The sequence below is a fragment of the Croceitalea rosinachiae genome, from assembly GCF_031846445.1.
GTDB lineage: Bacteria > Bacteroidota > Bacteroidia > Flavobacteriales > Flavobacteriaceae > Croceitalea > Croceitalea rosinachiae.
The window spans coordinates 403699-461369 of record NZ_JAVRHR010000002.1 but is presented as its reverse complement, the minus strand read 5'-3'; the positions used below and the strand labels follow the sequence as shown (position 1 = coordinate 461369).

The following is a 57671-nucleotide window of genomic DNA, read 5'->3' as shown; positions in this document are numbered from 1 at the left end:
AACTTTAGAGATTTGGGACAAAGAACAGGTTTTGGAAGATGTCGTTTGGACTATCCGTAATTTAAGACCAGATGTTATCATTAATCGCTTTGACCACAGAAGTCCAGGAACAACCCATGGTCATCATACTGCATCGGCCATGTTAAGTGTTGAGGCTTTTAATTTGGCAGCTAATAAAAGTGCCTATCCTGAACAACTCAGCTTAACAGACATATGGCAACCCAAACGTATATTTTTTAATACAAATTGGTGGTTCTATGGTAGTCGAGAGAATTTTGAAAAAGCAGACAAGTCAAATATGCTGAAAATGGATGTTGGTGTCTATTACCCCGAATTGGGTATTTCAAATAATGAAATTGCTTCTTTGGCAAGTAGTCAACATTTATGTCAAGGATTTGGTCGTATTTCACTGAGAGGTTCCCAAGATGAATATGTAGAGCTTTTAAAAGGCGATTTGCCCCCGGATAAGTCTAATCTTTTTGATGGAATCAATACCACTTGGTCAAGAATAGAAAATGGCGAGGCAATTGGAAATATTTTATACGCTATAGAAAATGACTTCAATTTTAAAGACCCTTCTTCACATTTAGGACAATTAATTGAAGCTTATGAACTGCTACAAAATATTGAAGATGAGCATTGGAAAAGTTTAAAATCCGAACATCTAAAAGAAATTATTCTTGCTTGCTCCGGTATTTATTTAGAAGCCAATGCCTCTGCAGCTTCTGCGGTACAAAATGAAAATTTAAAAGTGACTTTTGAGGTGTTGAATAGAAGTGAGGTCGACGTAAGGCTGTACAAGATACATATAAAGAACAGTCAGAATTCTTTAAGTCCAAATCTAAGTCTTGTAGAAAATAAGAAAGAGAATCTTGAATTAGAATTTGTAATTCCTGAAAACAACGCTTACACCTCCCCGTACTGGTTGAATGAGAAGGGGAGTTTAGGTATGTATAAGGTTTCGGATAAAAGTTTAATAGGCAAACCTGAGACACCCGCAGCATTTGAAGCAATTTTTCAATTAGATTTTTCAGGCACTACATTAGATTTTACTAAGCCTGTTTTTCGACGCTACTCAAAACCTGATAAAGGAGAGCTCTTTGAACCCTTTGTGATTTTACCTGAGGTGACTGCAAGTTTTACAGATGATGTCATGATTTTTTCGGATTCTCAACCTAAGAAGGTTGCACTGGCCATTCGGGCTGGAAAAAATGATATTTCCGGTATTGCAAGAATAAAATATCCTGTCGGTTGGAGCGTACAGCCTGAAGCTTTGAATTTTTCAATTACACAAAAGGGAGAAGTTCAAACAGTTTATTTTGAAGTAACTCCACCAGCCAATGAAAGTGAAGGTTATATCAGTCCATCACTAACTGTTAATGATAAAAACTATGACAAATCCCTAGCTGAAATCTCTTATGACCATATTCCAAAACAATCCATACTGCTGCCTTCAGAAGCTAAAGTAGTTCGTTTGAATATCCAGAAGAGTGGTGAAAACATTGGGTATATTGTAGGTGCAGGTGATAAAGTTCCTGAAAGTTTAGAGCAAATAGGCTATAATGTTCAGACCATAAATGTTTCAGAAATTGAAAAAGGTACACTAGATAAGTACGATGGTATTGTGGTGGGAATTAGAGCCTATAACGTTGTTGAAGAACTCAAATTCAAGCAAAGCCATTTGTTAGATTATGTAAAAGAAGGTGGTAATCTTATCATTCAATATAACACTGCAAATAGATGGCGTAACCAATTTGAAAATATTGCTCCTTATTCCTTAACAATATCAAGAGACAGAGTGACCAATGAAAATGCTGAGGTATCCATTCTTGCCAAAGATCATGCTTTGGTTAACTTTCCGAATACCATTGATAAAACTGACTTTGATGGTTGGGTTCAAGAGCGTGGGCTTTACTTTCCAAATGAATGGGGTGAGGAATTTACCCCTATACTTTCTATGAGCGATAAGGGCGAAACAGCCAAAACTGGTAGTTTGTTGGTTGCTCCTTATGGTAAGGGAAACTATATTTATACCGGACTTAGCTTTTTTAGGGAATTGCCCGCCGGAGTTTCAGGCGCTTATAAACTATTTGCAAACATGCTATCTTTAGGAAAAGAAAATATTAAAAACGAGGATGAGATCAAAGGATAGTTCAGAAAATAGTTTTGTTTGGAAAAAAGAATATTCTTTGGTACTCATTTTGAACACCATATACATTCTTCTCTTCCTATACATTATGAAAGCTAACATATAAAAATCATGGCGTTATTAGATTGGATTGTCCTAGGCGGAACGCTATTTTTTATTGTAGGTTTTGGGGTTTGGAAAACCAAAGGAAGCACAAGTGTTGATGATTATGTTAGAGGTGGTAGTGATGCAAAATGGTGGACAATTGGTCTCTCTGTAATGGCAACTCAAGCAAGTGCAATTACATTTTTATCAACGCCTGGTCAAGCTTTTCATGATGGTATGGGCTTTGTTCAGTTCTACTTTGGCTTACCTATTGCGATGATTGTCATTTGCGCTGTATTCATTCCTATATATCACAAACTAAAAGTATTCACTGCCTATGAGCTTTTAGAAAAACGATTTGACCTCAAAACTAGAACGCTTACAGCAGTTCTTTTTTTAATTCAAAGAGGGCTTGCTGCTGGTATTACGATTTTTGCTCCGTCAATTATTCTTTCAGCAGTTTTAGGGTGGGATTTAAGGACTCTAAACATCATAATTGGTGCTTTAGTCATTATCTATACTGTTTCTGGTGGTACCAAAGCGGTAAGTGTTACGCAAAAGCAGCAAATGTTCATTATAATGATAGGAATGTTCTTTGCTTTCTTTTTTATATTAGGAAGTTTACCTGCAGACATTTCTTTTGGGGAAGCATTGAAAATTGCCGGTGCGAATGAAAAGCTTACTATTTTGAACTTTGATTTTGACACCAAAAATCGATACACGTTCTGGAGTGGTATTACAGGTGGCTTTTTTCTAGCCCTAGCCTATTTTGGTACAGATCAGAGCCAAGTACAACGTTATTTATCCGGAAAATCAGTTCGAGAAAGTCAATTAGGACTTATTTTTAATGGTCTCTTAAAAATTCCGATGCAGTTTTTTATTCTGTTAGTTGGGGTTATGGTATTTGTATTTTATCAATACAATGCATCTCCATTAAATTTTAATCCTGCCGCAACGGAAGCTGTATTATTATCCGAATATGCTCAAGATTATAAATCATTGGAAGAAGGTCATTTAGAGTTGGAACAACAAAAACGCATGGCTCAAAATGACTATTCAGAGGCACTCAAGCTAAAAGATTATAATGCTATTGAACAGGCAAAGCTTAATGTAGTACAGGTCAACAAGGAGGAACGTATTAATCGTGATGCTGCAAAGACTTTAATTAGCGAGGCGAGCAAGAGTGCAGAAACCAATGATAAAGACTACGTATTTATCCATTTTATATTGAATAATTTGCCTAGAGGCCTAATTGGGCTTTTGTTAGCAGTTATTTTATCTGCTGCCATGTCATCCACAGCTTCTGAATTAAATGCTTTGGGAACCATTACCGCTTTAGACTTGTACAAAAGAAACAAAACAGGTCAGTTTACCCAAAAACACTACGTAGTTGCTACTAAATGGTTTACGTTCTTGTGGGGTATCATCGCTATTCTTATAGCTTGCGTTGCTAATTTATTTGATAATCTAATTCAATTGGTTAACATTATCGGTTCTATATTTTATGGCAATGTACTTGGTATATTTCTTTTAGCCTTCTTTTTTAAGTTTGTTAAGGGCAATGCAGTCTTTATTGCTGCCTTGGTCACACAAGCTATTGTTATATTAGGATGGAGTCAAGAATGGATGTCTTATCTATGGCTGAACGCCTTTGGCTGTGGCTTGGTCATACTGCTTGCAATTCTTCTCGAAGGTTTGGATAGAACCTTAGGCAACCCTCCGATTAAAGCATAAAAAACCCTGATGTTGCCATCAGGGTCAAAATATCTTTTTTACTTTTTATTACATTCCCCCCCATTCTTTAAGAGAATCTTTATTCATTTTAACATAGTCCATATTTCCAGCTTCTTCCGCTCCTGCTAAAGATTTTTTTGCTGTGGCTATTGCACCTGCTTTATCTCCTGCTTTAGCCAAAATTAATGACTGCTGTCTTAGCTGCCAGAATCTTGGGTTTTCAGTCATAGATATCGCTTTATCCATCCATTCTTTGGCTTTAGCAATATCTTTTCCCTCGCTTGAATAGTATACAGCAGCAGTGTAATAATCTCCAGCACTCGGACCAGACATTACTTTTTCAATATTTTGAACTACTTCGGTATCAGTAGATACAGCAAAGGGAATTCCCACATAAGTATTCTCCCAAAGAATTCCAAGATTTGCACTATTGCTAGTGACATCATCAATAGTAATCGTAAATGTTTCCACAGGCATTTCCATAGACAGAGCCGGTACAGTTGTCTTCGCCACAACTTTACTATCATCCCATTCCGCTGGGGTACCGCCACCTTCGGTATCCGTGTAAAAGAATACTTCCCATGTAGTCTTTCCTGGCTTGGTAAATACCGAATAGGTACCCGCTTTTACCGCCTGGTTAGCAATAGCGACATCTTTGTCAAAACTGATTTTAGTATAAGCATTTGCCCCGGTTCTCCATAAAGCATCAAAGGGAACTAAATCTCCGAAAATCGTTCTACCGCGCATAGATGGTCTAGAATAATCTACGGTAACTTCCGTTAAGCCAACAGTCTGCCAAATTTTTGCCGCAGGACTTGGTTGTGGTGTCTGTATCTGTGCTCCTAAGGTAAAGCTAAACAATACAGCCATTGTAAATAAAGCTAATTTTTTCATTGTAAGTGTTTTTTAATAATTGATAAGTCCCGCAAAGCTAAATATAAAGAGATGCTCCATATGTTAAGGAATACCTAAAGAAAGTAGTTAGTCCCTAAAAAATGGGACCGAAATAGCATCATCGATCAGAAAGAAAGTCAGGTAATAAATTGATTGATTATATATAGAAATATCGATTGGGGCTGTACTTAGTTCTTCTAGCGGAACATAGGAGACCATTCTACCAGAAATATCAAAAATTCCCATTCCTGTGATTGGTCGTTCGGTATTCAATCTATAATTAAGATTTTGTGAACCAAAGGTTTTATATGCCAATAATTCTTCGTCAATTGGGCTTTCTTCAATAGGGTTATCTTCAGATGGATTTTCTTCTACCTCATTATCCAACGTGAAAGTGAAAAGTCTTGATGATGAGTTTACAAGAGGAGGATTAGAAAACTCTTCAGAGCTAATATAAAATTGATTTGAGTCTATGAGAGTTATTGCCTCGACTTGTGCTTGACCTATTGACAAATTACTTTTTATTTTATTTCCGCTAAAAATAGTGTTACTATCAACATTTTCTATTAAGGCATAAAATGGGAACAGGAATTGGGAATACCCAACTAACGATAATAGATTGGTATTTTCATTAAAGTAAGCGCCTGTAACCAACCCATCTACCTGGTAAGAATCCATTCGTTCCGCTAAAAAAGCACCTGACAAATTAGGCACTTTGTAAGCCGTTGTCCCCTGTTGTTGCCACTGTTTAGTCAAAATAATTAATTCATCCCCAAAAACAAAAAGCGCCTCAGCATCAAAATCACTATTCTCAGTAGTAATAAAATTAGTTTGGTCTTCGTAAATAAAGTCAATAGTTTCCGCAGTTACAGTATCATTATTATTGTAGTCTGACTTTGCAATTTTAAGAATGCTTAAATCTTGCCGGTCACCATTATTATTACCAAAATCGCCTATATAGATATAGTTATTATCTTGGGCTATATCTTCCCAATCGATATTATCAACATTGGTAATGGTTACCGTTCTTGTGATTTCTAATGTATTTACATCAATTTCATATAACTCTGGGGCATTGCCAGAATCATTATGTGTAATTAATTTGCCATTGTAAGATAACAACCCCGAAGTTTCAAAAACTTGCTGAGGCAATGCTCCCACTTCAGTAATATCTGTTTGAGACCAACCCATGTTGGCACAAATTAAAAGTAATATCCAAATTTGAGTTTTCAAATACTTGATTTTCGATGTTTAAAATAACAACGAAATTTAGAAATTATCTCAAAACTTGGTTAAACTCAACTTTTAAACGACGTAATCAGAACATACACATCACTTCATCTTTTATTTTGTTTAACTTTTATTTTTTTTTATTAAACAATAATGCTTATATCTTTGCTAAAACGATTGTATGAAGTTATATCAGCTCAAAGCTAAACAAGCATTCCCTATTTCCAAGAAAGAGGCTTGGGACTTTCTTTCTGATCCGAAAAATTTAAAAGTGATTACACCGGACCATATGGGGTTTAATATTCTTTCTGGTGCGGATAGACCAATGTTTCAAGGTCAAATCATACAATACATTGTAAAACCTTTTCCAGGCTATTCTACGAAATGGGTCACTGAAATTACGCATGTTAAAGAAGGGGAATACTTTGTTGATGAGCAGCGTTTCGGTCCCTACGCTCTTTGGCATCACAAGCATTTTATAAAAGAAATTCAAGGCGGTGTTGAAATGGAAGATGTCATCGATTATAAAATTCCTTTTGGGGTATTGGGTCAATTAGCACACCCTCTTTTGGTTAAAAAGCAACTCAATCAGATTTTTCAATATCGCGAAATCAAATTGAATGAGCTCTTTGGGATTATGGAAAATCATGAAAATAGTTTAGAATTCATATCAATTTAAAATGAACAAAAACATATTACTTATAGGTGGCTCTCATGGTGTTGGATTTGAAATGGCGAAGGCATTACACAATAACAATACTGTTTATATAGCTTCTAGAACTAATGAGAAACTTTACAATTTAGATGTAAACTACATTCCATTTGATGCTACTACGGACACCTTAGATGAATCACAACTACCTGATGAAATTCATGGATTTGCTTATTGCCCTGGCAGTATAAATCTAAAACCTTTAAAAATGTTATCATTAGATATTTTTAAAGACGAAATGGAACTTAATTTTTTCTCTTTAGTGAGGGTAGTCAAAACCATTATGCCCAGAATGACGGAGGGATCTAGTATGGTTTTCTTCAGTACTGTTGCGGTTGGTATCGGTATGCCCTTTCATACTAGTGTGGCCTCGGCAAAAGGTGCTATTGAAGGTTTTTCTAAGTCTTTAGCAGCAGAATTTGCACCAAAAATTCGAGTTAATTGTATAGCCCCTTCTTTAGTAGATACTCCCTTAGCAAAAAGATTATTGAGTAATGACAAAAAAAAGGGCATGATGTCTGAAAGGCATCCGCTGAAGAGAGTAGGTAATGCTGAAGATATTTCAAATATTGCTGTTTTTCTGCTAAGCGAGAAGAGTAGTTGGATGACAGGGCAAATTGTTGGTCTAGATGGAGGAATGTCTACCTTGAATGTTTCATAATGTCAAAAAAAATCAATGTTTTTTGGTTTAGACGCGATTTACGTCTTGAAGATAATGTTGGTCTGTATCATGCTATAAATACAGATGTTCCTTTACTCCCAATTTTTATTTTTGACTCCGAGATTCTGGAAAGACTACCAAAAGATGACGCGCGATTGTCTTTTTTACATAAAACCCTTCAAGAATTACAAAATCAATTAAAAACAAAATCCAATAGTAGCATTGGTCTATATCGTGGAAAGCCTTTAGAAGTTTTCAAAAAGCTTATTGAAAGTAATAGTGTAATAAATGTATTTACCAATCATGATTATGAGCCTTACGCTATTAAAAGAGACCAAGAAATAGCGACGTTTTTATCTGAACGTGCTATTGGTTTTAAAACTTTTAAAGACCAAGTTATTTTTGAAAAAAATGAAGTGGTTAAAGGTGATGGCAACCCTTATGTAGTATATACACCGTATAAAAACAAATGGAAAGAACTTTTTAACCCATCTATAAACCTTATTGACTACAAAATACACTTCAACAATTTTGTGCCTGATATTGACGCACCAAATTGTTCTTTAAGAGATTTAGGTTTTGAACCCTCAAAAATTAAAGTAAAACCTTATATCGTAACCAAAGACCTGATTCAACAATACGAGGCCACTCGAAATTATCCGGCAAAGAAAAATGGCACTTCTAGTTTAGGACCGCATTTACGTTTTGGCACGGTATCCATCAGAAAAATGGTAAAAAAAGCCATTGAAGAAGAGAATGAAGTTTTTTGGAACGAACTCATTTGGCGAGAATTCTTTATGCAGATTCTATGGCACTTCCCTTATACTGTCAACAAAGCCTTTAGGCCAAAGTACGACAGAATTCAATGGAGGAATAATGAAGATGATTTTAAAAAATGGAAAAGCGGACAAACGGGCTATGCTCTGGTGGATGCAGGAATGCGTGAACTTAATACAACGGGATATATGCACAACCGCGTTCGCATGCTGGTGGCCAGTTTTTTATGTAAGCATTTATTGATTGATTGGCGATGGGGCGAAGCTTATTTCGCAGAAAGGTTATTGGATTTTGAGCTATCGAGCAATATAGGTAATTGGCAATGGGCAGCTGGCGCTGGTGTTGATGCAGCTCCATATTTTAGAATTTTCAACCCGATAACGCAAGTTGAAAAATTCGATAAGCATAAAGAATATATTAATACTTGGGTGCCAGAATTACAAGAACTTACGTACCCTACTATGATGGTTGACCATAAAATGGCACGGGAACGCTGTTTGAAAGTATATAAAGAAGCCGTCGGCTAATTCTTTTTCAGTATTTTAGAGATTCTATTTTAGAACTAACTCAATCCTTTTAAAATGAAAAATCGAATACTACTCATCCTCTGCATTTTGTCTGCATTTGGAGTAACAGCACAAAAAATCAGTTCCAATAAGAAAGCGGTAATAGCTTCAGTAGAAAAACACAAAGCTGAACTTATTAAAATCAGTGATTCTATTTGGGCTTTAGCCGAAACTGCTTTCAATGAAAGTGAATCTTCCCGAATTTTGGCAGATTACGCTGAAAAAAATGGCATGATGGTAACAAGAGCTGTAGCCGAAATTCCAACGGCATTTACAGCAACTTATGGTTCCGGAAGTCCGGTTATAAGTATCCTTGGTGAGTTTGATGCTTTGCCGGGCCTTTCTCAAAAGACAAGTCCCATAAAAGAACCATTAACTCCAGATGCACCGGGTCATGGATGCGGACATAATATGTTTGGCACAGCAAGTTTGGGGTCTGCCATCGCTATTAAAGAATTGATGGATGCAGGAAAAATAAAGGGCACAGTAAAATTCTTGGGGACACCAGCAGAGGAAAAGTATTTTGCCAAGGTATGGATGGTAAAAGCTGGACTTTGGGATGATGTTGACGTAAATATCAGCTGGCACCCAGGCGCTAACATTGAGGCGGATGTGCAAAGTGGTCTTTCGCTGATAGATTTTATTGTCGAATTTTATGGACAAGCGGCCCATGCTTCAGCAGATCCATGGAATGGGAGAAGTGCTTCCGATGCTCTAGAAATATATACAACGGGAATCAATTATTACCGTGAACATATCCTGCCAAGTTCACGAATTCATTACCATATCCAAGATGGTGGACAAGTAGTTAATGTAGTTCCAGACTATGCAAAACTTTGGGTTCGTGTTCGGGATCCTAAAAGAAAAGTAATGTTACCAACCTATGAACGAGTAAAGGCAATGGCAGAAGGTGCCGCCATTATGGCAAACGTAGATTATAAAATCTCTTTGGTATCCGGTATCTATGAGACTTTGGTAAATCGTTCTGGTGGTGAAATCATGCAGCAGAATATAGAATTATTAGGCCCAATTACGTATACCGATGAAGAAACTACTTTTGGTAAGGCTATTCAAAAAGCTACTGGCAAAGAAGAAGTTGGTATGGACAGTAGTATTCGACCACTAAGAGAAACTTTAGAAACTCCGGGAGGTGGGTCAACTGATGTTGGAGATGTCAGTTGGAATGTGCCTAATATCAATTTAAGTGCAACTGTGGCTCCAAAAGACACCCCCTGGCACTCTTGGGCCGTTGTAGCCTGCGGTGGCATGAGTATTGGTCATAAAGGCATGGTCTACGCATCTAAGGCCATGGCAATGACCATGGTAGATTTGTTTGAAAATCAAAAGTTAATTGATAAAGTCACGGAAGAATTCAAAGAACGCAAAGGTGACGAGGTGTACGAGCCTATGATTGATGGCCCTCCACCAATTGGACAGAATTAAAATCAAAGAATTGCTATGTTCGGATTATTTAAAAAGAAAACAGAAGTAGAAAAATTACAAGAAAAGTATCGGAAGTTGATGAAACAAGCTTTTGACCTTTCAAAAATCAATAGAAGTGAAAGTGATAGTAAATATGCAGAAGCAGATGAAGTCCAAAAAAGAATTAACAAACTTAGCCAGCATTAGTTTTTGTATTTCTATCTCTATACTGTTTTATTCAAATAGTTTAGCACAGAGTGGTAATCTGAAAGTATTCCAGCCTTTAATTGGCAAAACTTGGGTAGCGGAAGGTAATTGGGGAAATGGAACAAAATTCAAACAAGAAACTACATTTTCATATGACTTAGATAGCACAATTATAATTGCAAATTCAAATGGTTTTATCAACAAAGAACAAACAAAATTCGGTGATAGAAATCATGGAATACGAAAATGGGATGAAGAAAGTGAAGCCATTAGATTTTGGGAATTTGATGTTTTTGGGGGTGTAACCACGGGTAAAATCCTAGTTGATGGTAAAAATATGCGATATGAATATCAATACGGGACTACTGTAATTTCAGATTTCTGGGAATATATCGATGCCACAACCTATAACTTTACCATTGGCAATTATGAAGAGGGTAAATGGCAACAAAAATATCTAGAAACTCAGTTTAAAGCTTTAAATAAACCATGAATACTGTTCTTAGTACTTTTCCCTTAGGTTTTCCCTGGCAAACTCAGGATCCCTTTCTATTTGCCGTATATCATTTGGACCATTATCCTAAAGGAAATGGAGAAATGGGGCCTGACCCAAAATTATTGGAAGGACGAAACATTGGTAATGATTTTACCATTAAAGATGGCTGGCGTATGTATCATGGTTCAACTATTCCTGGTTTTCCGTACCATCCACATCGGGGCTTTGAAACGATTACTATAGTTAACAAAGGGTTTTGTGACCATTCCGATTCGCTGGGGGCCGCAGGCCGTTTTGGTGAAGGTGATGTGCAATGGATGACAGCGGGGCGTGGTGTTCAACATTCCGAAATGTTCCCATTGTTAAAAGATGATTCAGAAAACCCCTTAGAATTATTTCAAATATGGTTAAACCTCCCGAAAGCTGATAAGTTTGTTGACCCTCATTTTAAGATGTTGTGGCATGAGGATATACCCATCATAGAAGAAGAAAATGCCAAAATTAAAGTCATTGCAGGTAACTTTAAAGGTAATCAGGCCAATGAGCCCGCCCCAAATTCATGGGCGGCGAAAGGCGAAAACGATGTTGCCGTTTGGAACATTCATGTGGATGCCAATACCGAGTTCACGTTACCAAAAGCATCAACCGAAGTCACGCGAACCCTATACTTTTATGAAGGTTCAGAAATCTATTTTGGAGTTAAAAAAGTGAACCCCAATTTTGGTGTTGTATTAGATGGATTGCAAGACACAACTTTTAAGGTTGGCAACAAGCAAGCGCATCTCCTTATGCTCCAAGGAAAGCCGATTGGAGAACCCGTGGCCAAATACGGACCATTTGTCATGAATACGGAGGAAGAAATTCAACAGGCTATGGACGAGTATCGGGTAACGCAATTTGGAGGTTGGCCGTGGCCTTACCCCGATAATGTACATGAAAAAGAAAAAGGACGATTTGCAAAATACCCCGATGGAAAATTAGTAGATAAATAATAGGGATTATGAATTTCTATATAATATGTTAGTAATTACATAAATAAAGGCTTGGCCTTGTTTTATTATAAATTAAAGTACTGCTTAAAGGATATAATAGTTACCCTAATCTTCTAAACACCCAGCCTTCCCTCTAGTATCTATTAAGTAAATAATTTTCCAATCACCATCAAAGTTGACCATTTGAAAAGAGTTGATCCCGCAATGTGAAAACTCTCCATTGAGCCAAAATTCATATCCTACCCAAGCGTTTGCCATAGTTCTATCAACTTGAATGGACCATGATGTCAATTTTTCTTGAAATTGAATACTATCGGGTATACCAACTATAGAACTATATAATTTTTCAATTTTTTCAGTTCTGAACATTGTTTTACCCTCTTTATTTCTTCCTGTAGTTTGTAAAAGCACATTATCACCCACTACACCTTTCATTATTATAGAATCTTGTTTATGAAAACCGTCAAAAAAAGTTTCTACCACTTTTTGAACGGCCGCTTCATCATCATTTTCTGACTGAACCAACGTAAGACTTAAAAAAAACAAACTAAAAGAAATAATAATTTTCATGATTTTCACTTTTTGACTGAAATCCAAATTAAACAAATCTGCTTACATTTAGCCTCCAAACAATATAAAATGTCAGTAGCCAAAAAAGAATACAAAAGAGTAACCGTAAAATCATTGGTCGAAATGAAACAAAATGGGGAAAAAATCTCCATGTTGACCTCATACGATTATTCTATGGCCAAAATCGTAGATGCTGCAAATGTAGATGTGATTTTAGTAGGTGATTCAGCCAGTAATGTAATTGCTGGGCATGAGACTACCTTGCCTATAACACTTGACCAAATGATTTACCATGCCAGTTCTGTTGTGCGAGCTGCAAAAAGAGCGTTGGTCGTCGTCGATATACCATTTGGTAGTTATCAAAGCGACTCTAAGGAAGCATTACGCTCTGCTATTCGCATTATGAAAGAAAGTGGCGGGCATGCAGTAAAAGTAGAGGGTGGTGACGAAATTAAAGAGTCCGTAAAACGTATTATTGGTGCTGGTATACCCGTTATGGGGCATCTAGGATTAACCCCTCAATCTATCTATAAGTTTGGAACCTATACGGTACGTGCGAAAGAAGAAGAAGAGGCAAAAAAGTTAAAACAAGATGCCAAAATGCTTGAAAAATTAGGTTGTTTTGGATTGGTTCTTGAAAAAATACCTGCCAAACTAGCTCAAGAAGTCGCTAAAAGTATTTCCATACCCGTTATTGGTATTGGTGCCGGTAATGGTGTTGACGGGCAAGTATTGGTGGTCCATGACCTATTAGGCATGACTCACGAATTTAACCCAAGATTTTTAAGGAGATATATGAATCTTTATGAAGAAATGAGTAGTGCTATTTCAAACTATGTGGCAGATGTAAAAAGTCGTGACTTTCCCAGTCATGAAGAACAATATTAATTCAGTATACGCTGCAAATTTATGACAAGAAAAATTTTAGTTGTTCTTTTGATATTATCAAATATTAGCTGTGACCAAATCTCAAAGAAAATTGTACGAAAATCTGTTAATAGTAATAGTTATATACAGGTATTGAATGACAACTTCGTTTTAACCAAAATTGAAAATACGGGTGCTGCATTAGGGCTAGGGGAAAATTTGTCGCCTAATGCTAAAAAAGTGTTTTTAAATATTCTACCTGCTTTGGTTCTATTGTTTTTAACTTATCGCGTACTTACACATAAAAAAATAAATACGTATTCTATCATAGCTTTTTCATTCATTATCGGTGGTGGAATAGGTAATATTATCGATAGGTTTTTATATGGTTCAGTAACTGACTTTCTTCATTTAAAATTTGGTTTTCTTAAAACTGGAATTTTTAATCTGGCAGATGTATCTGTAACACTTGGAGCAATTACAATTCTTTTTTTATCACTCTTAAAAAAGAATGAAATATAAATGTTTCAAAAATCCAATCATCCAAAAATCGAACATTCCACTCCTTCTAATCTAAATATCATTTATGAGGACAATCATCTGATTGTTGTCAACAAGAGACCTGGTGATATTGTACAAGGTGATAAAACCGGTGATATTCCGCTTAGTGAAATTGTTAAAGAATTTTTACGGATTAAGTACAACAAACCTGGCAATGTTTACTTGGGTGTAGTACACCGCTTAGATAGACCGACCTCAGGAATTGTGGTTTTTGCAAAAACTTCTAAAGCATTGCCGAGGTTGAACAAGCTTTTCTCAGAAGGAAGAACAAAAAAAACCTATTGGGCTGTGGTGAAAAACCAACCACCGAAAATGGGAGATTCCTTAATACATTGGTTGGTTCGGAATCCTAAACAAAATAAGTCATATGCACATAAAAAGGAAGTGCCAAACAGTAAAAAAGCAATTTTAGATTACCATATTGCACGTCAATTAGACCATTATCATTTACTGGAAATTGACTTGAAAACTGGACGGCATCACCAAATAAGGGCTCAATTAACGGCTATTGGATGTACTATCAAAGGAGATTTAAAGTACGGCGCTGACAGAAGTAATAAAGATGGTAGTATTCATTTACATTCACGAAATCTAAGCTTTGAACATCCTATTAAAAAGGAACTAGTTAGCTTTATAGCTCCTCCGCCTAACGACCCAATTTGGAACGCTTGTCTATAATTTTACTTATTTTTAAACAAACACTGTTCCATGAAAAAAACATTCTCATTTTTGAGTTTACTTCTATTATTCAGTTGCGGAAGCTATAATTCAATTGATAGTTTTTATGAAGCACATAAAAATGATAATCAAGTAACAGCGATTAGAGTTCCACAGTTCATGTTAACCTTAGTGAGTGAAATCTCACCTGAAATGAAATCCTTGGTTGGGAACACCAGGGATCTTAGGTATATGCAATTCCCAAGTAAAACCAAATCGCAGACTCAATTTTTAAACAACCAAATGAACAATTTTGCTTCTAGCTCTTTTATTGAGGTTTTTCGTAAGAATAATGAATTGAAAAGAAACGTAGTTTCTATTCGTGAAAAACGAGATGTTGTTAAAGAAATACTGATTTATAATAATGATAATACTACAGGTTCTTTTCTTTATTTTAATGGAAATTTTGACCCAATGGTGGTTAGGAAACTTGCTAAAACCAGCGAATTTGATAAATTTTCGAATGGGCTTTTACCACAAATGAATTTAGCCACACCTGGAATAAGTAATTGACCCTATTCACTTTTAAGAGAACGAACACTCTCAATAACCACGGAGCTTAGAATTAACAATCCACCTAATACAGTCATCATAGTTGGTATTTCCTTTAGAAAAATGGCAACTATTACAATACCGAAAATTGGTTGTACACAACTTAAAATACTAGCCGTTGTAATTGAAAAATGCTTAAAGCTATTCAAAAACAAGGTATGCCCAATTGCAGTGGTCAATACTGCCAATAGCACTAACCATTGCCATTGCGATGTAATATCTGTCAATTCAAAATAAACAAAAGCGGGAGACATAAATAATACTATCGAAAACAATTGAAAACACATTAAGCTAGAACCGTTGTAGTTTATTGCCCTCTTTTTTAAAATAATATTACGCAGGGCATAAAATAGTGCAGATAATACGCCAATGGCTACAGCAATAGTGTAAGAATTGTCTAAGTCAAACGAAGGAACTAAAAAGTAAATTCCGATCAAAACTAAAAGCCCCAGAAGAAGATGTATCTTCTGAAACTTCGTCTTTAAAAACAGTGGTTCTAAAAATGATGTTAGAATAGGGTATGTAAATAAAGATAACATGCCAATTGCTACGTTTGAAAGTTTTAGAGAATAGAAATATGTAAGCCAATGTAACCCTAAAAACAAACCGCCTATTACTATGGGAAGCTTATCCATCTTTTCAACCTTAAAAGAAAAACCTTTCAATTTACAATAAATCACTAAAACCAAGAGTGCTAAAATGGAACGGGTAGCTATAATCAAGGGCACAGCTAGGTCAATATACCGCCCTAAAGCTCCTGAAGTACTTACAAAAATCATCGCTAGATTGATTTCTAGAAGATGAGAAAGACTTGTATTCTTAATTTTCAATTAAGCAAATTAACGGGTTATGGCCTTAGCTTTTTCCTTAATGATAGCACCGACCGGTTTGTTTTGAAGGTGGCTTTCAAGCCATGATAAAATGTCTAAATACAAAAAAGCCCGTTTTTCATAAGGATGGTCTTCATACTTTTTAAGTTCATCGTAAAGCTTTTGAAATTCATTCTTTAGCTCACTTGGGTATATGTCTCCAAGACTTCTTAAAAATTTAATCATTTCTTTTTGAACGGCTTGTAAGTCATTCATTTTGAGTAAAAACTTATAGGTACTCTTTAGCTGAACCTCTAAATGATAATCCATTCCTGCTTCATAGTGTGCAACTAGACTTAAGACGCGAGCAAAGCACATTAAGTCTTCACGCATTTTAAGGTTCTTGTTATTGATGATTTTTTTCAGATAAACTATGCAGTTTTTATTATCTCCATTTCCAAAGTACAAACAAGCAATTTTGTAGTATAGCAGCATAATATGATGCTCGTCTATTCTATCTTTATGTTTCTTTATGCCATACTCAACAATATTCACCAAATAAAGCCCTCTTTCAAAAGTACCCTCTAAAAAATGAAGATTTAACTTGTTAGAGTTGAGGTATAAAAATGCTAAAGAAGCAATATTGTCATTTTTTGGAAAGGCATCACTTCCAACCATTTCTTCCAACTTGATTAGAGTATCTTTAAACTGAGACCTATACTTTACATAAAATAAAGATTCTAGCAAATAATGATTGCCCTTTAAAAAGAATACGGGATTTAAATGAATCATTTCTTCATTCTCATAAAACAAGTCAACCCATTTACTTGCATATCTATAAGAAGACAAAAAATCTTGAGTTAAAAAGCTGTACCACAAATGGGCCTTATATAGCCATAATCGTTCGCGAAAACCAAGCTCATCAAGCTTAAAATCAGGGAGGTGTTTTTCAAAATAACGCTCTACTCGTTGTAAATCTTCATCATTTCTGACATAGCCTACCTTTAGCATCATACCATACAATTGTAATGATAGATTAGACAGTTTACTGGTCATTACGTTATTTTCGGATAAGTCTTTGGCCTGTATGGCAAGTTCATCTGCCCTATGAGGTATACTTCGAGTAATATATTGCGTTTCGATAATTTTCTCAAGTTCTACAATTTCGTATGCGACATTCTTTTCTTCATTATCAATGGCAGTACTTTTGGCCTTATCTAATATTTTAAGTGATTGTTTATACAATCCCTTTTGATATAAAATTGTTGCAAAATCTAGTTGCTCCCGAATTTGAACTCGAATATTTTGATTAACAGGGTTTAGTCTAAGACTCACTAAAATTTGTTTGTATAGATGCGCTTTTAAGTTAGAAAGCTGGGTCTTCTTAACAATACCACTATCTAAAATTTGGGCTTCATTGTAAGCCTTCATTTTATCCAATAAATTAAAGAGTGCCAAGAACTTAGCATCAGTATTGACCCCTAAACGACCTACATAAAGTTTAAACTGTCTTTTTTCTGATTTTGATAGTGATTTGACTAGTACAAATAAGGTGTCCTTTTGAGTATTTGTCATCGTAAAATAAACTAATTAAGTAGTTGTTGTTCAGTATTTTAATTAAACTGAAAAACAAATTAACATTGTAATGGTTCAGCTCCGTCACCGATGTATGAAAATCGGTATTTTATCTTCGTATAGTTTAGGTTAAACTACCCGAAATGATAAGTAAAGATAAGGTACAAATTTTTGACACTACACTAAGGGATGGAGAACAAGTTCCAGGCTGTAAGTTAGACACTACGCAGAAGTTGGTCATTGCCGAACGATTAGATGAGCTTGGTGTTGATATCATAGAAGCTGGTTTCCCTATATCAAGCCCTGGTGATTTCAATTCGGTACATGAAATAGCTAAATTGGTCAAAAATGCTACGGTTTGTGGTCTTACCCGCTCAGTTAAAAAAGACATTGAGGTCGCTGCTGAAGCCATAAAAATTGCTAGAAAACCTAGAATCCATACAGGGATAGGAACTTCAGATTCTCATATCAAATATAAGTTCAAGTCTACCCGTGAGGCAATTATTGAACGTGCTGTCGAAGCTGTGAAATATGCCAAAAGCTTTGTCGAAGATGTTGAATTTTACGCTGAAGATGCCGGTCGCACAGACAATGAATACTTAGCTAAAGTTTGTGAAGCTGTTATTAAAGCTGGAGCCACAGTACTTAATATTCCAGATACTACGGGATATTGCTTACCTGACGAATATGGAGCCAAGATGAAATATCTCAAAGAAAACGTAAACGGAATAGACAAAGCCATACTTTCATGCCACTGCCATAATGATTTAGGTCTGGCAACAGCTAATTCGATTGCAGGAGTCATTGGAGGTGCTAGACAAATTGAATGTACCATTAATGGCATTGGTGAACGAGCAGGAAATACCTCTTTGGAGGAAGTTGTAATGATCTTAAGACAGCATCCCAATTTGAATTTAGATACCAATATTAATAGCAAACTTTTGTATGATACGAGCTTAATGGTCTCCGATAAAATGGGAATGCCAGTACAACCCAATAAAGCCATAGTAGGTTCGAATGCATTCGCACATAGCTCAGGCATCCACCAAGATGGCGTTATCAAAAACCGAGAGACGTACGAAATCATTGATCCAAATGACGTTGGTGTGAGTGAATCATCAATTGTTCTTACCGCGAGAAGTGGAAGAGCCGCCCTGGCTTACCGTGCTAAAAATGTAGGTTATGAGTTAACAAAATTGCAACTAGATAAAGTGTACCAGAATTTTTTACAATTTGCTGATCTTAAAAAAGAAATTGTTGATGCGGATATTCATCAAATCATTGAAACTAGCAATATAAATATGGCAAGTTTAGCATAAAATGTTATTATAACTTTTTTAATTTATGAACTTGAATATTGCTTTATTGCCTGGTGATGGTATTGGTCCAGAAGTGTTGGATCAGGCAGTAAAATGTTTGCAAGCAGTTGAAGAAACATTCAATCACAATTTCACATACAAAGAAGCTTCTGTTGGTGCCATTGCAATTGATAAGACTGGAACTCCTCTTCCTAAAAAAACGCTAGACCTATGTAAAAATGCCGATGCCGTTCTCTTTGGGGCAATTGGTGACCCCAAATACGATAATAACCCTACAGTGAAAGTTCGACCAGAGCAAGGTTTATTACAACTGCGTAAAGAACTTGGTTTATACACTAACATTAGGCCCGTAAAAGTTTTTTCCACCCTAATAGAAAAATCTCCCTTGAAAGAAGAAATCATCACCAATACTGATTTCACAATTTATAGAGAGCTAACCGGTGGAATTTACTTTGGTGAAAAAAAAGTGAACGAGTCAGGTACCATAGCATCGGATCTTTGTGAGTATTCTGAAAAAGAAATCAGCAGAATAGCGCACATGGCATTCAAAGCTTCTAAAAACCGTAACAATAAGCTCACGCTGGTCGATAAAGCCAATGTTTTGGAATCATCACGCTTATGGCGCAGAGTGGTGAGCAAAATAGGAGAAAGCTATCCTGAGGTGCTCTTGGAGTTTTTATTTGTAGATAATGCGGCCATGCAAATCATCTTAAATCCAAGTCAGTTTGATGTAATACTGACAGAAAATATGTTTGGTGATATTATATCAGATGAAAGCAGTGTGATAGGAGGTTCAATTGGTTTACTGCCCTCGGCGTCTATTGGAGATGAGCGTGCTCTTTTTGAGCCCATTCATGGTTCTTACCCGCAAGCTACTGGTAAAAATATTGCCAACCCGATTGCGTCAATACTTTCAGCTGCTATGTTATTAGAGCATTTTGGGCTCTTTGAAGAAGCAATGTCCGTAAGAGAAGCAGTGGATAAATCTTTAAGAAAAGGAGTTGTCACTTCAGATTTAGATGAGACCAGCAAATATGGAACGGACCATGTAGGTGACTTTATTGCAGATAATATTGTTGATAACCCCGACGATTTTAACATGAATGATGAGAACATCGGTCTAGGTAAGTCTACCATTATCTAATCATTCAGATAAAAGTTCTTTCACTGTTTCATCAAATTCCACTTTAAATTTCTCGTACTTTTCACCCGTTGCGGGCCCATTAAAACCTGTATGTATTTTGCGTACTATTCCTTTTTTATCAATGTAAATAGTAGTTGGGTATGACAAAATGTGATTCAACATTGGTAGTTTTTCATTCGCTTTAGTTTTACTAGATGTGCCAACTTGAGCCAATAAAATCGGATAATCTACCCCTACCCTATCTTTTAAACGCTGAATACCTTTAAACGCCTTTTCTTCAGTTCTTGCATACTCAAAAGCTAAAGCAACCATTTTTAAATCTGGATTAGGGTTTTTCTTTAAGTAATCAACATAAAACTTTGTTTCGTCCAAACAATTGGGGCACCACGTTCCCATAATCTGAACTAGTACAACTTTATCTTGAAATTCCTCATTAGTAAGACTAGTCGTTTTTCCATCAACATTAGGAAAAGAAAAATCAAATTTTTCATACCCCTCGTTTAAATACGTTAATGAGTTTGCGTCAGGTAATTCATAAGCATCATTTCGCTTGGCGACAAAATTCTCAACGTAATGGTTTCCGGAATAAAACATCCCAGCTAAAGTACTATCGGTCGCATTCGCAGTAAATAAAAAGGCATGAGCACCATCAAAAGTTGATAATTTTAATTGATTACCATCTACAACCCCTTCTAGATATCTATAATCACCGGTCGTCGTCCGTATAGTGCCTGTTACAATATGTTCGTTCTGATAAAAAATTCCTTTTGCGATGTATGGTGATTCGGTATCATTATTAAACTCGGCTTCCCAAATTCCTGAAACATCAACTTTAGCTTCCGCCTCAACCTTAAATCTTGGGCGTTCACCATATTCGGCAATGAATGGCACAAAGCGCTCTAAACTCTCTTTAATAAAGCTTCCTGTGATACTGTTTTCTGTAAATATACCTGAGATATATCCTTCAAAAACTGGCATTCTAATAAGTATTGAATCATTTTTGACCGTAATCTCATCCACAATTAGTACTTCATCAGAATTACGCATTTCTAAAACATATTGATTCCCTTCCTCTTTAGATAACTTAAAATTAAATGGTAAAATTTCATCATCAGAAACTTTTAAATTAGCCCACCACTCGCCTACTTTTATTTGTTTTACGGGTTTTTCATTACATCCCATAAAAATCAAAAAGACCGCAAGTATTAAATATACTTTTCTCATACCATTAAAATTTGTTCAATTTATATCGAAAAATTGAAATTAACTTACACAATTGACTAGAATCTTTGCAAGTAATTCACATTGAATGTCAGTTGGCAATGTTTTATCTTTGCTGACTTTAAAATTTGGTAATGAAAATTTCATACAACTGGTTAAAACAATTTTTACAACTAGATTGGGAAGCACAGAAAACAGGGGAGCTTTTAACTGACTTAGGCTTAGAAGTCGAAGGTGTTTCAAATTTTGAATCAGTTAAGGGTAGTTTAGAAGGTATTGTTGTGGGTCATGTACTTACCTGTATTCAGCACCCAAATGCAGATCGCTTAAAATTGACAACGGTTGATATTGGTGAAGAGAACCCCATACAAATAGTATGCGGAGCGCCTAATGTAGGAGTTAATCAAAAAGTGCCTGTTGCAACTATTGGCACTACTTTATTTTCAGAGGAAGGCGAAGCGTGGAAAATAAAAAAAGGTAAAATACGAGGTGAAGAAAGCCATGGGATGATTTGTGCAGAAGATGAAATTGGTTTGGGCAATGGGCATGACGGTATCATGATTTTAGATGAAAGTTTAACACCAGGTACTCCCTGTAATGAAGTATTTGATATTGAAACCGATCAAGTTTTTGAAATAGGGCTTACTCCCAATAGATCAGATGCCATGAGCCATTTTGGAGTTGCACGTGATTTAAAAGCTGGTCTTGAGCATCGAGAAGTATCCTTAAAATTAAATACACCATCTACTAGTAATTTTTCTATTGATAATAGATCTTTGAAAATGGATGTTATTGTTGAAGATAATAATCTAGCCCCAAGATATTGTGGTGTAACCCTTCGCAATATTTTAGTACAAGAGTCACCAGATTGGTTAAAGAATAGGTTAAAAGCAATCAGTGTATCGCCCATTAACAATGTCGTAGACATTACAAATTACGTGCTACACGAATTAGGTCAGCCACTGCATGCATTTGACGCTACAAAAATTAGAGGCAATAAGGTTGAAGTCAAAACCTTGCCAAAAGGCACAAAGTTTGTAACACTTGATGGTGCTGAAAGAGAATTGCACGAAGATGATCTCATGATTTGTGATAGCGAAAAACCCATGTGTATTGCTGGCGTTTTTGGGGGAATTTATTCAGGAGTCAATGAAAATACGACTTCAATTTTTCTTGAAAGCGCTTATTTCAATCCAGTTTCAATTCGTAAAACTGCAAAGCGACATGCTTTGAACACTGATGCCTCTTTTCGTTTTGAACGTGGTATTGACATCAATTTGACTGAATATGCTTTAATGCGAGCGGCGCAACTCATTAAAGAAATTGCTGGTGGTGAAATTAGTTCTGATATTGTTGATTTATATCCAAATAAAAAGGAAGATTTTCAAGTCTTTTTGACGTTTGATAAAATCAATAAACTTATTGGTCAAGAAATACCTCATGACTCTATCAAATCCATTTTGGCTTCATTAGAAATAAAATTGAACAATGTTACTGAATCTGGGCTAGGTCTTACTATCCCTTCTTACAGAACAGATGTAACCCGTGAAGTTGATGTGATTGAAGAGATTTTACGTGTCTACGGATATAATAAAATAGAATTTAACGAAAAGTTTACTGCTTCGGTTGCTCCAACTAGCAGACATGAAAACCATAACCTCCAAAATGTAGTAGGTGACCTACTTGCATCAAGAGGGTTTTATGAAATAATGACCAATAGCCTAGTTCCAAAAACTCATAATGACTTATTAAAAAAAGAACAAGACAGTACGGTAAGCATGCTAAATCCATTAAGTGCCGATTTATCGGTGCTTAGAGAATCTATGTTGTTTTCTGGTCTAGAAACTTTAGTTTATAATCAAAATAGAAGACAACAAAACTTAAAGTTTTTTGAATTTGGAAAAACATATGTTAAACAAGAAGAAGTTTATCACGAGCAAACACATCTTAGTTTGTTTGTTAGTGGAAATCAAATAGAGAATAACTGGAAAGTTGATGCGCAACCTTCGGATTTCTTCTACTTAAAAGGTGTTCTAATTACACTTTTAAACAGGTTGGGAATTTCAAGCACGAAAGAAAAACCTTTGCTTAACGATTACTTATTTACAGAAGGTCTTGAAATATATTATGATAAAATCAAACTCCTAGAATTTGGTTTGGTCAACAAATCGGTATTAAATAGGTTTGACATCAAAAATGCTATCTTTTATGCCGATTTAAATTGGGATGTCATTAAAAATAAGCTGCCATCCAATAGTGTAGTCTATAAAGAAATTCCAAAATTTCCTGAGGTAATTCGAGATTTGGCCCTATTGATTGACGAAAATATTTCTTTTAAAGAAGTATATGATCTAGCATTTCAAACAGAACGGAACTTTCTTAAGAGCGTACACCTGTTTGATGTCTATGTAGGGGATAAAATTGAGAAAGGTAAAAAATCATATGCCGTAAGCTATATGCTACAAGATTCATCCAAGACGCTTACCGATAAGCAGATTGAAAAAATAATGTCAAAGCTTCAGCATACATATGAGAGCAAACTGCAAGCTGAGTTGAGGTGATGTTTAGATTTTTGAAGGAAGTATTACACTATCAATTTCATGGATAACGCCATTACTTTGATTGGCATCTGCTGTGGTTATCTTGGCTGAATTTCCGAAACTGTCTGTTAGTATAATATCTGTGCCTATCATACTAGCATTGATTTTTGCACCTTGAACAGTTGTAAAAGAAGCTTTTCCTTCACCTCTACATAATGCTCTTAAAATTTTTGATGCAGTCAAGTTGCCCGCAACAATATGATATTTCAGTAATGCCTTTAACTGTTTTTTATTATCAGAAAGAAAAAGCTCATCTAACTCATCTTTTGAGAATTTTGAAAAAGCACTGTCAGAAGGTGCAAAAATTGTAAAAGGACCACTTTGACCTAATGTGTCTTCCAAATCAGCAGCTTTAACGGCCTTCGACAGAATTCTATGATTATCAGAATCACTTGTACTTTGAATTATCGTTTTATCTTTTGAGAGGTAAATAACTGAAGGTAAGGTTGTTAAACTTTTACTTTGCGAAAAAACAGTATTTGATAAAAGAAAACACGATATAAAGTAGGTCAGTAATAGGGAACTTTTCATTAGTGTGTTTCAGTATAGTTTGGAGCTGTTCTAAGATTTCTATTGTTCTAAATCGATGAAATACCTAAAACTTCGGTAAGTTAACATTTTACAAAAGATAGACTACATCTTGAGTATGCAGTTCAAAGAAATTAACATTTATTTAACATGTCTCAATTTTATCACTCTTTATAATGCAAAGAGGATTTAATTAACTTTGAGAAAATTGCTAAAAAAGAAAAAATGTTTTTACAAAAAACGAATATTGAACGTGAACTCTCACGTGTCAAGTCAAAATCTATTTCGACCAATACTATTCTGAATGAGGTACATCAAATTCTCGAACAGGAGACCTTTAAAGAATTAGATATTGAAAAACGTCTGAGTCAAAAATCTAAGTGTTTGAGCAACAATTTTGATTTAAATTTACTGGAAACATCACGAGTTTTCTATATTGATCAAATTGAAAAAATCTGTACAGATTACAGACTACGTTTTTTGGATACAAAATATTTTAAAGGAAAAATTCCTATAACCGCCTTTTCAAAAATCAAACAACTTGAAAAGAATCATGATATTCAAATCAATGGTTTTAAGATTATGGCCCCTTCAAAGTTGTTCAAACTAGAAGACAAAGATGACCCTCTACTTTTTGCGCCTATTGGTAATGGCTATTTTTACCTCATACATAAATGGGGCAACGATTTACACCCTTTAAGAAAAATATTGGTGTGGCCATTTAAAGGAATCGTAAACCTGACCATTACCACATTAATTATAAGTTATTTTGCAACACTTGCAGTTCCTAATGGATTGTTTTCTAAATCAGATTCGACTGCCGAATTTTGGATTGTATACTTTTTTATGTTCAAATCAATTGCTGCTGTTGTGATTTTTTATGGATTTGCCTTAGGGAAAAACTTTAATCCAGCAATTTGGAACAGTAAGTACTTTAATGCCTAATTAAACCGGAACGGAATACATTTTTTCTCGTTGTTCTTTAATAGACTTATCAGACATATATTCGTCAAATGACAAATAACGATCAATAGCGCCCTTTGGAGTCAATTCGATTATTCTATTGGCTACAGTGTGGACAAATTCGTGATCATGAGTGGTCAACATAACGGTACCTTTGAAGTTCTTAAGTGAATTGTTAAAAGCGGTAATACTCTCAAGATCTAAGTGGTTTGTAGGTTCATCAAGCATTAAAACATTGGCTCGTAACAGCATCATTCTGCTCAGCATACATCGCACTTTTTCGCCACCTGAAAGGACATTTGATTTTTTAAGAGCTTCTTCTCCGCTAAAAAGCATTTTACCTAAAAAACCTCTGACATAAACTTCCTCACGTTCTTCTTCGGTTTTAGTCCATTGTCGCAACCAATCAACTAAGTTCATACTTTCATCAAAATACTGCTCATTATCAACTGGTAAATAAGATTGGGTCGTGGTTACCCCCCATTGAAAAGAACCTGAACTTGCAGTTCTAACTCCTGAAACTATTTCATAAAAAGCAGTTGTTGCTCTCGAATCCTTTGAAATTATCGCTACTTTATCAGCTTTAGCCAAATTGATATCAATATTATCAAAAAGAAGGTCACCATCATCAGAATAAGCCGATAGTTTCTCAACATTTAATATTTGGTCTCCAGCTTCCCTTTCTCGGTCAAATATGATTGCGGGGTACCTTCTACTTGATGGTTTGATATCATCTACTTTTAGCTTATCAAGCATCTTTTTTCTTGAAGTCGCTTGTTTACTTTTGGCAACATTGGCACTAAATCGCATAATAAACTCTTGCAGTTCTCTTGCTTTTTCTTCAGCTTTTTTATTTTGTTGCGCTCTTTGGCGTAGTGCCAACTGACTACTTTCGTACCAAAACGTATAGTTGCCCGAATAAAGATTTATTTTTCCAAAATCAATATCAGCGATATGCGTACATACTGCGTCTAAAAAATGCCTATCGTGAGAAACTACGATGACCGTATTGTCATAATTGGCTAAAAAGTTTTCTAACCAGCTTATGGTCTCATAATCCAAATCATTAGTAGGCTCATCCATTATTAAAACATCTGGGTTACCAAATAACGCTTGAGCCAAGAGTACTCTTACTTTTAACTTAGAGTCTAAATCAGCCATCATGGTATAGTGCAATGCTTCGCCTACCCCTAAGTTTGAAAGCAAGGCTGCTGCATCACTATCCGCATTCCAACCGTTCATTTCTTCAAATTGTACTTGAAGCTCTCCTATCTTATCTGCATTTTCATCGGTATAGTCAGCATATAGCGCGTCTATCTCTTTTTTAATTTCAAACAAGGGCTTATTGCCCATAACCACAGATTCTAATGCTGTAAATTCATCATAAGAATTATGGTTTTGCTCTAAAATAGACATTCTCTTGCCCGGTTCTAGGTGAACCTGCCCTGATGTTGCCTCTTGTTTTTTTGACAGAATCTTTAAGAATGTAGATTTACCAGCACCATTTGCGCCAATAATGCCATAGCAATTACCATCTGTGAATGCGACATTGACCTCGTCAAATAAGACTCTTTTTCCAAACTGAACTGATAAATTAGATACCGAAAGCATGCTGTATGTATAATTTTTGCAAAAATAGTTAAAATTGACACTGTTCCCAACAACAAAGAGACCATTAAATGTCTTTAGATTGGCTTTTACAACATTTAACTCGCTATTAACAGCCAAGGTTTTAATCGATTCTTAATTTTGTTGGTCTAAATAGGTATATGAGAAGAATTTTACTTTTTCTTATTATTGGTTCTTTCTATGCATGTGATGAAAAATCAAACTCATCACAATCCACATATTTTGCTGGTGAAATCGTCAACCCAACTAGCAACTATGTTGTTCTTTATAAGAATGATATTGTTTTAGATTCTGCAAAGTTAGACGAAAGCAATAGATTTTCATTTACCATTGAAAACATTGATGAAGGACTTCACCATTTTGATCATTCTCCTGAATTACAATATATATTTTTAGAAAAAGGAGATAGTATTTTGGTCCGTTTAAATACGGTTGCTTTCGATGAATCATTGGTTTTTTCTGGTTCCAACGAAGATGTCAATAATTTTATGATAGAAATGTTCTTGAACTACGAAGATGAAGAACATTTGATTTATAGTTATTACAAATTAGCTCCTGAGGATTTTAGCAATAAAATAGATTCTTTAAGAAGTCAAAAAATAAACGAACTTAATAGTTTAAGTGACGGTGAAGAATTATCAGATAATGCTTTCGCAATGGCTAAGGCTTCTATTGATTACAATAGTTACTTATATAAAGAAAAATACCCTTTCTATCATAAGAAGAAAACTGGTGAAGATACTTTTCATGATTTAGATTCGAAATTTTATGCCTATCGAGATAACCTGAACGTTAACAATGCCGATTTGGTTTATTTTAGGCCTTATTACGATTTCATGATCAATCATTTTGGAAATCTGTCTTATATGGCATGTATGAAACAGTGCGGAATGGATGCACATCTTGCCAATAAAAATCATTTACACCTCAATCGCCATAAAATGGTTTTGATTGATAGCATAGTTTTAGAGCAGGATTTGCGTGACAATCTATTTAGAAATGTTACCATGGACTATTTGTTAAAGGTACATGAATCATCAAAAGACTGCGATAGTTTTATTGCCGACTTTGAAAAATTATCTAAAAATCAACACCATAAAGATGAAATCACAAATCTTTATTTTGGCATAAAAAATCTACAAGCAAAAAAAGAGATTCCTGATTTGCTTGTTGAAAACAGCGTTGGAGAAGAGACTTCGCTAAAGGAAATAGCCAAAGACAAGAATACTGTCTTTTACTTTTGGACGGCCACACAAAAGAGGCATTTCAGAAACGTTTCAAAGCATATTAAAAAATTACGCAAAAGTCATCCGGAATATACCTATGTTGGTATCAATTTAAAGACTAGTAAACCACAGTGGCTGGCTATGGTCCATGAACATCAGCTTGATACCCTTAATCAATATTGGGGTAATGATTTTGAACATATACAGCAATCTTTAATAGTCGATGGTCTTAACAAGTGTGTCATTACGGAAGACACCCTGATAGTTGATGCTTTTGCCAATTTATACTATTCATTCTCTCCTAATAAAACTAAAAAAGCCTTGGTAGTTAAATAAATCACCAAGGCCTTCCTGTTTTTAAAAAAATATTTCTTACGAATTGCCTTTTTGATAATCCGCTAAAAACTTAGCTAAGCCAATGTCTGTGAGTGGATGTTTTAATAACCCTTCAATAGATGAAAGTGGGCCAGTCATAACATCAGCCCCAAGTTTTGCACAATCAATTACATGCATTGTGTGACGTATAGATGCCGCTAAGATTTGAGTATCAAAAGCATAATTATCATAAATAAGTCGTATCTCAGAAATTAGGTTTAGTCCGTCAGTAGAAATATCATCTAATCGTCCTAGAAAAGGAGAAACATAAGTTGCACCAGCTTTGGCAGCCAATAATGCTTGGCCAACAGAAAAAACCAATGTGCAGTTAGTTCGAATACCTTTATCTGAAAAGTATTTTAAAGCTTTTACACCTTCTTTGATCATCGGAACTTTGACGACAATCTGGTCATGAAGTTTGGCCAGTGCTTCGCCTTCTTTCACCATTCCATCAAAATCAGTGGAAACTACTTCTGCAGATACATCACCTTCAACTATAGAGCATATATCAACATAATGCTTAAGAATATTCTGTTCACCTGTTATGCCCTCTTTTGCCATTAAAGAGGGGTTTGTGGTTACTCCATCTAAAACTCCTAGTTCTTGGGCTTCTTTAATTTGTTCCAAGTTGGCGGTATCAATAAAAAACTTCATGTCGTACTTTTATTTTTAATGTTCTTATGTGCTATAAAACTACAATTTATAATGTTTCAAAAGTAGTCTTTCGTAACGTTTGTCAGGTAATATTTTCTTTAATATAAGTGAAAATTTTTGCATAAAACTTCCAACCTTATAATGAACTTTGGGATCAGTGGTATTTATGATCATCAATACTTTTTTGGCCACTTCAATCGGATTACTGGCATTATTGACATCTTCATTAATTAGATCTAATGATTTGCCATAGGCTTTATATGGCGAACTATCTAAGACAGGAGAATGATAGCGTCCAGCAGCGATATTGGTAGCAAAGTCGCCAGGAGCAAGATTAGAAATCTTAACTCCGAATTCTCTTACCTCCATTCTCAGAGCTTCGGTTGCAAGTTCTAAAGCCCCTTTGGTAGCGGAATAGATTCCGCGAAAAGGTAATCCCATATATCCTGCAATTGAGGTTATGTTGATTATCAATCCAGATTGTTGCTTTCGCATTTGAGGCAAGACCGCTTGTACCATGCGAATAGGGCCGTTGAAATTCGTATCAAATGCTTTATTGATTTCTACGATTGGGGTTTCTTCAACAGGACCAGTAATTCCAACTCCTGCATTATTGATCAGAATATCAATTTGCTCCTCATTTTTCAAAATAGTCTGGATAGCATTGTTTACGGATATATCATCTTTCACATCAAGCTCTAAAAGCTGAAAATCCGCAAAATCTTTATGCTTGTCTAAACTTCTTGTAGTTCCGTATACGGTGAACCCTTTACTTTTCAAAAATATACCTGTAGCTTTACCTATACCAGATGAGCCGCCTGTTATCAAAACTACTTTTTTATTCATAATGCAAAGTAAAAAAAAGTGAGGTCAAACCGTTCACTTTTAGGTACAAAAAAAGGCAAGCTACCTACATCGCACCGCTACGACCGCATACCCTTGCTGCGTTCCCACCCTGGGGGATTTTGCAGGAGCTGGTCGTGTAGGACTTGCCAAAGGCAAATATACGACCTTTTAAATTTGTCACAATCGGTTTACATCCTTAATTTGGTCATGATTTTAAGTTAAAAACAAGTATGCAAAAAATGAAGGTTTACGTACTACTGATTGCCATAGTTTTAGTTGGGGCTTGTGCCGGAACCAATGATGCTACCCAACTTTTTGACATTCAATTAGAAGGGAACAAAAATAAGTACAAACAAAATCAATCGGTTGGTATTGCAATAAAAAACAAAAAGAATAAAACCATTGATGCCATTGAATATCGTATCGATGGAAAAGTGCTACCGAAAATTGATAAAAAAATAACTTTTGACATTCAAAGTTTGGGTAGTAAAAAACTCATTGCCAAAATTGACTTTGACGATACCTCCGTAGAAATTTCAAAGAATATCAAGGTCTTGTCTAGTAAAGCACCTGAAATATATACTTATAATATTATCAATACTTACCCGCATGACGATAAAGCTTATACGCAAGGACTTGAATTTAGTGGTGACACCTTATATGAAAGTACTGGCAAAAAGGGTAAATCAACATTGCGTAAAGTAGATTATAAAACTGGTGAGGTCTTAGATAACATTCAATTAGATAACTCCGTTTTCGGGGAAGGGATTACTTTGATGAACAATAAGATATACCAACTTACTTGGCAAAGTGGTATCGGGTATGTGTACGACCAAACCTCTTTTGATAAAATTGAAAGCTTCACTTATGGCAAAAGTAAAGAAGGATGGGGCCTTGGCAATGACGGTGAAAAAATATTTAAAAGTGACGGTACTGAAAAGATATGGTATCTAGACCCTGAAACACTAGTCGAGACCGGTTATGTTGAAATTGTTACCAATAAGTCCATTTTTAATAGAGCAAATGAACTTGAATATGTTGATGGTAAACTATACGCCAATGTATATGGCAAAGAAAGTATGATGATCATTGATGCTACTTCTGGGGCCATTGAAGGGGTAATCAATTTTGGCGGTTTAAAAAAATTGGTTGATAAAAGTGTTGAAGATTGGGATGAGCAAAACTCGGTTTTGAATGGGGTTGCGTATCATCCGACTAAAAAAACTTTCTTTGTTACTGGTAAAAATTGGAACAAACTTTTTGAAGTAGAAATACTTAAAAAAGAATAATGCTACCCTACTCCATTAAGTTAACCGTAACTGAAAAAGATTTGGATGACTTGCGACACGTTAACAACGTGCGGTATTTAGATTGGATCCAACAAATATCAAAAGAACATTGGCAGTACAAAGCTGATGAATCGCTACAAAAACAATTTGTTTGGGTAGTGAGAAAACATTCGATTATCTATCACAGCGCGGCAAAGCTGAACGATCAATTGCTGCTAGAAACTGAAATCATCAACTCTAAAGGCCCAATTTCTGTAAGAAGGGTAATCATAAAAGACAATAAAGCCGCTAAACTAGTGGTTACTTCAGAAACGGATTGGTGTTTGATAAACCCTGTGAGCATGAAGCCGGTCAGAATTCCTGATTCCATTAAAAACCTATTTTAATAACAATGAAGGCTAGTTTAAAAATTTATATTCTTTTTGCACTAGTCCTATTTTTCATTGGATTAGCTTCTTGTCGAAAAGACTTTGATTTTAAGACTTCATCCGGAAATTTAGAATTTTCAAAAGACACTGTTTTTTTAGATACCATTTTCACCAATATTGGTAGCAGCACCTATACCCTTAAGGTATATAATAGAGAGAATAAAGACGTTGTCATTCCGTTTATTGGTTTAAAAAATGGCCAGCAAAGCAAATACCGTCTAAATGTTGATGGTTTGGCAGGAAAAGAGTTTAATGATGTTCCTATTTTGGCAAAAGACAGTATGTTCATTTTTATCGAGACCACTTTTGACATCGCTGAAACAGGGCAGAATGAATTTTTACATACAGATGCTATTCAATTTGAAAATACAGGAACTACTAAAACTGTTGAATTGGTCACTTTGGTTAAAGATGCTATTTTTTTATATCCGGAACGATTAGAAAACGGATTTAAAGAAACGCTGCTCTTAGGTTTAGATGAAGATCAAAATGAGATAAGAATTGAAGGTTTTTTTCTAGATGGTGGTGAACTTAACTTTAACAATCAAAAGCCTTATGTTATTTACGGCTATGCAGCCGTTCCAGAAGGCGAAACCCTAACAATGCAAGCTGGTACAAGGGTACACTTTCATAAAGATTCGGGCATACTTGTAAGCCCTAATGCCGCTATAGAAATAAATGGTGCTTTGAGTGAAGACCAAATGCAGCTTGAAAACGAAGTCATTTTTGAAGGTGATCGATTAGAACCAGAATTCGCGGATACACCAGGGCAGTGGGGCACTATTTGGATTACTGCTGGTAGTGTCAACAATCAAATTGAGCACCTGACCCTAAAAAATGCTACCGTAGGTATATTGGTGGAAGGAGACGAAAACAATACCGCTTCTACCCTATCTATCAACAATAGCCAACTATACAATAGCACCACAACCAATCTTTGGTCAAGAACAGCGAACATAAGTGCCGAAAATACCGTTTTTGGCAATTCAGGATCTATATCGTTATACTGTAACCTTGGTGGCAATTATAATTTTAAGCATTGTACAATAGCTAATTATTGGGTAAATGGGTTTAGAAATGCCCCGGCCCTGTACATAGATAATTATATTACCCTTGCTGATGGATCTAGTACAGGTGCCGATTTAGAAAGTGCCTCTTTCGCAAATTGTATTATAGATGGCAATAGAAATATAGAGTTATTATTATCTTCCAATACAACTAACACGTTTCAATTTAATTTTTTGAACTGTTCCATTCAGTTTGATGATATCAACGGTGATTTTGCCGAAAACCCTCTTTTCGATTTTAGTGACATTGCCTTTTTTGAAACTATTTTTTTAAACCAAAATACTGATTTTGAAGACCCAAGAAATAACCTCTTTAAAATTCAAGCAAATGCCGAGATATTAGATTTAGGTGATTTAAATACAGCTTTGAACGTACCAGATGATATATTGGGAAATCTTAGAACTACCCTACCCGACATCGGTGCTTATGAATTTATAGTAGAGCAATAAATTAGTAAACTCACATTTTATTGCGGAAAAACCATAGTTTTTTTGTGGAAAAAATGCAACGTACTTTTAAAATGCATTAGTAATTTGCTCATAATCTATTGGGGCTATGGATTATACGTATACCATTATTGATGCAAATGCCACAGCTAGTCTTCAGTTACAGGCACACCTGCAAGATTATCCTGACTTCATATGCGCTAGTACAGCAGCTAACACGAGCGATGGACAAAACCAAATACTCAAGTTTCTACCGGACGTTGTCATCATTAATTTAGGAGCACAAGCCGGTGAGTATTTTCAAATGATCAGTGAACTGCATCAGTACCTCCACAATATTCCGCTGCTGATTGCAGTCTCAAAAACAAAAGACCATGCGTATCATGCCATAAAAAATGGCTTTTTTGATTATTGGTTGTTGCCAAATACCGAGTTTGAAATTAGAAAGACCATTTTAAAAATTCGCAAACAAGTACCAAAAGAGACCATACCTACCACGCTTTGCTTAAAAACCTATCGTGACTATCATTATATAAATACTAACGAAATTCTATATTTAAAGGCGGACAATAATGCTACCGATTTTTTTATGAATGACGGCAGTAAAATTAGTGCTTTTAAAACGTTAAAGTCATTCGAAGAAACCTTACCTCAAAACTTTATTCGAATTCATCAGAGCTATATTCTAAATGTTAAATATGTTTCTCGCATTAATTATGGCAAATCTACCTGTACAATAAGAAATATTGAAAATCAATTGCCATTTTCAAAGTCATATAAGAATCGTGTTGATGATTTAAAAAGTATGCTTTCAAAAAATTCAATTGACGCAGCGAATTAATCAAATTCTAGTAAAACCCATCCTTCTACTAAAACTTTTCTTACAAATACTTCTTTAGCTATCTCAGAACCGCTCTTTGCAAAGCATGTCTTTACATTGCAATTAATTAAAGAAAACTAATCAAATCACAAAAATTAAAATTTTAGACACATGAAGAAAGTATTGAGTATAGTAGCTGTAGCTGTAATGACATTAGGTTTTGTTTCTTGTGAAGCAGAAAGTATGGCAGATCAAGAAGAATTATTTATAAATGCTGGTGATGGTGAAGTAACTGAAAGCGCAAGAAATTAAAAAACATAATATTAAAACTAAAACCCCAAATGTTAACATTTGGGGTTTTTTTGTATCTTGTATGTAGGTAAAGCGTTACAAAACCGTGTAAACTGCAGTTATGAAAGTTGGGGCACTACTCATATTTTTATGTTTTTTTCTTCAAGGTTTTGGATATCAGCCCCTAAACATTTTTCAAGCCCGTGTAGTCCCAACAGATAGTACAGAAATTTGGTTGAAATGGGCCCGAGACAGCACTACTTTAAGTACTTCTCAAAAAATCAATCTTTTTGATAAGGCCATCGATCTAACAAAAAAAAACAACCCAGATTCATTATTTGAAATATCCTTTGCTGCTTTGACCACAGGAGATTCCATTCTCTTTAAAGAAATCAGCAAAGAGGTCATAAAGTTATCCAAGGCATTAGGCCAAAAAGAATCACATGGGCTCGCACATTGGGATTTAGCCGATTTTTATAAAAAAGCAAAGCCTGATAGTGCCTATTATCATCTGCAAGAAGCTTACGGCATTTTTTCCAATATGGAAGAATTAGATGCTTCAATTAGTCATTATCCTGGAGCCATTCTTCTAGATATTGGCAATTTAAAAGATGCTATCAAAGATTATGTAGGCGCTGAAAAGGACATCATAGAAGCTATAGATTACTTTAACAAGGTAGAGACAAGGGATAGACTCTTTGTTACCTATAATTCATTAGGTATCGCACAGAATGGTTTAAATAAATTTGACAAAGCGCTGGAATATCATCAAAAGGCTAAAAGCTACATTCGTTATGCAAGGAGCAATAGGAAGTACCGGTATGAGTTGATGAATGAAAATAATATTGCATTTATTTATTTAAGAAAAGGGGATTTTAAAAAAGCCTATGAACTCTACAGCGCTTTAGAACAAAAGGACAGTTTATTGCTGAAAAACCCAGAGCTTTATGCTAAAGTATTGAGCAGCCGGACGTTCGCTGATTTTAAAAGTGGCGCCCAAGATTTTGAGGGGTTTGAAAGGGCGTTTAAAAGATCCAACGAAATATTAGATAGTATTGGTGATACCTATTCTAAAGCTCGTAATTATGAATACCATGCCCAAGTTTTAGCAGGTAAACATGATACCCTTGGTGCTATCAAAAAAGCATTGATAGGAAAAGATATCGCAGAAGAAACTACCAACAATGATCGTTTATTAAGTTCTTTAAAGCTATTGACCACCCTTGATAAAAAAAATAGTGCTAATTATGCCAAAGCCTATTTTAATTTAACTGAAGACTTACAGCAGAAAGAACGCGCTATACAAGATAAGTTTGCCCGAATACGTATGGAAACCGATGAAATCATTGAAGAAAACGAGGCCCTCGCCAAACAAAAACAACTTTATTCAGCTATTAGCCTTATTCTATTGGTGCTGGGTATTGGTATTTTTATCATTGTCTCACAACGTATTAGTAATCAAAAACTAAAGTTCAAACAAAAAGAGCAAAACAGCAATCAAGAAATCTACAACTTGATGCTCTCACAGCATGGCAAACTCGAAGAAGGTAAAAAGACTGAAAAGAAACGGATCTCAGAAGAGCTACATGATGGCATATTGGGCCAAATGCTGGGAATTCGTTTGATCTTGAGCGGTTTGAACGAACGGGCAGATGAGAAGGCCATTGAACAACGAGCCGAACTCATTCAAAAATTACAAGAACTTGAAGAAGAAGTTCGTACAATATCGCATGAATTGAACGAATCTGCTTATGAAAAGGTTCATGAATTCATGATTTCAATTCAAGAACTGATACAAACAGTTAAAAAATCTACCGAAGCAGATATAGAACTTGACTATAGCAAAAGCTACGCGTGGGACATACTGAATGGAGATACTAAAATCAATATTTATAGAATCGTTCAAGAGTGTTTACAAAACTGTATCAAACATTCAAAATGTAAAAACATTCAAGTAAATTTTAAATCATCAGAAAAAATGTTAAATTTAACTGTAGCTGATGATGGAATTGGATTTGATAGTACTAAAGAAAAAAAGGGAATTGGTTTAAAGAATATTATTTCTCGTGTTAAAAAAATAGATGGATCGCTAAAAGTTAATAGTATTCCTAATAAAGGCACTAAAATCAATATTGAATTTCCTGTTGAACGAGTAGATCTAGATAATCCAAAACCGCACATATCACGTAAAACAGTTCAAGAAGTATAACATCTAACTATATTGTGTATGAAAACCCTTCGAATTTTAGCTGTCGATGATCATGAAATGACCATGTTAGGGTATAAGTTTATTCTTGAACGTATTGTTTTTGAAGATTATAATATCATTGTTGATACTGCGAACACCTATGATGCCGGTAAACAAAAGATAGAAGATTCTTTACATTCTTTTAAATACGATATCATCTTTTTAGATGTTCAACTTTTTCCACCAAATGAAAAGCAACCGCATAATGGTGAAGATTTAGGTATACTAGCTCGCAAGCTTATACCCGAATCAAAAATTATTTTTATGTCGTCGTTTAGTGACAACTATAGAATTAATAGCATATTAAAATCGGTTGATCCCGACGGCTATATGGTCAAAACAGATATTGACCCCAAATCTTTAGAGCAAGCGGTAAAAACTGTAATTTTTGATCCTCCGTATTATTCTTCAAAGGCTTTGGGCGCGATTAGAAAGAAAATGTCTAATGACATTACTTTAGATGCCAATGACAAAAAGATCTTGTACCATTTATCTATAGGCACAAAAACTAAAGATCTTGAAAAATATATTGAACTTTCTAACTCGTCCATTGAAAACCGAAAGAGACACTTAAAATCTATTTTTGGCACCGAAAAAGAGAATGATTTAGCACTTATTGTTGCAGCAAAAAATAGGGGCTTTATTTAAACAATCACTTCAGGCTAGAAAAAAGACTATTCAGTATTGAATTTAAGCATTCCAAGTTTAAAATTTATTTTTAACATAAATTTAACATAATTTGATTCGAAATTAGACAAAACCACAAATTTTTTGTGGTTTTCATGCAGTATGCCTCAGAATAATCATTCTAACTTCGATTGAACTAATGTTAGAACTGTTAATTATGTCTGATCAAAACCAAAATAACCAAAGCTCTTCTGAGTATGGAAAACAACTTAAAGGCTTATTTGGTCTTCATACTTTTAAAAATCATTTGGAACGTGATTTTTTTGCAAATGCCACCGTTAGAGAAACTCTCAATAAAGAAAATACCATTGATTTAGTTATTGAACTTGATTGTAATTTTGGGCTTACAGAAAGTCTCTTCTATCTAAACAATGGCAATTGGGGCAGTTTTTATACATCAAAGTCTAAAACGTTTAAAGCGTCTCCATTTCAAACAGCACTTTTTAATCTCTCTGAAGAAAACGGAATTAATGTTGATATAGCAGAACTATCAATTAATTTAAAAGATACCTCTATCATTATTACTAAAATATATAACCGTAGTGTGCCTGACCAGCTTGGTAATATATTATGTCACGTAAGCGAAAACTTTGTGCATTTTACCAAAGGCTTAACAGAGATGCCCTATGAAATCTTTATACCCGTGTTCGAAGAACAAGAGCAAGATGTCATCAAAAGCATGGTAAGCACGACCAAATCAAAAACTGATTATTTTGACTTTTGGGGTCTTTATTTTGAATCTAATATAGATTCTGCAATCTATGATTTAAAAAATAAATCAATAATCGACGAAGGTGATTTTTTCCTTTTAAACCAATAAAAACCAACTATTTAAATAATGATAGTTCCCCCATTAGTTGGTTTACTTTAGCTTTGACCGATTTAATTAATATTTCATCTTCAGGGTTTGTTATTATCTCATCAATATAATCAACAATAACTTCCATATCTGACTCCACGAGCCCTCGTGTAGTTATAGCAGGCGTTCCAAATCGAATACCAGAAGTAACAAATGGCGATTGCGTATCAAAGGGTACCATATTCTTATTAGCTGTAATATCTGCCATTTCCAAAACCCTTTCAGCATCTTTTCCGGTGATATTCTTGTTTCGAAGATCAATCAACATCATATGATTGTCAGTACCACCAGAAATCACCTTATAACCTTTATCCATAAAAGATTTTGCCATGGCGGCCGCATTCTTCTTTACTTGAATCATATAATGCAAGAAATCATCAGACAATGCTTCTCCAAAAGCCACGGCTTTTGCTGCAATTATATGTTCTAACGGACCCCCTTGGTTGCCCGGAAAAACAGCTAAATCTAATAAAGCAGACATTTTACGGAGATTGCCATTCTTTAGTCTAATTCCAAATGGGTTCTCGAAATTCTCCCCCATCAAAATTAACCCTCCTCTTGGTCCGCGTAAGGTCTTATGAGTCGTGGTAGTAACAATATGACAATATGGTATCGGATCATTCAATATCCCTTTTGCTATCAGGCCGGCCGGATGTGAAATATCTGCCAAAAGAATGGCATTGACACTATCGGCTATTTCACGAAAACGTTTAAAATCCATATCACGAGAGTAAGCAGAAGCTCCAGCAATAATCAGTTTGGGTTTTTCTTTATCGGCAATCTCTTGAATCTTATCATAATTTAGAGTACCCATCTCCTCATCTACACCATAGAATACTGGATTGTACAGTTTTCCTGAAAAATTAACGGGAGAACCATGTGTCAAATGCCCACCATGTGATAAATCAAACCCAAGAATGGTATCACCTGGCTGTAAACAAGCGTGATAAACCGAGGCATTTGCCTGAGAACCCGAGTGTGGTTGGACATTGGCATAAGCAGCACCAAAAAGTTCTTTGGCTCTATCAATAGCTAGCTGTTCAACTTCATCAACAACTTCACAGCCACCATAGTATCTCTTACCAGGATAGCCTTCTGCATATTTGTTGGTAAGAACAGACCCTGCTGCTTCCATTACCTGAGGACTGGTGAAATTCTCAGAAGCAATAAGTTCAATACCTTGTGTTTGTCGTTCCGCTTCCTTTTGGATAAGGTCAAATATAAGCTCGTCTCTTTGCATTTTTCACTATTGATTAAGCTTCAAAAATACAAATTGAAATGGTCAATTTTTAGTTACAAAAAGTTTTATTATGTGATTTTATCAAACAAAAATTAACAATTTTAAAAAATCACAAACCCTCTAATAATCAATTATTTATACAAACATATACTAGTTTTTATTCTTTTTCGTTAATCAAAAGAAGGTTTTTGGCACGGCAATTGAAAACCTACTATATAACCATAAAATCAAAAGTCATGAAAAAATTATTACTCATTAGTATATTATTTGTGTTATTGGCCTGTGGTGGTGCAAAGAAAACTCAAGAAGCCATCAATAGTGGTAACTATACTACTGCTATAAACAAGGCGCTTAAAGAGTTAGCAAATAACAAGACTAAAAAAGGAAATCAAAAATACGTGCTGATGCTTGAAGAAGCTTTTGCCAAAAACGCAAACAGAGAGGCCGAAAAAATAGCTTTTTTAGAAAACGATGGCAACCCGGCTAATCTTGAGAAGATCTATAATGGATATCTTACACTTAAAAAGTTTCAAGAAAGAATTACACCACTCTTGCCATTACCAGTTTATGATGAAAATAGAGATGCAAGCTTTGTAATGAAGAACTATGATTCTAAGATTCTTCAAACAAAATCTTCATTATCTGAATATTTATATGCTAATGCAACAGATTTGTTGAGCAATGCATCAAATAAACTAGATTATAGACAGGCATATGATGAATTGAAGTATTTGAATGATATTAATCCGGGGTATTACGACACAGCGGTTAAAATGGATGAAGCCTATCAAAAAGGATTGGACTATGTAAAGATTGAAGTTCAAAATGATACCGAGCAGATTATTCCAAAGCGATTGGAAGAAGAATTACTCGATTTTAATACGTACGGTATAAATAATTTTTGGGCAACTTTTCATTCAAACCCTATTGAAAATATCACCTATGATTATGCGCTTCAGCTTGATTTTAAAGAAATTAATATTTCACCTGAACAGGTCAATGAAACTCAGATCATAAAAGAAAAACAAATCAAAGATGGGTTTGAGTATGCTCTTGATCAGAACGGAAATGTAGCGAAAGATAGTTTAGGTAATGATATCAAGGTTGACAAATTCAGAACGGTTAAATGTGATTTTTACAGATATACACAATTGAAAACTGCACAGATTGGTGCAAAGGTCAACTTTAAGGATTTACAAAGTGGTCAGGTGGTGAATTCATATCCACTTTCAAGTGAATTCATTTTTGAGCATATATATGCTAATTATCAAGGTGATAGAAGGGCTTTAGATAATAGTTTAGTTGCATTATTAGATTTGGCGGCGGTCCCATTTCCATCAAATGAACAAATGGTTTATGATGCCGGTGAAGACTTAAAAGCTCGACTAAAAGACATTGTGAGGAGAAACAACTTCAACTAAATTAAGGCCCTGTTTAAAAGCAGGGCTTTTTTTATACGTATTGTTCTAAGTCTACTTCTGAAATTGCTCCATGAGAAGCGTGGGACACCGCAACACCGTTCTTGATTATAAGTAATTGAGGTGATTGATGAAGTACTTGAAAGCGTATACCAACTTCATTAGAAACATCTCGGTACGCATGCAGGTCTAAAAAGTAAATGTCTATTTGATCACTATTCGTAGCATAGTTATCCGTAAACATATTCAATACCATTCTACTGATACCACATGTCGTCGAATGCTTAAAAATTGCTTGGGGTCTTGATTTTGATTTTTCGATAATGGTAGCTAGTTGTTCCTTAGAAGTCAAAGGTACCCAAGGTAAGCTCCTCTTTTCTTTTTTTAAATCTGATTTAGCCCCAAATAAATCATTGAATAATCCCATAGTGCAAATTTAAGAGTTCTGTCGCGTAATTTGATATTTCTTACAAACTGACGAAATGTCCTTTGTTTTAAGGACTTTAGCGACATTTTGACTGTTTTATAATTATGGTAAGATTATTGAAATTCTGTTATAAAAAATAAAAATGAACTTTAATAATTTCACTATAAAATCACAAGAGGCCGTGCAGCAAGCACAACTGATTGCACAAGGTTTTGGACATCAACAAATTGAAAATGAGCACCTATTTAAAGCCATTAATCAGGTAGATGAAAATGTATTACCATTTCTTTTAAAAAAGCTCCATGTCAATACACAACTTTTGCATCAGGTTTTAGAAAAAGAACTGCAAAGTTTCCCAAAAGTTTCTGGAGGAGATATTATGCTGTCAAGGGAGGCTTCTAAAACTGTTAATGAATCTATTGTCATAGCAAAAAAAATGCAAGATGAATATGTTTCCATCGAGCATTTATTGATTGCTATTCTAAAATCTAAAAGTAAGATTGCCCAAATCTTAAAAGATAATGGGGTAAATGAAAAAGACTTGACTACCGCCATTCAAGAACTAAGAAAGGGTAATCGGGTAAGCTCTCAAAGTGCAGAAGAAACTTACAATTCATTAGATAAATACGCAAAAAACCTAAATAGCCTTGCAGATTCGGGCAAACTTGATCCGGTAATTGGCCGTGATGAAGAAATCAGAAGAATTTTGCAAATATTATCTCGAAGAACTAAAAACAACCCTATGCTGGTAGGTGAACCTGGAGTAGGTAAAACGGCCATTGCAGAAGGGCTGGCCCATAGGATAGTACAGGGCGATGTGCCCGAAAATCTAAAAGAGAAAATTATTTACTCTCTAGATATGGGAGCCTTAATTGCTGGTGCTAAATACAAAGGCGAATTTGAAGAACGACTGAAAGCAGTAATCAAAGAAGTTACCACATCTGATGGGGATATTGTTTTGTTCATTGATGAAATACATACATTAGTAGGTGCCGGCGGAGGCCAAGGAGCAATGGATGCCGCAAACATTCTTAAACCTGCACTGGCAAGAGGCGAACTAAGGGCAATTGGCGCCACTACACTAGATGAATATCAAAAATATTTTGAAAAAGATAAGGCTCTTGAAAGGCGTTTTCAAAAAGTAATGGTCGATGAACCCGATATTGAGAGTGCCATATCTATTCTAAGAGGTATAAAAGATAAGTATGAAGCACATCACAAGGTAAGAATCAAAGATGAGGCCATTATTTCTGCTGTAGAATTATCACAACGTTATATCACTAATCGATTTTTGCCAGATAAGGCAATCGACTTAATTGATGAAGCTGCATCAAAACTCAGAATGGAAATCAATTCAAAGCCAGAGGAACTAGATTCACTGGACAGAAGAATTATGCAGTTGGAAATTGAAATTGAGGCTATTAAACGAGAAAAAGACGATCAAAAATTAAAATCTCTAAATCTTGAACTGGCCAATATAAAAGAAGAAAGAAACGAGATTTTTGCAAAATGGGAAAGTGAAAAATCTGTAGTGGATAATATCCAAAAAACAAAACAGGATATTGAAAATTATAAACTTGAAGCTGAAAAAGCCGAACGCAATGGTGAGTATGGTAAAGTTGCAGAATTGCGCTATGGCAAAATAAAAGAAGCTCAAGAACAACTAGAAAAATTAAATAGGGAGCTTCAAGTACAACAAAAGTCGAGTACCTTAATCAAAGAAGAAGTCACTAACGAAGATATTGCGGAGGTAGTGGCGAAATGGACGGGAATTCCAGTGACAAAGATGCTTCAAAGTGAACGCCAAAAGCTATTAGAGTTAGAAAACGTTTTGCACCAAAGAGTTGTAGGTCAAGAAGAAGCTATTGAAGCAGTTTCAGATGCTATCAGAAGAAGTAGAACTGGTTTACAAGATGCAAAAAAACCTATTGGTTCTTTCCTTTTTCTGGGTACAACGGGTGTAGGAAAAACTGAACTGGCCAAAACACTGGCATCTTATTTATTCGATGATGAAAATGCCATGACAAGAATTGATATGAGCGAGTATCAAGAGCGGCATTCGGTAAGCAGGCTTATAGGTGCACCCCCTGGCTACGTTGGTTACGACGAAGGAGGACAATTGACGGAAGCAGTCCGCAGAAGACCATATTCTGTAATATTATTGGACGAGATTGAAAAAGCACACCCAGATACATTCAATATTTTATTGCAAGCCTTGGATGAGGGCAGACTTACAGACAACAAAGGAAGAATAGCAGACTTTAAAAACTCAATTGTCATCATGACTAGTAATATCGGTAGCCATATCATTCAAGATAAATTCGAAACCAAAATCGATTTAGAGAGTGCAACTGAGGCTGCAAAGGTTGAAGTGATGGGTCTATTGCGAAAAACAGTTCGACCAGAATTCTTAAATAGAATAGATGATATCATCATGTTCACACCCTTAGATAGGGCCAATATCAAGCAAATTGTAAGATTGCAATTAGAGCAACTCAAAAAAATGCTATCAAATCAGCATATTACGTTAGATGCGACTGAAGAGGCTATAGATTATTTGGCAAATAAAGGTTTTGACCCAAATTATGGTGCAAGGCCTATAAAAAGGTTAATTCAAAAAGAAGTCTTGAATAAATTATCTAAAGAGCTTTTAGCGGAAACTATCAAGAGTGAGAGTATCATATTGTTAGACTCCTTTGATGAAGAGCTTGTATTTAGAAACCAAAATGAATTGGTGGAGTAAAAGTTGATCTAAGAAAAAAAAGAGCATCTAAAATTAGATGCTCTTTTTGATATACCACACAGTATAATTTTTTCTATATTAGCTATATCCAATCTGAACCACAATGTCTACCAAAGCTGAGAGAACTACAAAATATATTATAGAAACCGTAGCGCCTATTTTTAACAAACATGGTTATGTCGGTACTAGTATGAGTCATCTAACCGAAGCTACGGGACTTACAAAGGGTGCTATTTATGGCAATTTTGAAAATAAAGAGGCTTTAGCGTTAGCTGCTTTTGAATATAATAGAAATATAATACTCCAGAAAGTTGATGATCTCTTGAATGTTGAAGGCACCGCCCTTGATAAAATCAATTCAATAATTAACTTTTACAGACAATATGATGTTTTTACGCTTTCTATGGGTGGATGCCCGATTTTGAACATTGGCGTAGATGCCCAGCATAACAATAGTTTATTGGCTGCTGCTAATAAAGAAACTATCAAAGAAATTGAAGGTAAGATAGCATTGGTTCTTGAAAATGGGGTCAATGCCAATGAGATAAAGATACCTGTACCCCCACTCCAATTTTCGAAACAACTTTATACTATTCTTCAAGGTGCAGTTGCGATGGGTACTATGACTCGAGATAGAAAGTATTTGATGAATACCATGGCATATTTGGAACAGCTCATAAGTCGAGAAATAAGAAAATGATTTCTATTTTCCTCTTACTCTAAATATCCATAATGCATCAGAATATTTGCCGTTGAAATTACTGTCACGAGCAGCCCTAGCTTCACCGATTGTGTTATAACGCCCAAGGTATACATAGTTATATCCATTTAAACTTCTAAAAAAAGATTTAGGCTCTATACCCTTAGTTCTCAACGTATTCATAAAACTCTCATAATACTTTTGTGTGCCGAATACATTGGCAATTAAATAGAAACCTGGCTCCAATCCATCAGAAGTAACCACCTCTTCATATTTTTCATTAGGTTGCACCTCAACTTCCTGCTCTCGTAGCACCCTGGCGATACTATCTAATCTATTTTGTTCACGAACTGCAGCTAGTTCAGCCTCTCTGACCTTATTTATAGAATCTTGCCTTTCAGTAGCTAATTGCTGCTCTCTTTCTAAGCGTTGTCTTTCTCGTTCTTCTTCAGCCAACCATCTTCTTTCTTCAACATCATCCATCCGTTCTTCAGCAGATTTTTTTTCTTTCTTTTCTTTTGCAGCAAAACTTTGCTTTCCAAAATAGTATGAAGCAACTATTTCAAAAGTAGGGTCTTCATCACTTATGGCATTATCCAATCCGAACTCCATTAAAGCTCCAATCGAAAATTTTTCAAACAAAGTGGCACCAGCTCCTCCAGAAACCCCATAAAAACTATTGTAACCACCCTGTACCCAAAACTTAGGGTTTGAAAACAAAGCGGTCAAACCGTACTGAGTATCTTCGTTAGGTATCGCCCTTACGTAAGCCATAGGTCTTAAATAACTTACTCCATCAAAAAGAAATACAGGAAAATCATTACTTATTGATGCTGAAAAAATACGAGATGCTGCCTCTCTTTCATTATCTGAAAAATTGTAGTCCAAAGCATTCTCTATCGTTATGGCCATACTAAAACCGTTGGCCTGAATGCGTAAACCTGGTGCAAATTCAGCAATAAAACTATTTTCAGTAGAAAGCTCTACTAAATCGATTTGGCTATCGTCAATTAAACGATCATCGGCCAATTTTTGATTATAAAAACTAATATTAGTCCCAAAAATCAAATTAGATTCTTCTCCTAATGGTATGGCATACCCATAATTTAAAATTGCACCTGTGTTTATCAGAACACCAGTGTTATGCTGAAAAAATCCAATACCCGCTGATGATTGTGCATCTAACTTTTGGGTGTAATTTAAAAAAATGGTAGTAGGGTCCGCATCGATTGTTTGCCATTGCCAACGCGACCATAAGGTAATTGACCTAGGCATATTTCTATCAAAGGAAAATGTGGGGTTAAATAAACTGGAGTTAAATTGGTTAAGATTATGTTGCCTCAAATCACCCGGCAAATTTCTTTCTTGCCCTAAAACATGGAAAGTGAAAAGATAAATTATGAAAATCTTTAAGAGCTTATGCATGGTTTAAATTAAAAATATAATGCTATTTTTAGCTTATTCCAATCATTAATTTATGAGAGAAATTAGCAAAGTAGCATTAAACAATTTCAAAAAATGCTTAATCGGCTTAGTGCTGTTGGTGGGTTTATTAAGCTGTAATCAACCTACTAAAGATAAAGAAATCAGTAAAGAACCTACAATATCTACCTTTTATTTAATCAGACATGCAGAAAAAGAGAAGAGTGATCCGAACAATATTGATCCAGAGTTAATGCAAGAAGGACTAGATCGCGCTATAAGGTGGGCAGAAATATTCGACCAAGTTCCTTTAGATGCAATATATTCTACAAATTACCAGCGTACGCTAATGACTGCCGCACCCACTTCGGTAAAGAAAGATATTGACGTTCAATATTATGACCCAAGAGACATTGATGTTGAGATATTAAAATCAGATAATGAAGGTAAAAATGTACTTATTGTCGGACATAGCAATTCAACACCAGCTTTAACCAATAAAATTCTAGGCCTAGAGAAGTATGATGCTATGCAAGAAGATGATAATGGAAGCCTTTTTATCATTAGGGTAATAGATGGCAAAGCGACTGATATTAGGCTTAAAATGTATTAATTTGCTTCTTCTACCTTAATATCTTTTAATTCTATTTTTGAAAGTAGCTCTAAAGCGTTATTCGCAAACAAACTATCTATTTTATAAATATCTACTTTCTTGTTATTGGCCTTATAGTTATTATAATCAACAAATCTAATTTCATTAATATACCTTTCATTAAAAGCTTGTCTAAACCGAATACCGCCTCCATTGACATGAAACTCATAGGCAAGAAAATCTGGCTTGAATGATGCCTTATTAAACCAATAGATGTATATATCGTCAAAATCGTCACCACCATCATTTTCATCAAAAGTGACTTTTACTTTATAATAGCTAGCTCCATTAACCTCAACTTCACCAATCAATTCTTTATGTACCGCCGGGTCGTTCAACCCAAAAGGCAAACGGGCAAAATAATGCACAGAATTGACCGAATTTGAATAACGATTAGCTATAGAATCAGGTATACTTATCAAACTGTCATTAAAAAAACGCTGAAACGAATTGTGTTTTTTAATATCTATGATTTTCAAAGAGTCAGTATATGTTATTCTTTTTAGTATTTTTTTTCCATTTTCAATTTGAGCAACATATTGTTTATCTCTAAATGAAAATGAAACATTACTGTCTTCATGATGAATACCACCACTTGCTTCAATTGCTTTATCTATTATTTGTTGCACATCTAACTTATCAGCCTGATTCTCATTACAAGCTATTATACATGATGCTAAAAAAAATAAAATGATTTTTTTCATGAATAAAAGGTTTAAAACATAATCGTAAAAAGTTATTCAACATTACACTTTTATCAATTAAACCTATTTTTGTACTTAATGCAGAAAAATATCAACATAAAGAATAAACGTGCCAAGTTTGATTATGAAATCTTGGATAAATATACAGCAGGAATTGTTCTTGGTGGTACTGAAATCAAATCGATACGCTTGGGCAAAGCTTCAATATCACAAAGTTTTTGTGAGTTCAACGATAATGGCGAACTATTTGTAATCAATATGCAAATTGATGAATACAGCTATGGAGGTCACTATAACCACAAACCAAAAGCGGAAAGAAAACTTCTACTCAATAAAAGAGAGTTGAAAAAATTACAAAAAGAAGTTACCGCCTCTGGCTTGACCATCGTTCCCTTAAATTTATTCTTAAACGATAAGGGTCTTGCTAAGATGAACATTGGACTTGCAAAAGGAAAAAAGAATTATGATAAACGAGAAACGATAAAAGACCGTGACAATAAACGAGATTTATCAAGAATCAAGAAGAATTTCAATAATTAATTCTTGTCCTCTAATAAGGGAACAAACCTAAAATTACCAAGCTCTTTTTTCTCAAATTCCTTTTCCGACTTTCTTATGTATAGCGTCATTATTTGCTCATCTAACCCCACTGGTATGACCAGCTTTCCTCCTATTTTTAATTGTGCCATTAGTGGTTTAGGTACTATTGGAGCACCTGCAGTGACAATAATGCCATCAAAAGGTGCTTCATCTGGTAAGCCTTTGTAGCCATCACCAAAAATTATTTTTTTGGGCCGGTACCCCATTTTATTAAAAAATAACTTTGTCTTTTTAAACAATTCTTGCTGGCGTTCAATAGTATAAACCTTAGCTTTTAGGCCTAAAAGCACAGCCGTTTGATAACCGCTACCAGTACCTATTTCCAAAATTTTATGGCCTGGTTCAATATTCAAAAGTTCAGTTTGAAAAGCAACGGTATAAGGTTGCGAAATAGTTTGCTCCGCACCGATAGGAAAAGCCTTATCTTGATAAGCATGTACCTCAAAACCACTATCTAAAAACAAGTGCCTTGGAACTTCACGTATGGCATTCAGCACTTTTTCATCGGTAATACCTTTACCAATAAGGGTTTCGGCCAAATTATTGCGCATTCCTTTATGTTTTAATGTATCTCGCATGTTTTGGTTTGGAAAACGAAATTAAAAAGTTCTTTCTTAACTTCAAGTATCAATGGGTTCATTTTCTATTGATATTCCTATTTTTGAAGAAATAAAATTTTATGCTGAAAGTTGGTGTACTCGGTGCCGGACACTTAGGAAAAATTCATCTTCGTTTATTAAATCAATCTGCAAAGTATGAACTTATAGGTTTTTATGATCCCGATGAAATAAATGCAAAAAAGGTAGCCGACGAATTTGGGTATTCTTATTATGAGAACATCAATACTTTAATTGAAGCCGTTGATGTTGTAGATATTGTTACTCCTACTCTTTCACATTATGACTGCGCTAAAAAAGTTATGAAAAGTGGGAAACATATTTTTATTGAAAAACCCATAACCAATACTCTGCAAGAGGCCGAAGAACTTATTGAACTAGAGTCAAAACATAATGTTAAGGGCCAAGTAGGTCATGTAGAACGATTTAACCCTGCATTCATTGCCGTAAAAGAAAAGATAGAAAATCCAATGTTTATTGAAACCCATCGTTTGGCAGAATTTAACCCTCGCGGCACAGATGTGCCTGTGGTTTTAGATTTGATGATACACGATATAGATGCCATTTTAAGTGTCGTCGAATCTGATGTGCGACAAATCAATGCCAGTGGAGTTTCCGTAATAAGCAATTCCCCGGATATTGCAAATGCTCGAATTGAATTTAAAAATGGTTGTGTAGCCAATTTAACTGCTAGCAGAATATCATTGAAAAATATGCGTAAATCACGTTTTTTTCAAAAAGATGCCTATATATCAGTCGATTTTTTAGAGAAAAAAGTGGAAGTTGTAAAAATGAAAGATGCTCCAGAATCACCTGGTGATTTTGATATGATTTTACAAAATGCAGAAGGTATAAAAAAACAGATTTATTTTGAGAATCCCGATATTGAGTCAAACAATGCAATTTTTGAAGAATTAGAAACCTTTGCCGATGCTATCAACAATGGTACAGAACCCATCGTTTCATTGACACAGGGCACTGCCGCATTAAGGGTTGCGCTTCAGGTCATCCAAGCTTTCGATAATAAAAACTAATTGCCCGTGTTTGGGCATTAATATAAATGTTTATGAATACAATAGCGGTAATTGGTGCTGGAACAATGGGTAATGGAATTGCCCATGTTTTTGCCCAAAACGGTTATCAAGTCAATCTAGTTGATATATCGCAAAGTTCTTTGGATACAGGTATTAACACAATTACCAAAAATTTGGATAGAATGCTGACTAAAGAACGTATTAGAGCTAGTGACAAACAAAATACACTTAACAAAATCAATACCTATACAGAGTTAAATAAAGGTGTTGAGAACGTGGATCTCGTGGTGGAAGCTGCCACAGAAAATTTAGAAATTAAATTAGGCCTTTTTAAACAGCTTGATGAAATCTGCCATGCTAATACCATTCTAGCGACCAATACATCTTCTATCTCTATCACTCAAATTGGAGCTGCCACAGAAAGAGCAGATAAAGTTATCGGTATGCATTTTATGAACCCAGTACCAATCATGAAATTAGTCGAAATTATTAGGGGGTATAGTACTTCTGAGGAAGTTACCTCGATCATCATGGAACTTTCGAAAAAACTAGGAAAAACTCCTACTGAGGTAAATGATTACCCCGGTTTTGTTGCAAACCGAATTCTCATGCCTATGATAAATGAGGCTATTGAGACCCTATATAACAGTGTGGCAGGAGTAAATGAGATTGATACTGTAATGAAATTAGGTATGGCACACCCAATGGGACCATTACAACTTGCCGATTTTATTGGGCTTGATGTGTGTTTATCTATTTTGAACGTTATGTACAATGGTTTTAAAAACCCTAAATATGCCCCATGCCCACTTCTAGTCAACATGGTTATGGCCGGTAAGCTCGGGGTGAAATCAGGTGAAGGGTTTTACAATTATTCAGAATCTAGAAAAGCCTACAAAGTAGCTTCACAATTCAGCTAATATGGCTATTATAAAACCATTCAAAGCCATACGGCCAACCAAAGACAAGGTATCGTTTGTAGCTTCAAAATCTTACGAAGAATATGATTTGCAAGAACTCAATAGTATTTTAGAATACAACCCATTTTCGTTTTTGCATATCATTAATCCTGGGTTTAAATTTCATAAGAATATTTTGGGCAAAGAACGTTTTAAATTAGTCCACAATCGCTATATGGAGTTCTTGGAAGATACCATATTTGTACAAGATGAGATACCAAGTTTCTATCTATATCAAATTAGCAAAAGTAGTTTTAGCAGCTTAGGCTTTTTTTGTGCCACAAGTATTAGGGATTATAAAAAAGATGTCATCAAAAAACATGAAGATACCCTTGAAAAAAGAGAAGTGCTTTTTGCGGACTATCTGAATACTGTTGGTTTTAATGCTGAGCCAGTGTTAATGACTTATAAAGACAACGATGAAATTTCTACCTTACTAAAAAATGAGGTTACTAAAAAACCTGAATATGATTTCACTACTACAGACCGAGTCAACCATAAACTCTGGAAAGTTTCAGATAGCAATACCATAGAAAGACTACAACGATTATTTGGTGAAGTTAAAACACTTTATATTGCCGATGGGCACCATAGAAGTGCTTCTTCATGTTTATTGGCCGAAAAATTAAAGTCAAAAAATAACGAACATACAGGCGAAGAGGCATATAATTTTTTTATGAGCTATTTAATTCCAGAGTCTGAAATTAAGATATATGAGTTCAATCGTATGGTCAAAGACCTAAATGGCATGTCACCTGATGAGTTTTTAATTCAATTGGATGCGTTATATCGCATCGAAAAGAGAAATGATGGTATTTATAAACCTACTAAAAAACATCATTTCAGCATGTATTTAGATGGAGAATTTTACTCTCTTTATCTTCGAAAAAAAGTCTATGCTTTCACAGATCCATTAAGTGAACTAGATACTCAAATCCTTTATAAAACAATTCTAGAACCTATTTTAGGAATTCAAGATTTACGCAATGATAAACGTATTGCATACGGCTATGGAAAATATAATCTTATAAAAATGAAAGATAGTATAGATTGTGGTGATTTTGTTGTAGGGTTTAGCTTGGTCCCTATTACTATAAATGAAATAAAAGCCATTGCAGATGCTGGCTTGGTAATGCCACCAAAGAGTACTTATATTGAACCGAAATTGCGAAGTGGATTAACCATTTACGAACTATAAAAGGGTAAAAATGTCAATAGCTGATAATCTCACATCCATTAAAAAAAACGTTACAGATACTGTTACACTGGTCGCAGTATCTAAAACAAAACCCAATGAAGCCATTTTGGAAGCCTATGACGCTGGGCAACGAATTTTTGGGGAGAATAAGATTCAAGAAATGACCCAAAAATGGGAAGTTTTACCAAAAGATATTCAATGGCATATGATTGGACATGTGCAACGCAATAAGGTCAAATATATGGCGCAGTATGTTGATTTGATACACGGCGTGGATAGTTATAGACTACTGAAAGAAATTGATAAACAAGCAAAAAAGCACAATCGAATCATTCGTTGTCTTTTACAGGTCCATATCGCTCAAGAAGAGACTAAATTTGGATTTGACGAAAATGAAATTTTAGGAATGATTGATTCTGAGGAATTTAAGTCTTTAGAAAACATAAAGATTGTGGGGCTTATGGGCATGGCCTCCTTCACCAGCAGCATGGAACAAGTTCGAAAAGAATTCAAGCACTTAAAAATGCTTTTCGATACATTACTTAAAAAGCTATCCTATATAACTACTTTATCAATGGGTATGAGTGGAGATTACCAAATAGCAATTGAAGAAGGTAGTACTATGGTGCGTATTGGAAGTAGTATCTTTGGAGCCAGAACATTTTCATAAAACACAGTACAAGGTTCATGTATGCCATTTTAGATATAGAGAGCACGGGAGGCAAATACAATGAAGAAGGTATTATGGAGATTGCAATCTACAGATTTGATGGACATGATGTGGTGGACAAGTTCGTTGGTCTAGTTAATCCAGAAAAAGAGATTCAGCCTTTTGTTGTGAAATTGACAGGCATCAATGCCAATATGCTAAAGAGGGCCCCTAAATTTCATGAAGTAGCCAAAAGAGTTATTGAAATTACAGAAGGTGCAATCTTAGTAGCACACAATGCCCAATTCGACTATCGCATTTTAAGAACAGAATTTAGGAGATTAGGCTACGATTTTAAACGAAAAACACTTTGCACCGTTGAACTATCCCAGAAATTGATTCCTAATGCAGAATCACATAGTTTAGGAAAATTAGTTCGTTCCCTTGGTATAGCTGTTAGCGATAGACATAGGGCAGATGGGGATGCCGTAGCCACACTTAAACTGTTCAAATTATTACTAATCAAAGACGCTGACAAAACAATTATCAAAACAGTCATAAGAGCAGAGACTTTAGGTGAACTCTCTACACGTCAATTAGACATGGTTGAACAACTGCCATCAAAAACTGGCGTTTATTACTTGCACGATAAGTATGGTGACATTTTTTTTATTGGTAAGACCAAGGATATCAAAAAACGAGTAAATCAGCATTTTACGAATGTGGGTGATTTAGCTCGAAAATTGCAAAAGGAAACAAAAAAGGTATCTCATCAAGAAACAGGCAGTGAACTTATAGCATTACTAAAAGAATACCATGAAATTAAATTAAACAAACCAAAATATAACCATAGGCAAAGTAAAAAAGGTTTTACCCATGGAATATACTTGACCCAAAAAAAAGATAATAGTCTTAAGTTTACTACAGAGCGTGCCAACGGTCAAACGAATAGATTAAGCAGTTTTAATAGTTTGAAAAGCAGCAACCATTTTTTGTCAAGGCTGTCAGAAGAATTTGATTTGAAATTGTCAGAATTGTCAGAAGACAAAATAGACGAAGTTTTCAAAAGATATAGTACTGACAGGCGCAATATGGTCTTAGTAGATAAAGGTAGAGCCTTAGGCGAGCAAAGTGTAATTCTTATTAAGAATGGTATCTTCAAAGGCTTTGGTTATATCGAACTCAACCACCAACTAAATAATATTCATATCTTAGAAACTTTGATTACTCCAATAGAAGGGGACTTGAATTCAATATTGATTATTGAATCGTACCTACGCAAAAAGAACAGAATCAAAATTTTAGAACTAAACTTAGCTGATTGAAAGAAGAAATCCATTCAGGGTGGAAGCACCGACTTCATGAAATTATTTATGAAGCGGACACTCCATTAGGAAAATTCTTTGATATTGCCCTTGTTTTTCTAATCATCTTAAGCGTGATTTTGGTAATGCTTGAAAGTGTTAAAGAAGTCGACCAAAATTATCATGATCTTTTATTGACCTTAGAATGGGTTGTGACCATTTTTTTCTCAGCAGAATATATTGCGCGTATTGTAAGTCTAAAAAAGCCTCTTAGGTACGTTTTTAGTTTTTATGGTATTATAGATTTTGTATCAACTATTCCTTTATACCTGTCATACCTTTTTGCCGGTTCACAAGTTTTATTGGCGGTTAGGGCATTTAGATTACTTCGTATATTCAGGATTTTAAAATTGGTAAAGTTTCTTGGAGAAGCGTCACAACTTAAATCTGCACTAAAAGCGAGCAGGGCAAAAATTGCAGTATTTATTTATGTGGTTTTGATATTATCGGTCATTATGGGCACGATAATGTATCTTATTGAAAGTGATGAAGCAGGCTTTACAAGTATCCCCAGAAGTATTTATTGGACGATAGTAACACTTACCACGGTCGGTTATGGTGATATTGCACCCCAAACGGATTTAGGACAGTTTATCGCAACTATTATTATGGTTTTAGGATATGGTATAATTGCAGTGCCAACAGGTATCGTTACTGTTGAATTTTCACGTCATGGAAAGAACAATAAAAAGGAGCGAAGTATTGTGCACACTAATACGCAAGCTTGTCCTTCATGTTCAGCAGAAGGTCATAGAGACAATGCCAAACACTGTTATAGCTGTGGTGATTTGTTATGATGACAGACAAGACCCTTATTGCATTAATTGGACCCACAGCCATTGGAAAGACCAGTTTGGCCATTCAATTAGCAACATATTTTAATACTGAAATATTATCAGCAGATTCTAGGCAATTCTATAAAGAAATGTGTATCGGTACGGCTGTTCCTACTCACGAAGAATTACAAATGGCACCCCACCATTTTATTCAACATAAAAGCATATTGGATACTTATACAGTAGGTGATTTTGAAAAAGAAGCTATTTCTAAACTCTATTTGATTTTCAAAGAAAATAGTCTTGCTATTCTGGTTGGAGGAAGTGGACTTTATGTGGATGCTGTTGTGAATGGGTTAGATAAGTTCCCTAAAATACCAATAGAAATAAGGGAAGAATTGATAACTCTTGAAAATGAAAAAGGAATTTCTTTTTTACAAGAAGAGTTGAAAAATAGAGACCTTAAATATTATGAAAATGTAGATATTGAAAATCCACATCGAGTAATCAGAGCTTTGGAAGTTTGTATCGCATCTGGCAAACCCTATTCTTCTTTTCTAAATCAGAAAAAGAAGAAAAGAAATTTTAAAACCATTTATGTTGGAATAAAAGCTGAACGTACAGTCATTTATGATAGAATCAACAAGCGTGTAGATTTTATGATTGAAAATGGTTTCTTGAATGAGGCCAGAGAGTTATATCAATATAAAGAACTTAATGCACTTCAAACGGTAGGTTATAAAGAGCTTTTTGCTTTTTTTGATGGCAATTATGATTATGATTTTGCAATTGAAGAAATCAAAAAAAATACTCGGAGGTTTGCAAAACGGCAACTCACATGGAATCGTAAGAACAATGACATTAATTGGGTGGAGTTCGGAGAAGATACCAAAGAAATTATTTCAAAAGTGGAAAACTTGGTAAATAGTAGATATGAATAAATCAATTTTTATTGTAATGGGTGTTTCTGGAACCGGTAAAACCACTATTGGCAAACTTTTGAGCAAAGCATATAATTTTCCATTTTTTGATGGTGATGATTTTCATCCAAAAGCAAATATTGAAAAAATGACTTCGGGTAGACCTCTTAATGATAAGGACAGAGCAGGCTGGTTACAAAGTCTGAACAATCTAAGTAAGAAACACCTTTTAAGTGGAGCTATCATCGCTTGTTCTGCATTAAAAGAGAAGTATCGCGATATTTTAAGAGACGAAATTGAAGAACAAATGGTCTTTATTTACCTGAAGGGTACTTTTGAAGATGTAAAAACACGTTTGGAGAATAGAAAAGGACATTATATGACATCAGCATTACTTCAATCACAATTTGATGCCCTTGAAGAACCTAAAAATGCTATGGAGGTATCTATTGAATTATCACCTGATGAAATTATAGCAGCAATTCAAAATCAATTAAAGTAATTGAAATGCAACAAATTACAATTAGTTTCAAACACATAGATTTAGCTATAAAAAACGCCTCAGAATAATCTGAAGCGTTTTTACTGCTTAATATACCAATGTTTTTTAAACAGGAGCTTCTCCTTCAGTTTTAACGACCAATCTAAAACCTTCACCATGAATATTTAATATTTCAACAACATCATCGCGCTTTAAATATTTTCTAAGCTTGGCAATATACACGTCCATACTTCTTGAAGTAAAGTAATTGTCATCTCTCCAGATTTTGGTCAAAGCCAACTCTCTGGGCATCAAATCATTTTCATGTAAAGCCAATAAACGCAAAAGTTCATTTTCTTTTGGAGAAAGCTTAACAGGTTCTTCTTCCATATATTTCAAGAAACGTAGTTTTGAATTTAAATGGAAGTTGCCAATCTTAAATTCAAATTGTTTACTATCTGCAAGAGTATTTGATGCCTTTCGTTGCATCAATGCTTTGAGTTTCATCAAAAGTACTTCTGAATCAAATGGTTTATTCAAATAGTCATCTGCACCTGCCTTATATCCTTTCAAAACATCTTCTTTCATGGTTTTAGCCGTCAAAAATATTATAGGAACATTTTCGTTCTTCTCCCGAATCTCTTTAGCCAAAGTAAATCCATCTTTATAAGGCATCATCACATCAAGAATACAAACATCGTAGTTGTCTTTCTTAAATTTTTCAAAACCTTCCATACCATTCTTCGCAAGAACAACATCAAAATCATTCATTTGCAAATAATCTTTCAATACAATCCCAAAATTGGGATCATCTTCCACTAATAATATTTTCTTGTTTTCTGTCTCCATAATTTTTTAAATTAAAGGTAGTTTTATATAAAAAGTACTTCCTTTTCCTTTTTCACTTTCAACATAAACCTCGCCTTGGTGATCATCTACTATTTTTTTAACATAGGCCAAACCTAAACCATGCCCTTTCACATTATGTATATTACCGGTATGCTCGCGATAAAATTTTTCAAATACCTTCTTTAATACGGCCTTACTCATTCCAGCACCTTGATCTTGAACTTTGATAATTATATAGTTTTTAGCCAGTTCAGTAAAAACATCAATCTTTGGTACATCGGGTGAATATTTTACGGCATTATCCAAAATATTAACGACCACATTAATAAAATGCATTTCGTTGGCCAATACCTCTGACCTTGAAGCATCTAAATTTGTATTTATATACCCACCTCTATCTTGAACGATAAGTTCAACATGAGTAACTGCATCACTAATAATGTCGTGGGCATCAACTCTATCCTTACTAATGTCCAGTTGATTTTTCTCTAACTTAGAAATCCGCAATACATTCTCAACTTGAGCATGCATTCGCTTGTTTTCATCTCTAATCATTCCCAAATACCGCAAAACCTTATCCTTGTCTTCAATTGACTTCGGATTTCTAATTGCCTCAACCGCTAGATTGATCGTAGCAATTGGGGTTTTAAATTCATGGGTCATATTATTAATGAAATCTGATTTAATCTCTGATATTTGTTT

56 protein-coding genes and 1 other RNA gene (2 of these 57 only partly in view) are annotated in these 57671 nt (G+C 34.9%); 39 read left to right on the top strand and 18 right to left on the bottom strand.

Annotation, left to right across the window (positions count from 1 at the left end; translation table 11 throughout):
• Positions 1-2152, top strand: partial view of a PIG-L family deacetylase gene (locus tag RM706_RS09860; protein ID WP_311350933.1) — the 3' portion only. Its footprint begins 383 nt before the window's first position; only the last 2152 of its 2535 coding nucleotides appear in the window; the start codon falls outside the window, past its left edge; it ends in the stop codon at positions 2150-2152.
• A 108-nt stretch (positions 2153-2260) separates the two neighbouring features.
• Entirely contained in the window at positions 2261-3967 is a 1707-nt protein-coding gene (locus RM706_RS09855; RefSeq protein WP_311350931.1) for a sodium:solute symporter family protein, read from the top strand.
• A gap of 48 nt (positions 3968-4015) precedes the next feature.
• Here RM706_RS09855 and RM706_RS09850 read toward each other — a convergent pair whose 3' ends face one another.
• Together RM706_RS09850 and RM706_RS09845 are read right to left on the bottom strand one after the other, a co-directional pair.
• Positions 4016-4861 carry a DUF2911 domain-containing protein gene (locus RM706_RS09850; RefSeq protein WP_311350929.1) on the bottom strand — a complete coding sequence of 282 codons (846 nt, stop codon included), beginning with the start codon at positions 4859-4861 and terminating at the stop codon, positions 4016-4018.
• Positions 4862-4948: 87 nt separating this feature from the next.
• On the bottom strand, positions 4949-6094 hold the full coding sequence (locus tag RM706_RS09845; RefSeq protein ID WP_311350928.1) for a T9SS C-terminal target domain-containing protein: 1146 nt from the start codon (positions 6092-6094) through the stop codon (positions 4949-4951).
• 178 nt (positions 6095-6272) lie between these two features.
• Here RM706_RS09845 and RM706_RS09840 point away from each other — a divergent pair, with 178 nt between their 5' ends.
• The 7 genes from RM706_RS09840 to RM706_RS09810 are packed head-to-tail and all read left to right on the top strand — an operon-like array spanning position 6273 to position 11924.
• A complete protein-coding gene (locus tag RM706_RS09840; protein ID WP_311350926.1) occupies positions 6273-6770 on the top strand; it encodes an SRPBCC family protein in 498 nt (165 codons plus the stop codon).
• Position 6771: 1 nt separating this feature from the next.
• On the top strand, positions 6772-7464 hold the full coding sequence (locus RM706_RS09835) for an SDR family NAD(P)-dependent oxidoreductase (RefSeq protein WP_311350924.1): 693 nt from the start codon (positions 6772-6774) through the stop codon (positions 7462-7464).
• Positions 7464-8768, top strand: coding sequence for a cryptochrome/photolyase family protein (locus RM706_RS09830; protein WP_311350922.1), 1305 nt, complete (start codon positions 7464-7466; stop codon positions 8766-8768). The genes RM706_RS09835 and RM706_RS09830 overlap by 1 nt, the downstream gene beginning before the upstream one ends.
• A 54-nt stretch (positions 8769-8822) precedes the next feature.
• Entirely contained in the window at positions 8823-10250 is a 1428-nt protein-coding gene (locus RM706_RS09825) for an amidohydrolase (protein ID WP_311350908.1), read from the top strand.
• A gap of 15 nt (positions 10251-10265) precedes the next feature.
• Complete coding sequence (locus RM706_RS09820; RefSeq protein WP_311350905.1) at positions 10266-10436, top strand: Lacal_2735 family protein; 171 nt, start codon at positions 10266-10268, stop codon at positions 10434-10436.
• A complete protein-coding gene (locus tag RM706_RS09815; protein ID WP_311350903.1) occupies positions 10396-10929 on the top strand; it encodes a hypothetical protein in 534 nt (177 codons plus the stop codon). Before RM706_RS09820 ends, RM706_RS09815 begins: the two co-directional genes overlap by 41 nt.
• Positions 10926-11924 carry a pirin family protein gene (locus RM706_RS09810; RefSeq protein WP_311350901.1) on the top strand — a complete coding sequence of 333 codons (999 nt, stop codon included), beginning with the start codon at positions 10926-10928 and terminating at the stop codon, positions 11922-11924. The genes RM706_RS09815 and RM706_RS09810 overlap by 4 nt, the downstream gene beginning before the upstream one ends.
• Before the next feature lie 105 nt (positions 11925-12029).
• Here RM706_RS09810 and RM706_RS09805 read toward each other — a convergent pair whose 3' ends face one another.
• A complete protein-coding gene (locus RM706_RS09805; RefSeq protein WP_311350899.1) occupies positions 12030-12494 on the bottom strand; it encodes a nuclear transport factor 2 family protein in 465 nt (154 codons plus the stop codon).
• Positions 12495-12563: 69 nt separating this feature from the next.
• Between RM706_RS09805 and panB the strand changes: the two genes are divergently transcribed.
• From panB to RM706_RS09785, 4 genes are read left to right on the top strand one after another with little or no spacing between them, the layout of a single operon-like run.
• Positions 12564-13382 (top strand): 3-methyl-2-oxobutanoate hydroxymethyltransferase, encoded by an 819-nt coding sequence (gene panB / locus RM706_RS09800; RefSeq protein ID WP_311350897.1) that lies wholly within the window; start codon positions 12564-12566, stop codon positions 13380-13382.
• Between the two features lie 21 nt (positions 13383-13403).
• Positions 13404-13883 carry a signal peptidase II gene (lspA, locus tag RM706_RS09795; protein WP_311350895.1) on the top strand — a complete coding sequence of 160 codons (480 nt, stop codon included), beginning with the start codon at positions 13404-13406 and terminating at the stop codon, positions 13881-13883.
• Positions 13884-14600: an RluA family pseudouridine synthase gene (locus tag RM706_RS09790; RefSeq protein ID WP_311350893.1), complete on the top strand. Its 717-nt coding sequence runs from the start codon at positions 13884-13886 to the stop codon at positions 14598-14600.
• 30 nt (positions 14601-14630) lie between these two features.
• Positions 14631-15152 (top strand): DUF4252 domain-containing protein, encoded by a 522-nt coding sequence (locus RM706_RS09785; RefSeq protein WP_311350891.1) that lies wholly within the window; start codon positions 14631-14633, stop codon positions 15150-15152.
• 2 nt (positions 15153-15154) lie between these two features.
• On the opposite strand, the gene RM706_RS09780 is transcribed toward RM706_RS09785, so the two are convergent.
• Positions 15155-16021: a DMT family transporter gene (locus RM706_RS09780; RefSeq protein WP_311350889.1), complete on the bottom strand. Its 867-nt coding sequence runs from the start codon at positions 16019-16021 to the stop codon at positions 15155-15157.
• A gap of 9 nt (positions 16022-16030) precedes the next feature.
• Complete coding sequence (locus RM706_RS09775) at positions 16031-17575, bottom strand: hypothetical protein (RefSeq protein WP_311350887.1); 1545 nt, start codon at positions 17573-17575, stop codon at positions 16031-16033.
• Positions 17576-17721: 146 nt separating this feature from the next.
• Here RM706_RS09775 and RM706_RS09770 point away from each other — a divergent pair, with 146 nt between their 5' ends.
• Together RM706_RS09770 and leuB are read left to right on the top strand one after the other, a co-directional pair.
• Positions 17722-18894 carry a 2-isopropylmalate synthase gene (locus tag RM706_RS09770; RefSeq protein ID WP_311352012.1) on the top strand — a complete coding sequence of 391 codons (1173 nt, stop codon included), beginning with the start codon at positions 17722-17724 and terminating at the stop codon, positions 18892-18894.
• Positions 18895-18919: 25 nt separating this feature from the next.
• Positions 18920-20038 carry a 3-isopropylmalate dehydrogenase gene (gene leuB, locus RM706_RS09765; protein ID WP_311350885.1) on the top strand — a complete coding sequence of 373 codons (1119 nt, stop codon included), beginning with the start codon at positions 18920-18922 and terminating at the stop codon, positions 20036-20038.
• Here the strand turns inward: leuB and RM706_RS09760 are convergent, their stop codons facing one another.
• The gene (locus RM706_RS09760) at positions 20039-21262 is read right to left on the bottom strand and encodes a peroxiredoxin family protein (protein ID WP_311350882.1); all 1224 of its coding nucleotides are present in this window, start codon (positions 21260-21262) and stop codon (positions 20039-20041) included.
• Between the two features lie 131 nt (positions 21263-21393).
• On the opposite strand from RM706_RS09760, the gene pheT reads away from it, so the two are divergent.
• Positions 21394-23820 (top strand): phenylalanine--tRNA ligase subunit beta, encoded by a 2427-nt coding sequence (gene pheT / locus RM706_RS09755; protein ID WP_311350880.1) that lies wholly within the window; start codon positions 21394-21396, stop codon positions 23818-23820.
• Between the two features lie 3 nt (positions 23821-23823).
• Here the strand turns inward: pheT and RM706_RS09750 are convergent, their stop codons facing one another.
• Positions 23824-24390, bottom strand: a complete 567-nt coding sequence (locus RM706_RS09750) for a fasciclin domain-containing protein (RefSeq protein ID WP_311350878.1) — start codon at positions 24388-24390, stop codon at positions 23824-23826.
• 222 nt (positions 24391-24612) lie between these two features.
• Here RM706_RS09750 and RM706_RS09745 point away from each other — a divergent pair, with 222 nt between their 5' ends.
• On the top strand, positions 24613-25332 hold the full coding sequence (locus RM706_RS09745) for a hypothetical protein (RefSeq protein ID WP_311350876.1): 720 nt from the start codon (positions 24613-24615) through the stop codon (positions 25330-25332).
• Here the strand turns inward: RM706_RS09745 and RM706_RS09740 are convergent, their stop codons facing one another.
• Positions 25333-26961 carry an ABC-F family ATP-binding cassette domain-containing protein gene (locus RM706_RS09740; protein ID WP_311350873.1) on the bottom strand — a complete coding sequence of 543 codons (1629 nt, stop codon included), beginning with the start codon at positions 26959-26961 and terminating at the stop codon, positions 25333-25335.
• 158 nt (positions 26962-27119) lie between these two features.
• On the opposite strand from RM706_RS09740, the gene RM706_RS09735 reads away from it, so the two are divergent.
• Positions 27120-28541, top strand: coding sequence for a transaldolase (locus tag RM706_RS09735; protein WP_311350871.1), 1422 nt, complete (start codon positions 27120-27122; stop codon positions 28539-28541).
• Between the two features lie 36 nt (positions 28542-28577).
• Here the strand turns inward: RM706_RS09735 and fsa are convergent, their stop codons facing one another.
• From fsa to ffs, 3 genes are all read right to left on the bottom strand, one after another.
• Complete coding sequence (gene fsa / locus RM706_RS09730; protein WP_311350870.1) at positions 28578-29234, bottom strand: fructose-6-phosphate aldolase; 657 nt, start codon at positions 29232-29234, stop codon at positions 28578-28580.
• 39 nt (positions 29235-29273) lie between these two features.
• The gene (locus RM706_RS09725; RefSeq protein ID WP_311350868.1) at positions 29274-30080 is read right to left on the bottom strand and encodes an SDR family oxidoreductase; all 807 of its coding nucleotides are present in this window, start codon (positions 30078-30080) and stop codon (positions 29274-29276) included.
• A gap of 50 nt (positions 30081-30130) precedes the next feature.
• Positions 30131-30229, bottom strand: an RNA gene (gene ffs, locus RM706_RS09720) — signal recognition particle sRNA small type.
• 90 nt (positions 30230-30319) lie between these two features.
• Between ffs and RM706_RS09715 the strand changes: the two genes are divergently transcribed.
• The 8 genes from RM706_RS09715 to RM706_RS09680 all read left to right on the top strand — a co-directional run bounded on the left by RM706_RS09715 (position 30320) and on the right by RM706_RS09680 (position 38177).
• Positions 30320-31369 carry a glutaminyl-peptide cyclotransferase gene (locus RM706_RS09715; RefSeq protein WP_311350867.1) on the top strand — a complete coding sequence of 350 codons (1050 nt, stop codon included), beginning with the start codon at positions 30320-30322 and terminating at the stop codon, positions 31367-31369.
• On the top strand, positions 31369-31755 hold the full coding sequence (locus tag RM706_RS09710) for an acyl-CoA thioesterase (RefSeq protein ID WP_311350866.1): 387 nt from the start codon (positions 31369-31371) through the stop codon (positions 31753-31755). The genes RM706_RS09715 and RM706_RS09710 overlap by 1 nt, the downstream gene beginning before the upstream one ends.
• A 5-nt stretch (positions 31756-31760) precedes the next feature.
• Positions 31761-33314 (top strand): hypothetical protein, encoded by a 1554-nt coding sequence (locus tag RM706_RS09705; RefSeq protein WP_311350865.1) that lies wholly within the window; start codon positions 31761-31763, stop codon positions 33312-33314.
• A gap of 106 nt (positions 33315-33420) precedes the next feature.
• Positions 33421-34152 (top strand): LytR/AlgR family response regulator transcription factor, encoded by a 732-nt coding sequence (locus tag RM706_RS09700; protein ID WP_311350864.1) that lies wholly within the window; start codon positions 33421-33423, stop codon positions 34150-34152.
• Positions 34153-34302: 150 nt separating this feature from the next.
• Positions 34303-34443, top strand: a complete 141-nt coding sequence (locus tag RM706_RS09695) for a hypothetical protein (RefSeq protein WP_311350863.1) — start codon at positions 34303-34305, stop codon at positions 34441-34443.
• 100 nt (positions 34444-34543) lie between these two features.
• Entirely contained in the window at positions 34544-36631 is a 2088-nt protein-coding gene (locus tag RM706_RS09690) for a tetratricopeptide repeat-containing sensor histidine kinase (RefSeq protein ID WP_311350862.1), read from the top strand.
• An 18-nt stretch (positions 36632-36649) separates the two neighbouring features.
• Positions 36650-37318: a response regulator gene (locus tag RM706_RS09685; protein ID WP_311350861.1), complete on the top strand. Its 669-nt coding sequence runs from the start codon at positions 36650-36652 to the stop codon at positions 37316-37318.
• A gap of 196 nt (positions 37319-37514) precedes the next feature.
• Entirely contained in the window at positions 37515-38177 is a 663-nt protein-coding gene (locus tag RM706_RS09680) for a hypothetical protein (RefSeq protein ID WP_311350860.1), read from the top strand.
• A 7-nt stretch (positions 38178-38184) separates the two neighbouring features.
• Here the strand turns inward: RM706_RS09680 and glyA are convergent, their stop codons facing one another.
• Positions 38185-39456: a serine hydroxymethyltransferase gene (gene glyA, locus RM706_RS09675; protein ID WP_311350859.1), complete on the bottom strand. Its 1272-nt coding sequence runs from the start codon at positions 39454-39456 to the stop codon at positions 38185-38187.
• Between the two features lie 236 nt (positions 39457-39692).
• Here glyA and RM706_RS09670 point away from each other — a divergent pair, with 236 nt between their 5' ends.
• Positions 39693-40877 (top strand): hypothetical protein, encoded by a 1185-nt coding sequence (locus RM706_RS09670; RefSeq protein ID WP_311350858.1) that lies wholly within the window; start codon positions 39693-39695, stop codon positions 40875-40877.
• A gap of 31 nt (positions 40878-40908) precedes the next feature.
• On the opposite strand, the gene ytxJ is transcribed toward RM706_RS09670, so the two are convergent.
• A complete protein-coding gene (ytxJ, locus tag RM706_RS09665) occupies positions 40909-41301 on the bottom strand; it encodes a bacillithiol system redox-active protein YtxJ (protein WP_311350857.1) in 393 nt (130 codons plus the stop codon).
• Positions 41302-41443: 142 nt separating this feature from the next.
• Here ytxJ and clpB point away from each other — a divergent pair, with 142 nt between their 5' ends.
• Complete coding sequence (clpB, locus tag RM706_RS09660) at positions 41444-44044, top strand: ATP-dependent chaperone ClpB (protein ID WP_311350856.1); 2601 nt, start codon at positions 41444-41446, stop codon at positions 44042-44044.
• A 103-nt stretch (positions 44045-44147) separates the two neighbouring features.
• A complete protein-coding gene (locus tag RM706_RS09655; protein ID WP_311350855.1) occupies positions 44148-44744 on the top strand; it encodes a TetR/AcrR family transcriptional regulator in 597 nt (198 codons plus the stop codon).
• A gap of 3 nt (positions 44745-44747) precedes the next feature.
• Here RM706_RS09655 and RM706_RS09650 read toward each other — a convergent pair whose 3' ends face one another.
• Positions 44748-46169, bottom strand: a complete 1422-nt coding sequence (locus RM706_RS09650; RefSeq protein WP_311350854.1) for a PorP/SprF family type IX secretion system membrane protein — start codon at positions 46167-46169, stop codon at positions 44748-44750.
• Between the two features lie 52 nt (positions 46170-46221).
• Here RM706_RS09650 and RM706_RS09645 point away from each other — a divergent pair, with 52 nt between their 5' ends.
• Complete coding sequence (locus RM706_RS09645; RefSeq protein ID WP_311350853.1) at positions 46222-46779, top strand: SixA phosphatase family protein; 558 nt, start codon at positions 46222-46224, stop codon at positions 46777-46779.
• On the opposite strand, the gene RM706_RS09640 is transcribed toward RM706_RS09645, so the two are convergent.
• Positions 46776-47522, bottom strand: a complete 747-nt coding sequence (locus tag RM706_RS09640) for a DUF6503 family protein (protein WP_311350852.1) — start codon at positions 47520-47522, stop codon at positions 46776-46778. The genes RM706_RS09645 and RM706_RS09640 overlap by 4 nt on opposite strands.
• A 78-nt stretch (positions 47523-47600) precedes the next feature.
• Between RM706_RS09640 and smpB the strand changes: the two genes are divergently transcribed.
• Entirely contained in the window at positions 47601-48062 is a 462-nt protein-coding gene (smpB, locus tag RM706_RS09635; protein WP_311350851.1) for an SsrA-binding protein SmpB, read from the top strand.
• Here smpB and RM706_RS09630 read toward each other — a convergent pair.
• Complete coding sequence (locus RM706_RS09630; RefSeq protein WP_311350850.1) at positions 48059-48700, bottom strand: protein-L-isoaspartate(D-aspartate) O-methyltransferase; 642 nt, start codon at positions 48698-48700, stop codon at positions 48059-48061. The two genes, smpB and RM706_RS09630, sit on opposite strands and share 4 nt — an antisense overlap.
• Before the next feature lie 101 nt (positions 48701-48801).
• Here RM706_RS09630 and RM706_RS09625 point away from each other — a divergent pair, with 101 nt between their 5' ends.
• The 8 genes from RM706_RS09625 to RM706_RS09590 are packed head-to-tail and all read left to right on the top strand — an operon-like array spanning position 48802 to position 56141.
• Positions 48802-49773, top strand: a complete 972-nt coding sequence (locus RM706_RS09625) for a Gfo/Idh/MocA family protein (RefSeq protein ID WP_311350849.1) — start codon at positions 48802-48804, stop codon at positions 49771-49773.
• A gap of 32 nt (positions 49774-49805) precedes the next feature.
• Positions 49806-50693, top strand: coding sequence for a 3-hydroxybutyryl-CoA dehydrogenase (locus RM706_RS09620; protein WP_311350848.1), 888 nt, complete (start codon positions 49806-49808; stop codon positions 50691-50693).
• 1 nt (position 50694) lies between these two features.
• Complete coding sequence (locus RM706_RS09615; RefSeq protein ID WP_311350847.1) at positions 50695-51930, top strand: DUF1015 domain-containing protein; 1236 nt, start codon at positions 50695-50697, stop codon at positions 51928-51930.
• 10 nt (positions 51931-51940) lie between these two features.
• The gene (locus RM706_RS09610) at positions 51941-52600 is read left to right on the top strand and encodes a YggS family pyridoxal phosphate-dependent enzyme (protein ID WP_311350846.1); all 660 of its coding nucleotides are present in this window, start codon (positions 51941-51943) and stop codon (positions 52598-52600) included.
• Between the two features lie 17 nt (positions 52601-52617).
• Complete coding sequence (locus tag RM706_RS09605; RefSeq protein WP_311350845.1) at positions 52618-53904, top strand: exonuclease domain-containing protein; 1287 nt, start codon at positions 52618-52620, stop codon at positions 53902-53904.
• Complete coding sequence (locus tag RM706_RS09600) at positions 53901-54740, top strand: ion transporter (protein ID WP_311350844.1); 840 nt, start codon at positions 53901-53903, stop codon at positions 54738-54740. The genes RM706_RS09605 and RM706_RS09600 overlap by 4 nt, the downstream gene beginning before the upstream one ends.
• The gene (gene miaA, locus RM706_RS09595; protein WP_311350843.1) at positions 54740-55660 is read left to right on the top strand and encodes a tRNA (adenosine(37)-N6)-dimethylallyltransferase MiaA; all 921 of its coding nucleotides are present in this window, start codon (positions 54740-54742) and stop codon (positions 55658-55660) included. The genes RM706_RS09600 and miaA overlap by 1 nt, the downstream gene beginning before the upstream one ends.
• On the top strand, positions 55653-56141 hold the full coding sequence (locus RM706_RS09590) for a gluconokinase (RefSeq protein WP_311350842.1): 489 nt from the start codon (positions 55653-55655) through the stop codon (positions 56139-56141). Before miaA ends, RM706_RS09590 begins: the two co-directional genes overlap by 8 nt.
• A gap of 105 nt (positions 56142-56246) precedes the next feature.
• Here RM706_RS09590 and RM706_RS09585 read toward each other — a convergent pair whose 3' ends face one another.
• Together RM706_RS09585 and RM706_RS09580 are read right to left on the bottom strand one after the other, a co-directional pair.
• Complete coding sequence (locus tag RM706_RS09585; protein ID WP_311350841.1) at positions 56247-56969, bottom strand: response regulator transcription factor; 723 nt, start codon at positions 56967-56969, stop codon at positions 56247-56249.
• A gap of 6 nt (positions 56970-56975) precedes the next feature.
• A protein-coding gene (locus tag RM706_RS09580; protein ID WP_311350840.1) for a sensor histidine kinase crosses the window boundary here: on the bottom strand, positions 56976-57671 show its end. 885 nt of this gene lie beyond the right edge of the window; the window shows 696 of its 1581 coding nt (coding positions 886-1581); its start codon lies off the right edge, out of view; the stop codon is at positions 56976-56978.

What these genes read in the sequence shown, in the direction of transcription:
- RM706_RS09855 (WP_311350931.1), top strand. Translation starts at nt 2,261, where the DNA reads ATGGCGTTATTAGATTGGATTGTCCTAGGCGGAACGCTATTTTTTATT.
- RM706_RS09850 (WP_311350929.1), bottom strand. Translation starts at nt 4,861, where the DNA reads ATGAAAAAATTAGCTTTATTTACAATGGCTGTATTGTTTAGCTTTACC.
- RM706_RS09840 (WP_311350926.1), top strand. Translation starts at nt 6,273, where the DNA reads ATGAAGTTATATCAGCTCAAAGCTAAACAAGCATTCCCTATTTCCAAG.
- RM706_RS09835 (WP_311350924.1), top strand. Translation starts at nt 6,772, where the DNA reads ATGAACAAAAACATATTACTTATAGGTGGCTCTCATGGTGTTGGATTT.
- RM706_RS09830 (WP_311350922.1), top strand. Translation starts at nt 7,464, where the DNA reads ATGTCAAAAAAAATCAATGTTTTTTGGTTTAGACGCGATTTACGTCTT.
- RM706_RS09825 (WP_311350908.1), top strand. Translation starts at nt 8,823, where the DNA reads ATGAAAAATCGAATACTACTCATCCTCTGCATTTTGTCTGCATTTGGA.
- RM706_RS09820 (WP_311350905.1), top strand. Translation starts at nt 10,266, where the DNA reads ATGTTCGGATTATTTAAAAAGAAAACAGAAGTAGAAAAATTACAAGAA.
- RM706_RS09815 (WP_311350903.1), top strand. Translation starts at nt 10,396, where the DNA reads ATGAAGTCCAAAAAAGAATTAACAAACTTAGCCAGCATTAGTTTTTGT.
- RM706_RS09810 (WP_311350901.1), top strand. Translation starts at nt 10,926, where the DNA reads ATGAATACTGTTCTTAGTACTTTTCCCTTAGGTTTTCCCTGGCAAACT.
- RM706_RS09805 (WP_311350899.1), bottom strand. Translation starts at nt 12,494, where the DNA reads ATGAAAATTATTATTTCTTTTAGTTTGTTTTTTTTAAGTCTTACGTTG.
- panB (WP_311350897.1), top strand. Translation starts at nt 12,564, where the DNA reads ATGTCAGTAGCCAAAAAAGAATACAAAAGAGTAACCGTAAAATCATTG.
- lspA (WP_311350895.1), top strand. Translation starts at nt 13,404, where the DNA reads ATGACAAGAAAAATTTTAGTTGTTCTTTTGATATTATCAAATATTAGC.
- RM706_RS09790 (WP_311350893.1), top strand. Translation starts at nt 13,884, where the DNA reads ATGTTTCAAAAATCCAATCATCCAAAAATCGAACATTCCACTCCTTCT.
- RM706_RS09785 (WP_311350891.1), top strand. Translation starts at nt 14,631, where the DNA reads ATGAAAAAAACATTCTCATTTTTGAGTTTACTTCTATTATTCAGTTGC.
- RM706_RS09775 (WP_311350887.1), bottom strand. Translation starts at nt 17,575, where the DNA reads ATGACAAATACTCAAAAGGACACCTTATTTGTACTAGTCAAATCACTA.
- leuB (WP_311350885.1), top strand. Translation starts at nt 18,920, where the DNA reads ATGAACTTGAATATTGCTTTATTGCCTGGTGATGGTATTGGTCCAGAA.
- RM706_RS09760 (WP_311350882.1), bottom strand. Translation starts at nt 21,262, where the DNA reads ATGAGAAAAGTATATTTAATACTTGCGGTCTTTTTGATTTTTATGGGA.
- pheT (WP_311350880.1), top strand. Translation starts at nt 21,394, where the DNA reads ATGAAAATTTCATACAACTGGTTAAAACAATTTTTACAACTAGATTGG.
- RM706_RS09750 (WP_311350878.1), bottom strand. Translation starts at nt 24,390, where the DNA reads ATGAAAAGTTCCCTATTACTGACCTACTTTATATCGTGTTTTCTTTTA.
- RM706_RS09745 (WP_311350876.1), top strand. Translation starts at nt 24,613, where the DNA reads ATGTTTTTACAAAAAACGAATATTGAACGTGAACTCTCACGTGTCAAG.
- RM706_RS09740 (WP_311350873.1), bottom strand. Translation starts at nt 26,961, where the DNA reads ATGCTTTCGGTATCTAATTTATCAGTTCAGTTTGGAAAAAGAGTCTTA.
- RM706_RS09735 (WP_311350871.1), top strand. Translation starts at nt 27,120, where the DNA reads ATGAGAAGAATTTTACTTTTTCTTATTATTGGTTCTTTCTATGCATGT.
- fsa (WP_311350870.1), bottom strand. Translation starts at nt 29,234, where the DNA reads ATGAAGTTTTTTATTGATACCGCCAACTTGGAACAAATTAAAGAAGCC.
- RM706_RS09725 (WP_311350868.1), bottom strand. Translation starts at nt 30,080, where the DNA reads ATGAATAAAAAAGTAGTTTTGATAACAGGCGGCTCATCTGGTATAGGT.
- RM706_RS09715 (WP_311350867.1), top strand. Translation starts at nt 30,320, where the DNA reads ATGAAGGTTTACGTACTACTGATTGCCATAGTTTTAGTTGGGGCTTGT.
- RM706_RS09710 (WP_311350866.1), top strand. Translation starts at nt 31,369, where the DNA reads ATGCTACCCTACTCCATTAAGTTAACCGTAACTGAAAAAGATTTGGAT.
- RM706_RS09705 (WP_311350865.1), top strand. Translation starts at nt 31,761, where the DNA reads ATGAAGGCTAGTTTAAAAATTTATATTCTTTTTGCACTAGTCCTATTT.
- RM706_RS09700 (WP_311350864.1), top strand. Translation starts at nt 33,421, where the DNA reads ATGGATTATACGTATACCATTATTGATGCAAATGCCACAGCTAGTCTT.
- RM706_RS09695 (WP_311350863.1), top strand. Translation starts at nt 34,303, where the DNA reads ATGAAGAAAGTATTGAGTATAGTAGCTGTAGCTGTAATGACATTAGGT.
- RM706_RS09690 (WP_311350862.1), top strand. Translation starts at nt 34,544, where the DNA reads ATGAAAGTTGGGGCACTACTCATATTTTTATGTTTTTTTCTTCAAGGT.
- RM706_RS09685 (WP_311350861.1), top strand. Translation starts at nt 36,650, where the DNA reads ATGAAAACCCTTCGAATTTTAGCTGTCGATGATCATGAAATGACCATG.
- RM706_RS09680 (WP_311350860.1), top strand. Translation starts at nt 37,515, where the DNA reads ATGTCTGATCAAAACCAAAATAACCAAAGCTCTTCTGAGTATGGAAAA.
- glyA (WP_311350859.1), bottom strand. Translation starts at nt 39,456, where the DNA reads ATGCAAAGAGACGAGCTTATATTTGACCTTATCCAAAAGGAAGCGGAA.
- RM706_RS09670 (WP_311350858.1), top strand. Translation starts at nt 39,693, where the DNA reads ATGAAAAAATTATTACTCATTAGTATATTATTTGTGTTATTGGCCTGT.
- ytxJ (WP_311350857.1), bottom strand. Translation starts at nt 41,301, where the DNA reads ATGGGATTATTCAATGATTTATTTGGGGCTAAATCAGATTTAAAAAAA.
- clpB (WP_311350856.1), top strand. Translation starts at nt 41,444, where the DNA reads ATGAACTTTAATAATTTCACTATAAAATCACAAGAGGCCGTGCAGCAA.
- RM706_RS09655 (WP_311350855.1), top strand. Translation starts at nt 44,148, where the DNA reads ATGTCTACCAAAGCTGAGAGAACTACAAAATATATTATAGAAACCGTA.
- RM706_RS09650 (WP_311350854.1), bottom strand. Translation starts at nt 46,169, where the DNA reads ATGCATAAGCTCTTAAAGATTTTCATAATTTATCTTTTCACTTTCCAT.
- RM706_RS09645 (WP_311350853.1), top strand. Translation starts at nt 46,222, where the DNA reads ATGAGAGAAATTAGCAAAGTAGCATTAAACAATTTCAAAAAATGCTTA.
- RM706_RS09640 (WP_311350852.1), bottom strand. Translation starts at nt 47,522, where the DNA reads ATGAAAAAAATCATTTTATTTTTTTTAGCATCATGTATAATAGCTTGT.
- smpB (WP_311350851.1), top strand. Translation starts at nt 47,601, where the DNA reads ATGCAGAAAAATATCAACATAAAGAATAAACGTGCCAAGTTTGATTAT.
- RM706_RS09630 (WP_311350850.1), bottom strand. Translation starts at nt 48,700, where the DNA reads ATGCGAGATACATTAAAACATAAAGGAATGCGCAATAATTTGGCCGAA.
- RM706_RS09625 (WP_311350849.1), top strand. Translation starts at nt 48,802, where the DNA reads ATGCTGAAAGTTGGTGTACTCGGTGCCGGACACTTAGGAAAAATTCAT.
- RM706_RS09620 (WP_311350848.1), top strand. Translation starts at nt 49,806, where the DNA reads ATGAATACAATAGCGGTAATTGGTGCTGGAACAATGGGTAATGGAATT.
- RM706_RS09615 (WP_311350847.1), top strand. Translation starts at nt 50,695, where the DNA reads ATGGCTATTATAAAACCATTCAAAGCCATACGGCCAACCAAAGACAAG.
- RM706_RS09610 (WP_311350846.1), top strand. Translation starts at nt 51,941, where the DNA reads ATGTCAATAGCTGATAATCTCACATCCATTAAAAAAAACGTTACAGAT.
- RM706_RS09605 (WP_311350845.1), top strand. Translation starts at nt 52,618, where the DNA reads ATGTATGCCATTTTAGATATAGAGAGCACGGGAGGCAAATACAATGAA.
- miaA (WP_311350843.1), top strand. Translation starts at nt 54,740, where the DNA reads ATGACAGACAAGACCCTTATTGCATTAATTGGACCCACAGCCATTGGA.
- RM706_RS09590 (WP_311350842.1), top strand. Translation starts at nt 55,653, where the DNA reads ATGAATAAATCAATTTTTATTGTAATGGGTGTTTCTGGAACCGGTAAA.
- RM706_RS09585 (WP_311350841.1), bottom strand. Translation starts at nt 56,969, where the DNA reads ATGGAGACAGAAAACAAGAAAATATTATTAGTGGAAGATGATCCCAAT.